We start from the raw sequence: 53,858 nt of genomic DNA on the forward strand, positions 1-53,858 counted from the left end.
CCGCGGCGCCCTACGCGCCGGCCTCCATGGTGGCCGGCGCGAGCCTCGCGGGCCGCTCCGGCGAGCCGGAGTACGACGAGGACTCGATCCCGATGCCCACCGGCATCGACGCGCTCATCGCCGCCGACGCGGCGGCCGCGCCTACCGCGGAGCCGGTCGACGGTGCCGAGCTGACCTCGGGCGTCTCGGAGGCGGGTCTGCCGACGCGCCGCCGTCGCGCCGAGGGCTCGGCCGCCGATGCGAACGAGGAGGCGGAGAAGGTCATCGGTCTTCCCGTCCGCGCGACCGCAGCACAGCTGAGCGCGCTCGACGCGGAGACCGCGGCGTTCACGCCGACCGTGTCGCCCGCCGAGATCGACCCCCAGACCGCGGAGGAGCGTGCCTCGGTGTTCCGCGGCTTCCGCTCGCGTCGCGAGACCGCGAAGCCCGAGCCGCGTACCGACCTTCCCGAGGCCGTCCCGCCGGTCATGGCCGATGCGCTCGGCGAGCCGACGGCGCCCGAGGCGCCTGCCCTGCCGACCCGTAGCGTCGGCGGTGCGTTCGCGGCGTTCGACGCGATGCGTCGCGCCTCTGCCGCCGTCGACCGTGGCGAGGGCACCGAGCTCGAGCCGCGCGTGGACGAGCCCGCCGCGGAGGTTCCCGCGTTCGAGCCCGAGCCGGAGCCCGTCGTCGAGCCCGAGCCCGCCGCGCCTGCGCTGCCCTCGTTCTCCGTCCCCAAGCTCGCGACCACCGAGATCCCGCTGGTCTCGCGCCGCGAGCCGGTTCGCGAGGAGCCCGTGCAGCCGGAGGAGGCGCCCGCCTCGCCGTTCGCGCGCTCCCCGTACGGTGCGCCTTTCGCCGCGCCTGCGGCCCCGTCCGCCGAGGTCGCTTCGGTGGTCCCGGTCGCGCCGGTCGAGGACACGGCGCCGGTCGCGCCGGCCGAGCCGGAGGTCTTCACGATCCCGAGCCTCGAGCCCGACGCCGACGCACACGCCGAGCCCGCTGTGCAGGAGCCCGCGCTCGAGCAGCCGGTCGCCCTCGAGCCCGAGCCGGAGCCGGAGCAGGCCGCGGCCCCGTGGTCCGCGGTGCTCGCTCCCGAGCCGCAGAACCCGAGCGCCACCGAGCCGACGCCGTGGCAGCCCACCTCCCCGTGGGCGGCAGCGGAGCCCGCGTTCCCGACGCCGGAGCCCGAGCACCTCGCCCCGGCCGCGCAGGAGGCGCAGCCCGTGGCGGCACCCGAGCCCGAGCCGGCGGCCGCGCCCTGGATGGACGGTGCCGCGTTCGCGGCTGCCGCCGCCGCGCGCGAGCTCCCCGTCGAGCCCGAGCCCGCGCCCACGCCCGCTTCGTCGGTGCCGTCCCCGGGCGTGACCGAGGCGCTCCTCGACGACCCGTACTCGTACGGCGGCACGCACGAGCCGAGCATGGACGACATCATCGCGCAGGCCTCGGGCGAGGAGGCCGGCCGCGCCGGGTTCTTCGGCCGCCTGTTCGGTCGTGGCGGCCGTGACGAGGACACCGCGGCTCCGGCCGCCTCGTCGCCCCAGGCACGCGCCCCGTTCGCGCCGATCGACGCCCCGGCGCCGGTCCCGGCGGTGCCGACCTCGGGCTTCGAGCCCGCGGCGGAGCCCGCTGCCCAGCCGTGGGCGCCTGCTCCGGTCGCGGAGACCTGGCCGACCGCGCCCGCACCTGCCGAGGAGCCGGCCCAGGCCCCCAACCCCTGGGCCGTGGCGGCTCCCGCCCCTGTCGAGGAGCCGGCGGCGCCCGCGACCCCGGCACCGGCCCCGGCTGCATCGTTCGCTCCCGAGCCGGAGGACCAGGGTCACCACGCACCCGCGCCCTTCTCCTCGTTCGCTCCCGAGGCGCCGGTGTTCGAGCCCCGTACCGGGCCCGCGACGTTCTCGCCGGACGACCTCGCCCAGCCCAGCGGTTGGGCCACGGCAGGCGCCTCGGCGCTGGCCGCGGCGACGGATGAGCCGGGCGGCTACCAGCCCGTGCTCGACACGGAGCACTCGTCCGGCCGGGTCTTCTCGGACGACGACGCGGACATGACGCGCATGGCGTTCTCCGAGCTCAGCTCGCTGTCGGAGCTGCGTCCCAAGGTCGAGAAGACCAAGGCGGGGCTCCAGAAGCGTCGCGCCCCGGAGGCCGCTCCCGTCGAGGTCAAGCCGATCGCGGAGGAGGTCACGCTCGCACCCAAGGAGCGCGACGCCGATGCCGTCCGCAGCCGTTTCAGCAGCTTCTACTCCGGCACCCAGCGGGCCAGGACGGACGCCGCCGAGCTCGACCTGCGGTCTACGCCGCAGCCGGCGAACGAGTAGCCCGATGACCCACCACGACCACCCCGAGGCCACCCGGCCGCGCATCACACACAAGGAGCACATGTGACCGCCCTCAGCAGCGAGGCCACCAATTTCGGGTGGCTTCTGGACAACTTCGTCGAGTCGGTGCCCGGCACGCGCCACACCCTCGTGGTGAGCGCCGACGGCCTCCTCATGGCGATGTCGAAGAACCTCGACCGCACGGAGGGCGACACCCTCGCCGCGATCGTGGCCGGCATGTCGAGCCTCACGCGCGGCGCCGCCCGCCAGCTCGCCGCCGGCGAGGTCCGCCAGTCGATCGTCGAGATGGACGAGCTGTTCCTCTTCCTGATGAGCGTCTCCAACGGCTCGGTGCTCGCGGTCGCTGCCGACTCGAGCTGCGACGTGGGCCTCGTGGGCTACGAGATGACGCTGCTGGTGTCGCGCTTCGAGAACGCGCTCACGCCGCAGCTCATCACCGAGATGCGCCAGAACCTCCCGACGAACGGTCAGACGAGGGCCTGATATGTCTGATGCCACCACGCCGTACGGCGACGAGGAGGAGGCGTACACGGTCCGGCCGTACGCCGTCACCGGTGGACGGGTCAGCGCCGCGAGCAAGGACCTCCCCATGGAGGCCCTGGTCGAGGCGACGACCGACGTCGACTCCCTCTCGGGCGTGACGCCCGAGAAGAAGAAGATCCTGCAGCTCGCTACAGGTCAGTACCAGTCCGTGGCTGAGCTCTCGGCTCACACCCGCCTTCCGCTGGGTGTGGTCCGGGTGCTCGTGACGGATCTTGCCGAAGTCAACTATCTGAAGATCCACGCAGGCGGCACGGCCGACGACGCGTCCACGCATGACGAGTCCGGCGCCCTGTCCCTCAGTCTCCTGGAGAGTGTCCTCGATGGCATCGCAGCCCTCTAACGCAGCAGTCGCAGGTGGGGCCGCGGTCGCCGCTCCCACCGTCGTCAAGATCGTGGTCGCGGGCGGCTTCGCCGTCGGCAAGACCACGTTCATCGGCTCGATCTCCGACATCGACCCGCTCAACACCGAGGCCGCCATGACGGAGCACTCGGTAGGCGTCGACGATGCGGGCGGCGTGACCGACCGCAAGACCACCACCACCGTCGCCATGGACTTCGGCCGCATCGCGCTGCCGGGCTCGCTGTGGCTCTACCTGTTCGGCACGCCTGGCCAGGACCGCTTCCTCTTCATGTGGGACGACCTTGTCCGCGGTGCGATCGGCGCCGTGGTGCTGGTCGACACCGAGCGTCTCGACCAGTGCTTCCCCGCGGTCGACTACTTCGAGGGCCGGGGCATCCCGTTCGTCGTGTGCGTCAACTGCTTCGACGGCGTCGCCCGTCACACCCTCGAGGACGTGCGCGAGGCGCTCGGCATCTCCGAGGACACCCCGATCATGTACACGGACGCCCGTGAGAAGGCGGCCACCAAGCAGGCGCTGATCTCCGTGGTCCAGCTCGCGATGCGTCGCATCCAGGACCGCTGAGCATCACGCCGGCATCAGCTGAGGCAGGGAGCGCCCCCGCGTTGCGGGGGCGCTCCCATGTCCGGGCTACCCTTCTACCGTGATCTACGTCGACGGCTCCGCGCTCTGCCGGTTCCTGCCGGGCGTGCGCTACTTCGACGAGTTCAACGACTTCGCGGTGCCGCGGATCCAGGAGCTCGCGACCACGCAGCTGGGGTTCACCGAGCTGCGCCAGGCCGCCGAGCTCTATCCCCGCGAGCAGAAGGCCAAGGCCTTCGACGTGGTCGAGATGGTGCGGGGCTCGATCCCGGTGATCCGGTTCTCGGAGCACAACGTCTCGGTGTCGACGCACGCGGTCGCGGTCCTCAAGCCGTTCGCGGCGCTCCACCTGGGTGCGGCGGTCGCGCACCCCGAGATCCACGCGATCCTCACCTACGACGCCGAGCTCGCACGCGCGTCCGAGCTGTACGAGCTCCAGGTGCTGAGCCCGGGCCTCGCTCCGGGCTGGCACAATGTCACCGGCGCGTGAGCGTCCGAGGCGCACCGGTGGCGCCGAGGAGAGTTGACCGAGCGGCCGAAGGTGACAGTCTTGAAAACTGTTGAGGCGTAACCCGTCTCCATGGGTTCGAATCCCATACTCTCCGCCACGGCATCGTCCCGCTCGGGGCGTTTTGCCGCATCGCGCGTGCGCCCGCTATCCTGGGCACCCTTGGAGACGTCGCATAGTCAGGTCTAGTGCGCGGTCCTGCTAAGACCGTGAGGGGCTTAAACCCCCTCCGTGGGTTCAAATCCCACCGTCTCCGCTCTCGAGAGGCCCCGCTCCGGCGGGGCCTCTCGTCTTCCCGGCGGGTCCGACGCCCCACCGCTCCACCCCACCCGAAGTGGTGGGTGGTTGTCGGTTCTCGGATCTCCACGCGCCGCAGTGGTACGTCAATGCCGCCGCGCGATCGTGGGCGACCATGGCCTACCACTGCCGTGGCGGGATCTCGTGGAGCCGCCAAGGCCTACCACTTGCGGGAGGGCGTCGGGCCTGCCCGGCGCACGGCGGCGCGGTGTCAGACCGCGGGCACAGCCTCCCGGTGCCATGCGGCCGTCGCTGCGAGGCCCTCGTCGAGGCTGGTCGACGCCGTCCACCCGAGCACCGCCTCCGCCTTGGCGACGTCGAGGCGCTTCTGGCGCACGGGGCCCGTGCGTACCCCGCGGAACTGGGGCTCGCGCGCCGTGCCGTCGTAGGCGAGGCTGAGCCGCTCGGCCACGTCCCTGACGGACGTCAGCGTCCCGGTCCCGAAGTTGAAGGCGATCTCGGCGCCGCCGGCGGCCAGGTGCTCGGCGGCGCTCATGTAGGCGCGCGCCATGTCCCCCACGTAGAGGAAGTCGAGCCGCGTGCTCCCGTCGTCGCGGTCGCCGAAGTCGTACTCGATCCCGCCCGCGAGCTGCGCGAGCGCACGAGGGACGAGCCGGGACTCGTGCCGGTCCCCGGGGCCGTAGGTGTTCATGAAGCGGCAGGCGGTGACCGGGATCCGGAACGCCTTGCCGTATCCGCGCACGATCATCTCCGCGGCGGCCTTCGAGGGGCCGTACAGGTTCGCCGCCGGACCCGGGTCCTGGGTCTCGGGGATGGGCTCGGGGGTGAAGTTGTCGCCGTAGTAGGCGCCGCTCGACGCGAACACGAACAGGGGCGCGGCGTCGGCCAGCCGGCATGCCTCGAGCAGCGTGGTGGTGCCCCGGACGTTGGAGTCGACCACGCCTTCGGGGTCGCGCAGGCTGTTCGCGACGATCGGGTCCGCCGCGAGGTGCAGCACCACGTCGAAGGACGAGTCGGAGAACAGGCTCCGGACCAGTGGGCCGTCGCGCAGGTCTCCGTGGACGAAGGTGATCGCATCCTCGACGCCCATGTCCTCGAGCGGTTTGCCCGGGATGTCCTCGCGATCGATCACGGTGACGCGCGCGCCTCGGTCCACGAGCTCGCGCACCAGGTGGCTCCCGCCGAACCCTGCGCCGCCCGTCACCAGACAGGTCCGTCCTTGCCACATGTCGGCCATCTCAATCCCCCCTCGAGATCCCCCTCGACCGTGCCCGATGCTCCCGTGACCGCGCATCGGCGGCGTGGGGACGAACCGGACATGTCGATCATGCCGCCCGTGGTGCATGAATGTGAAGTCCCGGCCGAGAAATCGCGAGATCCGTGCGCGGCCCGCCCGGCCGCCCGGCCGGGCCGGCGCCGCTGCGTCGACGTGTACCGAACCCCTCCGGAAACCCTGTATAGTTGTGTCTCGGCCCGCGAGGGCCACGCGCCCGTAGCTCAACGGATAGAGCATCTGACTACGGATCAGAAGGTTGGGGGTTCGAATCCCTCCGGGCGCGCCAGACATCGAGGCCGGACCGTCAGGTCCGGCCTTCGTCGTCTCCGCGGCGCGTGCGAGCATGGTGCCATGCGTGGCGCCTCCGACCGGGATCCCGCCGCCGCGGCCTCGCGCTACCGCATCGGCCGCGACGCGGCGCAGGATGCGCGCGAGACGGACGATGCGCCCGAGGCGGACCTCGACGTGGCCGCGCTCTCCGCGCGGGAGGAGCGGCGTGTCCGCGCGCAGGAGCGCGAGGCGCGCCTGCGCCGCGACAGGGCGGCGACCCAGCACCTGTGGGTCGAGAGGCGCCTCGAGGAGGCGTTCGCCCGGGGCGACTTCGACGACCTCCCGCTGGCGGGCCGGCCCATCCCCGGGCTCGGCACCCACGACCCCGACTGGTGGGTCAAGGGGCTGGTCGAGCGCGAGCACCTCACCGACCTCGGCCCCGAGTCCGTGCGCCTGCGCGAGGAGGACGCGTCTCTCGATGCGCGGCTCGACGCGCTCACGACCGCGAACGAGGTGCGCGAGGCGGTCGAGGACTTCAACGCTCGGATCCTCGCGGCGCGCTGCAGGCCCGCGGCCGGTCCACCGCTCGTGACCCCCACCCGTGACGTCGCGGCCGAGGTCGAGAGGTGGCGTGCGCGCCGGCCCGGCCGCATCGGCTGACGGCGCCCCCCAAACGCGTGATTTGGTGCGATAACGGCGTGCCGGAGGCGCGGCGACACGCTAGCGTGAGTGGCGACGGCGTGCATGGGCACCCGCACGCAGAAAGGCAACGCGATGGACTTCTTCGCCAACTTCCTCAACATCCTGCTGTGGTCGCTGTGGTTCGCGATCTGGATCGGCTTCATCTTCCTGGTGATCCGATTCGTGTTCGACGTGTTCCGTGACAAGGAGCTCTCGGTCATCGGGAAGATCCTGTGGACCCTGCTCCTGGTGATGGTGCCGTGCATCGGCGCGCTCATCTACATCTTCGCGCGCGGCAAGGGCATGGCCGCCCGCGACGTGGCGGCCGCGGAGGCCGTCCGCGCCGCGCAGGTCGAGTACACCCAGGGCCTCATGACCGAGGCCGGCGCGGCCACCGAGATCGAGAAGGCCAAGGCGCTGCTCGACTCGGGCGCGATCACCGAGGAGGAGTTCGCGGCGCTCAAGGCGCGCGCCCTCGCCTGAGGCGCGACGAGTCCCCATCCGGCGGCCTGGCCCTCGAGGGTCAGGCCGCCGTCGTGCTCCCGTCCTCATCGAGGACGATGCGCTCGAGCTCGTCGCCCGTGACGGTGACGATGCTGATCGCCTCGTCGCGCTCGGCCGGCAGGAGGCGCACGGTGACGGTGCCCGACGCGGCGTCGAGCGCACGCGTCACGGCGGAGTCCGCGCGCGCCATCGCGGCGCCGGTGGCGAGCCCCGACCCGCGGTCGTCGAGGAGGTTGACCTCGACGCCTCGGGCGCGGGCGCGTGCTGCGGCGTCGAGCACCGCGGGAGTGGCGAGCGCCCTGCCGCGGACGCTGTCGCGCAGGCGTGCCTCGGCCTCGCGCACCTCGCCCCGCTCGGCATCCGTGAGCGGGCGCCCGTCGGCGATGCGCTCGAGCAGCGGCACGGATGTGGCCGCGACCTCGGCGGCGCGCTGGAGGCGCACCTGACGCTCGGCCTCGGCGGTCGCGGCCGCGGCGGCCGCATCGACCGACCGCTCGGTCAGCGAGTTGATGCGGTGCGCGGTGCGGCGCAGGTTGATGACGAACAGCGTCGCGACCACCAGCAGGCCCACCTGCGTGTCGATCATCATCAGCCCTGCGAGGGCGCCGCGCCCGGTGGTGGCGGTCCAGATGGAGGTGATGGCTCCCATGGCCGCCATCGCGCCCCACGCGAGCGCCGTGCGCCCGCGCAGCACCAGGAACCACAGGAGCCAGGTGTTCGAGCCGAGATGCCACGAGGCACGGCCCGTGGGCCCCTCCGTCGGAAGGCACCACGAGATGAGGAGCGTCGAGGCGATGACGGCGCCCACCACGAGCAGCGAGTCGCGCAGGGGGAAGGGGTCCGGGTGCGGGCGCGCCAGCAGCACCCCTGCGAGGCTCACGATGACCGCCGCGACGTAGGCGGGCCACGTCACGCTCAACGACTGGATGGTCGAGATGGTGAACACCACGTTGGTGACGATGAAGACGCCGAGGATCAGGCTCGCGCCTTCGGACCGCAGCGCGAGGAGCCGGCTGACGTCGACGGTGCGGGAGGCCTGCGGGGGCGCGGTGATGTGGCTCATGCGCGTCTCCAGACGAGCGTGACGGTGGTCCCCTGGCCGGGGATGGAGCTCACCTCGGCGTCGCCGCCGGTGACGGTGCGCATGCGCTCGAGGATGCTCACCCGGATGCCGAGCCGGCGCGGAGAGACACGGGAGGCCGCGAAGCCCGCACCGTGGTCGGCGATCACCACCGTCGCCGCGGCATCGTCCACATCGCACTCGACTCGGGGCTCGCACGTCGGGCCGCCGTGCCCGAGCGCGTTCTTGAGCGCCTCCGCCGTGGCCTCCGCGAAAGCGGCCACCACGCCCGCAGGCAAGGGGGCGTCGCCCTCGACCGAGTAGCGCACGGGCACCGCGGGATCGATCGCCGCGGCGGTGGAGCGCACCACCGCGATGAGCTCCTCGGGGTCGTAGTCGCGCGACTCGCTGCGACCGCTCACCAGCGACTCGACGCTCGCGAGCGCATGACGGGCCTGATCGGCGAGGGATTCCGGGGGCATGGGCCGCGACGCGGCCAGGAGCACCGACATGACGTCGTCGTGGACGATCGCGTTGATGCGCCGCTGCTCGGCCTCCCGCGTGTTGCGGCTCGCCTCGAGCGCGGCCTGCTCCCGCGCGTGCGCGGCAGCGGCGTCCTGACGGTCGCCCGCCGCGATGACGGCGATCGAGACGCCGCACACGATGAGGCAGTAGATGATCGCGCCGAGCCCGTCGAGCGTGGCGGTCAGCGCGGAGTCCTCGCGCACCTGGATCTGGGTCAGCGCGACGATGGGCCCCTGCGCGAGCGGGTACACCCACCCGACCACGCGGGGCCACGAGATGGCGGCCGCCGTCGCGTGCACCGCGGTGACGCCTTGGATCCAGGGCTTGCCCTCGTTCGCCAGGAACGGCTCGTGCATCATCCACGGCCACGCGAGCTCGACCGCCATGAACACCATGGAGGTGGTGCCGGCGATGATGAGCAGCGGCCGGATCGCGACCACGCGCGACAGGAGGATGTAGGTCACCGGTACCCCGATGCCCACGACGACCGTGAACCAGCCGAAGGGGCCGCGCAGCTGGTCGACCTGCGCCATCCACCCGCTGTCGCCCGTGGCGAGCAGCGCCCCGAAGATGAGCGCCCCGATGCCGAGCGCGAACAGGAGGGTGCGCTGGATGCGCTCGCGTGCCGGGTGGAGACCCGTCACTGGGGGCCTTCGAGCAGGCCGTCCTCGAGCGCACGCTTGTACAGGTCCACCCGCGACGCCGCGGGGCGTCCCGCATCGGCGTACTTGCGGCGGATGCGGCTGACGTAGTCCGCGACGGTCTCGCGGGAGACGCCGAGGTGCCGCGCCACGGAGAAGGCGGTGAGACCCGAGGCGTACAGGGAGAGGATCTCCCGCTCGCGCGCGCTCAGCTTGGCATCGGCGAGCGAGTCGTCCGAGTCGATCGCGGCGGCCCAGTCGGTGCCGAAGACCTCCTGGCCGTCCGCGGCCGTGCGGATCGCCTCGAGGAGCACGTCCGGCTCCGAGGACTTGCGGATCAGCCCGAGCGCGCCTGCGCGCGCCGCGGACTGGATGAGCTTGCGGTCCTCGCCTCCCGTGTAGATGAGGACATGAGAGCCCATCGCGTGGATCGCGTCGATGTTCGCCTCGGGGGTGGAGCCGTCCGCCAGCCGGAGGTCAAGGACCACCAGGTCGAGCGTCCGACCGAGCCCGGCGAGCGAGTCGACGCTCTCGACCAGCCCGGCGAGCTCGAGGTCCGGCGCACCCTCGACCAGGTCGCGGAAGCCGAGCGAGATCAGCGCGTGATCCTCGACAAGAGCGATCACGCGGCGCTCCTTCGCGGCGGTCATGAGCATTCCCCTTTCCTACCCCTGGAACTGTAGTCGAAACCCGTGGTGGAGCAGGGGTGACACGAGCATCGTTCCCTTGTGCCCCCACAAATGGGGGCTTGCTGGTCCTGACGGTGCGCGAGAACCTCGTACCGAGGTACACGCGGGAGGTGGAGAGGGGTTCGAGCAGTGAGCTGGTCGACCGAGTCTCTTGCGCTGGTCGTCACGGGGGGAATGCTCCTGCTCGTCGTCATCGCCTCTCTCCACTCCCGCGTGGCCCTGGCCTCCGGCTCGAGGATGATCTTCCTCGTCGGCGCCGTCTCCTTCATCGCCTTCGCGCTGCTGTGCGAGTACGTGGTCGACGTCCACGTGCCCCCGGTCGTGCTGGCGCTTCCGCTCCTGCCGATCGCGGTGACCGTGGCGATCGTCCGCCGGATCGTCAGGGAGGGCCGTACCCGACGTCCCACCGCGACGCCCGTCGCCTTGACCTACCGCACGGAGCCGGTGGCGGCACCCTTCGACGCGCACGGCGCGGGGTCGGAGCGGCTGCTCGCGACCAGCCCGTACGCGACGGCCGCGGAGCTGTCCGAGCTCGCCTACGCGCATCCGGAGCTCCGTCCCGCGATCGCGTCCAACCCGTCCGCTCCCGCGAGCCTGCTGCAGTGGCTCACGGAGCAGGGCGAGCCGGCCGTGCTCGCCGCGATCTCCGCTCGCGGCCGCCTGCTCGGCTGACGCGCGCCGTCAGGACCACGCGGCGGTGCCGCGCTCGAGCGATCCTGTGAGCGGCGACGCCGCCGACACGAGGCACAGGCCGGTGCGATCGCCCGCCGTCCACGATGCCTCGCTGGGGGTCCATGCGCGCCAGGCGAGCCCGTCGGCGAGGGAGGCGGGGACGATGCGCGCCACCTGCCGCGGGCAGAAGTCCAGCATCGCGGCCGCCACGGCATCGTCGCCCGGCCAGGCCTCCTCGGTGAACGTGCGCTCCGCCACCGCCTCCGCGAGGTGGGGAGTGCCGCATGCCACCGCGGTCACGGAGCCCGCGGGATCCGTGACCGCCGGCACCTCCTCGAGACAGATCCCGGCGACCACCGCGACGGCGGCCATGCGCCCGGTGTCCCCGCGTCGAGCGGGGTCCGTCGCCCGTGCGGACGCCTCGAGGACCAGGTCGGCGGCCACGCCCCCTGCGATCGCGACCACGGCGGCGAGCCCCACGATCCACGCGAGCCGCCCCCGCCGGCGCGGTCGCCGCCGGGCCGGTCGCGGGGCAGGGGCTTCCGCGGGCGCCTGGGCGCCCGCATCGTGCCCGCCCTCGCCCAGCGTGGGCGGCGGCACGAACCCGTCGGTCATCAGGCGTCGGCGAGGTCCACGACCACCGGCACGTGGTCGGAGGCGCCCTTGCCCTTGCGCTCGTCGCGCACGATGCTGACGGCCGTCGCGCGGGCGGCCAAGGGCTCCGAGGCGTACGCGAAGTCGATGCGCATGCCCTCGCCCTTGGGGAAGCGCAGCGCCTTGTAGTCCCAGAACGTGTAGGTGCGCTCCTCCGGGATGAAGCGTCGCGACAGCTCCTGGTAGCCGACGGACTCGAAGGCGTGGAAGGCCGCGCGGGCCTCCGGGGTGACGTGGGTGACGGCCTCGGAGTCCTCCTCGGACCAGATGTCCGTGGGGAGCGGCGCGACGTTGAAGTCGCCCACGAGCGCGGTGGGCTGGTCGGCCCACGTCGCCGCCGCGTCGCGCAGCCGCGCGAGGAAGTCGAGCTTGTACGTGTAGTGGGGGTCAGCGAGGCCGCGGCCGTTGGGCACGTAGAGGCTCCACACGCGGACGCCGCCGGCGGTCGCGCCGAGCGCGCGCGCCTCCACGACCGGGTCGCCGGTCTTGGCGAAGCCGGGCTGCTCCGGGAAGGACGTCTCGACATCCGTGAGGCCCACGCGCGACGCGATCGCGACGCCGTTCCACTGGTTGAGGCCGTGGATCGCGAGCTCGTAGCCGGCGGCCTCGAAGGCCTCCCGCGGGAACTGCTCGGGCTTGCACTTGATCTCCTGCATCGCCAGCACGTCGGTGCCGGACCGCTCGAGCCAGTCGACCACACGGTCGACGCGGGCGCGGATGGAGTTCACGTTCCAGGTGGCGAGTCGCATGGCGACCACGGTACCGGCGGACGATGCGCCGGTAGCCTCGACGCATGGCGATCGCATTGGTGACAGGGGCCTCGGCAGGGCTGGGCGAGGAGTTCGCGTGGCAGCTCGCGACGGCGGGGCACGATGTGGTGCTGGTCTCGCGCTCCCGGGATCGCCTGAGCGAGGTCGCGCATCTGCTCGAGGGCGCGACGGGACGCTCCGCGGAGGTGCTGCCCGCCGACCTCACCACGGAGAAGGGCCGCACCGCGGTGGCGGCGCGGCTGCAGGCCGAGGTACGTCCGGTGAGCCTGCTGGTGAACAACGCGGGCTTCGGCATCGGTGAGCGGTTCGGCGAGTCCTCGTGGCGTCATGAGAAGGCGCTGCTCGACATCCACGTCACCGCGCCGCTGCGGCTGGCTCACGCGGCGCTGCCCGGCATGATCGCGCGCGGTCACGGGGCCATCCTCAACGTCTCCTCGGTCGCGGCGCACCTGGCGAACACCACGTATGCCGCCCACAAGCGGTGGACCGTCGACTTCACGCAGGCGCTCGTGGGCCAGCTCGGGGGGACGGGCGTCACCGCGACGGCGGTGCTGCCGGGGCTGGTGCGCACGCGCTTCCACGACTCCGACGCCCTGAGCCACATGCGCCACGAGTTCCCCGACGCGGTGTGGCTCGACCCGGAGCGGGTGGTGGCGTCGGCGCTCGCGGCGGTGCGTCGCGGGCAGACCGTGGTGACGCCGTCCCCGGGCTACGCGGTCGCGGGTGCCGTGCTGCGCGCGGTGCCGCGCCGCCTCACGCGGGGGCGCCGCAGCATGCAGAAGGACTGACGGTCGCGCCCGGCGGGCGCATCGTGCGCCGTTAGGCTGGATGCCATGACCGGTACCCCTCGCGAGCAGCTGCGCGACCTCATCAAGGAGCTGGCCGTGGTCCACGGCCGCATCACCCTCGCCTCGGGCAAGGAGGCGGACTACTACGTCGACCTGCGCCGCATCACCCTGCACCACCGTGCCGCGCCGCTCGTGGGCCACGTCCTGCTCGACGCGCTCGAGGAGGCCGGCTTCGGCCCCGCGGACATCGACGCGGTGGGCGGCCTGACGCTCGGTGCGGACCCGGTGGCGACCTCGCTGCTGCACGCGGCGGCCTCGCGCGGGCTCGACCTCGACGCGTTCGTGGTGCGCAAGGAGAACAAGGCGCATGGCCTCCAGCGCCGCATCGAGGGGCCCGATGTGGCCGGTCGCAAGGTGGTCGCGGTCGAGGACACGTCGACCACGGGCGGCTCCGTGCTGACCGCGGTAGGTGCGCTCAAGGAGGCCGGCGCCGAGGTGGTCGCGGTCGCGGTGATCGTGGACCGCGACACGGGTGCACGCCAGGTCATCGAGGAGGAGGGCCTGCCCTACCTCTACCTGTACGGGCTGGACGACCTCGGGCTGTCGTGAGCCTTCCGCGCGCCTCGCGGCCTCGCTAGGGTGACCCGCATGCGGGGGATCATGGCCATGCGCGTCGGCGCGGGTGCGCTCGGCCTGCTGGGCGTGATCGCGTGGCACGGCGGGGGCACGCACCTCGACGTGGTCCTCGCGCTCGCGGGCGCGGTCGTGATCGCGGTGCTGGTGTGGGAGGGCGTGTCGCGGCTGCGCCACGGGAACGAGGCCGCCGAGTTCGCCGCATCCCACGGGTGGGAGCACCTCCCGCGGACCGCCGCCTACTCGACGCGCTTCAGCGGGGCGCCCTTCGACGCCACCGGCTCGTCCGTGCGGCAGGAGGACGTGCTGCGAGGCGTGTACGGCGGCCTCCGGTGCGCGACCTTCACGCACGTGGTCGAACGGCAGCACGACGGCGAGCGGTCCGCCGCGCAGCTCTACCAGGTGACCCTCGCGGAGCTGCCGGTGCTGCTGCCGCGGCTCGACATCGTCCCGGAGAGCCTCGCGCACACGGTCGCTCAGGCGCTGGGCGGCGTGGACGTCGAGGTCGAGTCCCATGAGTTCAACCGGCGCTGGCGCGTGGTCACGCGCGATCCTCGCTACGGGCACGACGTGATCGACCCACGGATGATCGAGCGCCTCCTGCAGCCGGACGCGCAGGGGCGGTCCATCCGCATCTCGGGTGGCGCGGTCCTCACCTGGACCGCGGGCCGCGAGGGGGTCGGCACGCTCGCGAAGCGTCTCGACGTGGTGGTGGGGGTCGCGAGGCGCATCCCCGCGCATGTGGTCCGCCGCTTCAGCGAGGGCGGCGGCTCGCTCGTGGACGATGCCCCGCCCGCCGGGCCGGCCTGGGCCACCACCCCCGGCGTGCTCAACTCGCGGCGCTACACGGGCATCGGCGCCGATGCCGACGGGGACGGCGTCGAGGACTGGCGCCAGCCCGGCGAGCGTCTGGGCAGCGACGACGAACCTCGCTAGAGTCGCGCAGAGACGTCAGGAGAGACATATGTGGGAATGGGTTGTCATCGCGCTGGTCGTGATCCTCGTGATCGTGGCGCTGTGGGCCATCACGGCGTACAACGGGCTGGTCCGGCTGCGGAACCTGGTGCAGGAGGCCTGGCGTCAGATCGACGTCGAGCTGCAGCGCCGCCATGACCTCATCCCCAACCTGGTCGAGACGGTCAAGGGCTACGCCAAGCACGAGCGCGAGACGCTCGAGGCCGTGATCCAGGCGCGCACCGTCGCGGCCGCTCCCGGCTCCTCCCCTGCGCAGCAGGCGGAGCAGGAGAACATGCTCACGCAGGCGCTCGGCCGCCTCTTCGCGCTCGCCGAGGCCTACCCCGACCTCAAGGCGAACCAGAACTTCCTCCAGCTCCAGCAGGAGCTGACCAACACCGAGGACCGCGTCGCCGCGGGCCGTCGCTTCTACAACGCGAACGTCCGCACGCTCAACACGCGGATCGAGACGTTCCCCACGGTGTTCATCGCGAACATGTTCGGCTTCACCCGCGAGGAGTACTTCGAGACGCACGAGGCCGCGCGCCAGGCGCCGAACGTGCAGTTCTGATGCTCGACCCGTTCGGCGCGGTCGGCGGGCTGGTCGGCGGGGCCTTCGCGATCTTCCCGCTGATCTTCGTCGGCGTCATCGTGCTCATGGTGGTCCTGGGCGTGCGCGGCTTCCTGGGCGCGCGCCGGCGGCGCGACGCGATCGCCGCGACCGTCGCGGCGAACCACCTGGGCCACCTTGCCGAGGATCCCGCCCGCGTGACGTACTTCTCGAGCCCGCCCTTCGGGACCGGGCGTCGGCGACGCGCGCGGGACATCGTGTGGGGGACCATGAGCGGGCGTCCGTTCGAGACCTTCGCGTACTCGTACGAGACGGAGAGCCGCGACTCGGAGGGTCGCACCAGCACCACCACGCACACGTTCCAGGTGACGTGGGTGCCGCTGCCTGCACCGCTCCCGACGGTCCGCTTCACCGGGGACAACGCGCTGCTGCGTGCGCTCGGGAAGCTGGGCGGTCGCGACCTCGACACCGAGTCGCACGAGTTCAACCAGCGCTGGAAGGTCTGGTCCGAGGACGAGCGCGTCGCGCACGCGATCCTCACCCCGACCGTGATCGACCGGCTGCTGCGCCGGGACATCGTGGGACGGGCCTTCGTGGTCGAGGGCGCGGCGCTGTACTCGTACGCGCAGTCCGCGAGCGATCTTGCGGAGCTCCCGCTCGTGGTGGGCGCGCTGTACGACCTCGTCGACGCGATCCCGGCCTTCCTGTTCGAGGGACCGCGCGAGGCGGATCCCGCCTCCTGACGGTCGGCGCCCGCGCAGCGTCGCTGCCCGGGACCCTGCACTGCGAGGATGGGCGCATGACGGTCTCGCTCGGCACGCCCCTCACCCCGCACGCGACGCGCGCGCTCCTGCTCGGCTCGGGAGAGCTCGGCAAGGAGGTCGCGCTCGAGCTCATGCGCCTGGGCGCGGAGGTGATCGCGGTGGACCGCTACCCCGACGCGCCCGCGATGCAGGTGGCGCATCGGTCCCATGTCATCGACATGCTCGACGGCGCGGCGCTGCGGGCGCTTCTCGAGCAGGAGCGCCCGCACCTGGTGATCCCCGAGATCGAGGCGATCGCGACTCACGTGCTCGCCGAGGTCGAGGAGGAGGGGCTCGCGACGGTCATCCCGACGGCGCGCGCGACCATGCTCACCATGGACCGTGAGGGCATCCGCCGGCTCGCAGCGGAGGAGCTGGGTCTGCCCACCTCGCCCTATCGCTTCGTGGACACGCGCGACGGGCTCGTGGCGGCCGTCGAGGAGCTGGGCCTGCCCGTGGTGGTGAAGCCGGTGATGTCCTCCTCCGGCAAGGGGCAGTCGGTCATCCGTGCCGCCTCCGACGTGGACGCCGCCTGGACCTACGCCGTCCAGGGTGGGCGTGCGGGCGGCACGCGGATCATCGTCGAGGGCTTCGTCGACTTCGACTACGAGATCACGCAGCTCACGGTCCGCCACGTGGGCGGCACGTCCTACATGGCGCCCGTGGGCCATACGCAGGTGGACGGCGACTACCGCGAGTCGTGGCAGCCGCAGCCGATGTCCGAGGCCGCCTGGGCCGAGTCGCGTCGCATCGCCGGCACGGTCACCGAGGCGCTGGGAGGCCGCGGCGTCTTCGGGGTCGAGCTGTTCGTGCGCGGCGACGAGGTGATCTTCTCCGAGGTCTCGCCCCGGCCGCATGACACGGGTTTGGTGACGCTCGCCTCGCAGGATCTCAGCGAGTTCGCGCTGCACGCGCGCGCCGTGCTCGGGCTGCCCGTGCCCGCGGTGCTGGAGCTCGGGCCGTCCGCCTCGTGCGCGGTGCTGGCCGAGGGCTCCGGCGTCCCCGTGTTCTCCGGTGTGGACGATGCGCTGGCGACGCCGGGCACCGACCTGCGCCTGTTCGGCAAGCCCCGCGTCGACGGGCGTCGCCGCGTCGCCGTCACCGTGGCACGCGGCGAGGACGTGGACGATGCCCGGGCCAAGGCGCGCGCGGCGGCCGCGGCGCTGCGGATCGAGCTGGCGCAGGGCTGATGCGCGGCTCCGGCGCGATCGCTTGGTAGCGTCGCTCGGGTGACCCAAGCGACGCTGCAGGTACAGGAGCTCACGCACGACTTCGGAGACAGGCGCGCCCTCGACGGCGTGTCCTTCGAGGTGCGTCCGGGGAGGCTGACGGGATTCGTGGGCGCCAACGGCGCCGGCAAGACCACCACCATGCGGGCGATCGTCGGGGTGCTCGCTCCCGATGCGGGCCGCGTGACCTTCCGCGGCGAGCCCATGAACCTCGATGTCCGTCGGCGCATCGGCTACATGCCGGAGGAGCGCGGCCTGTACCCCAAGATGAAGGTCGCGGAGCAGCTCGTCTACCTCGCGCGCATCCTCGGCGTGGAGCGGGCGACCGCGCAGGCCCGGGCGACCGAGCTTCTCGAGGCGCTCGGGCTCGCCGACCGCGCGGAGGACATGCTTCACACGCTGTCGCTCGGCAACCAGCAGAGGGTCCAGGTCGCCGCCGCGCTGATCCACGAACCGGACCTGCTCATCCTCGACGAGCCCTTCTCCGGGCTCGACCCGATCGCCATGGAGACCATGGCGGCGCACCTGCGCGCACGCGCCGAGGCCGGCGTGCCGGTGCTCTTCTCGAGCCACCAGCTCGACCTGGTCGAGCGGCTCTGCGACGACCTCGTGCTCATCCATGAGGGGCAGGTCGTGGCGGCGGGCGACGCACGCGCCCTGCGCGAGGAGCGCGCCGGCCGTCGCTACCGGGTCGCCGTCGAGGGCGTCGCCGGGTGGACGCCCGCGCTCGCGGGCATGACGGTGGTCGAGGCGGGGGAGAGGACGACGCTGGTGGACCTGGACGATGCCGCGGACCCGCAGGCGCTGCTCGCCGCGGCACAGGCCGAGGGCCCGGTGAGCCACTTCTCGCGCGCCTTGCCATCCCTCGCCGATCTCTTCGCGGAGGTGGTCCGATGAACGCCTCGCGCTCCGACCTGATCCGGCTGGTCGCCGGTCGCGAGATCGCGGTCAAGCTCCGTGACAAGGGCTTCCTCGCCTCGACGCTCGTGTTCATCGCCGTGATCGTCATCGCGGTCGTGGTGCCCGCCCTGATCGAGGGCGACACCCCCGAGTACACGGTGGCCGCCACCGCCGAGGCACGTCCCGTCGCCGAGGCCGCCGCGGCCCTCGGCGCCGACGGGGGCCCGAGCCTGCCGACGGCGGACATCACCGTCATCGACGCGGACGACCCGGCCGCCGCCGTCTCCGACCCGGAGGTCGACTCGGCGCTCTCGCTCGACGCGGACGGCTCCGTGGTCCTCACGGCCCGCGAGGGCGTCCCGGGCGGCCTCGAGGAGCTGGTCGCCGCCGCATCGTTCTCGCTGACCGCCCAGGACGTCGCCACCGAGGCGGGCCTGAGCGCGGACCAGGTCGCGGCCCTCACGTCTCCCGCGGCTCCGCGGGTGGAGCTGCTCGAGCCCCGCCCGGACCAGCCGGTGCCGCCCGAGCTCGTCATCGTGATCTTCGGCTTCATGTTCTACTTCACGGTCCTCACCTTCGGCGTCGCGATCGCGCAGTCGGTGGTCGAGGAGAAGTCGTCGCGCGTGGTCGAGATCCTGGTGGCGGCGCTCCCGATCCGCTGGCTGCTTGCCGGCAAGGTGCTGGGCAACACCGTGATGGCGCTGGGTCAGGTGCTGCTGATCGTGGGTGCCGGGCTCCTGGGCGCGAAGGCGATCGGGAAGGGGGAGATCGTCACGCAGGTGATCGGCGTGAGCGGGTGGTTCCTCGCGTTCTTCGTGCTCGGCTTCCTCATGCTCGCGTGCCTGTGGGCCGTGGCCGGCTCGCTCGCCTCCCGCGTCGAGGAGCTGCAGTCCACCACCTTGTACATGCAGATCGCGGTCATGGTGCCCTTCTTCGCCGCGATCCTCATCCAGGAGGAGGGCCCGCTGCGCGTCGCGCTGTCCTACTTCCCGCTCACCGCGCCGCTCCTCATGCCCGCCCGCATCGCGACGGGCGATGCGGCCGTATGGGAGCCCTGGGTGGCGATGGGCGTGGTCGCGCTCACCGCGCTCGCGCTCGTGCGCATCGGTGCGCGGCTCTACGCGGGCTCGGTGCTCAACACCTCGGCGCGCACCAAGCTCGGTGGCGCCTGGGCGGCCGGGGGGCGCGCGTGAGCGATGCCGACGACGGGCCGCGCTCGGACGAGGCGCCCCTCCACGGCGTAGGTCCGTGGGAAGGCCCGTGGCCCGACGACGCCCGCCTCGACCCCGAGCTCCTCGAGCACGGCGACCGTCGCAACGTGGTCGACCGCTACCGCTACTGGCGGCATGAGGCGATCGTCGCGGACCTCGACGCGCGCAGGCATCCGTTCCACGTGGCGATCGAGAACTGGCAGCACGACCTCAACATCGGATCCGTGGTGCGCACCGCGAACGCGTTCCTCGCGAGCGCGGTCCACATCGTCGGCAACCGTCGCTGGAACCGCCGCGGCGCGATGGTGACGGACCGCTACCAGCACCTCCGCCATCACCCCACGGTCGAGGACCTCGCGGCGTGGGCGACGGAGGCCGGGCTCCCGGTCATCGGCATCGACAACCTCCCCGGCTCGGTGCCGCTCGAGACCTACGCGCTCCCGCGCGAGTGCGTGCTCGTGTTCGGCCAGGAGTCCGTGGGGCTGTCCGACGCGGTGCGCGAGGTCGCGGTCGCGACCGTGGCGATCGCGCAGTACGGCTCGACGCGGTCCATCAACGCGGGAGCCGCCGCCGCGATCGCGATGCACGCGTGGGTCGGCCGGCACGGCGACATCGCGGCGGGGCACGGCTGATCGGGGGCCTCCCGCCCGGGCCCGTCGGCGCATCGTCCGTACCTGCGCGGACGGGCGGACCCAACCGGGACCTTCGCCACCACCGGTGTGGCGAAATCTGACAGAATGGCTGGCGGTTCCATCCGCACAAGCTCAGGAGTTACCCATGGCCATCGCCACCACCGAGTCCTACGCCGCGATGCTGGACGCCGCCAAGGCCGGCGGCTACGCGTTCCCGGCGATCAACATCACGTCGTCGTCGTCCGTCACCGCCGCCATCCAGGGCTTCGCGGAGGCCGAGTCCGACGGCATCATCCAGGTCTCCGTCGGTGGCGGTCAGTACGCCTCCGGCTCGACCATCAAGGACGCGGTCGTCGGCTCGCTCGCGCTCGCGGCCTACGCCCGCGTGGTCGCCGAGAAGTACGGCGTCACCATCGCGCTTCACACCGACCACTGCCACAAGGTCTACCTCGAGGAGTGGCTGAAGCCGCTGCTCAAGCTCGAGGCCGAGTCGATCGCCTCCGGCAACGGCCCGATCTTCAACTCGCACATGTGGGACGGCTCGTCCGTGCCGATGGAGGAGAACCTCGCGATCGCCGAGGAGCTCCTCGAGCTGTCGCAGGCCGCGGACACGATCCTCGAGATCGAGATCGGCGTCGTCGGCGGCGAGGAGGACGGCCACTCGGCCGAGGTCAACGACAAGCTCTACTCGACCCCCGAGGACGGCATCGCCACCATCGAGCGCCTCGGCCTCGGCGAGAAGGGCCGCTACATGACGGCCATGACCTTCGGCAACGTGCACGGCGCCTACAAGCCCGGTGCCGTGAAGCTGCGCCCGGAGATCCTCGGCGACATCCAGGCCGCCGCGGCCGCCAAGTTCGGCAAGGAGAAGCCGTTCGACCTCGTGTTCCACGGTGGTTCCGGCTCGACCGCCGAGGAGATCGCCACGGCCGTCTCGCACGGTGTCATCAAGATGAACATCGACACGGACACGCAGTACGCGTACACGCGTCCCGTGGTCGACCACATGATGAAGAACTACGACGGCGTCCTCAAGGTCGACGGCGAGTGGGGCAACAAGAAGGCCTACGACCCGCGCGCGTGGGGCAAGCTCGCCGAGGCCGGCATGGCCGCCCGCGTGGTCGAGGCCTGCCAGCAGCTCGGCTCCGCCGGCAAGAAGATCTGAACGAACCGTTCGTGAGGAAGGCCTCCGCGGTCGTGCGACCGCGGAGGCCTTCGCACGTCCGGGGGCGATGCGCGATCAAGCCCGCATCGTCCGTGGCCGATAGGCTTTGGTGGGCGCCGCGCGCCCTGCCAGCAAGGAAAGTCCCGGGACGCACCTGGGCGAAGGGGAGGGCACGATGCCCGGAGCAGTGATCGTCGGAGCCCAGTGGGGCGACGAGGGCAAGGGCAAGGCGACCGATCTTCTCGGTTCGCGCGTCGACTACGTGGTGAAGTTCAACGGCGGCAACAACGCCGGCCACACGGTGGTCATCGGCGACCAGAAGTTCGCTCTCCACCTGCTCCCGTCCGGCATCCTCACGCCCGGATGCACGCCTGTGATCGGCAACGGCGTGGTCATCGACCTGCGCGTGCTGTTCCAGGAGCTCGACGCGCTGAACGAGCGCGGCGTCGACACGTCGGACCTGCTCGTGTCCAACGCCGCGCACCTCATCGCGCCCTACGCGCGCACGCTCGACAACGTCACGGAGCGCTTCCTGGGCAAGCGCAAGATCGGCACCACCGGTCGCGGCATCGGCCCCGCGTACGCCGACAAGATCAACCGCCTGGGCATCCGCGTGGGCGACCTGTTCGACGAGACGGTCCTGCGGGACAAGATCGAGGGCGCGCTGGTCGCGAAGAACCACCTGCTGGTCAAGGTCTACAACCGCCGGGCGATCACGGTCGACGAGGTCGCCGAGGAGCTGCTCGCGTACCGCGACCGCCTCGAGCCGCACGTCACGGACACCTCGCTGGTGCTCAACAACGCGCTCGACGAGGGTCAGAACGTCCTGTTCGAGGGCGGCCAGGCGACCATGCTCGACGTGGACCACGGCACCTACCCGTTCGTGACCTCGTCCTCCGCGACCGCGGGTGGCGCGTGCACCGGCTCGGGCGTGGGTCCCACCCGCATCGACTCCGTCATCGGCATCGCGAAGGCCTACACGACCCGTGTGGGCGAGGGCCCCATGCCCACCGAGCTGCTCGACGAGTGGGGCGACCGCCTCCGCGACGTGGGCCACGAGTTCGGCACCACCACCGGCCGTCCGCGCCGTTGCGGCTGGTACGACGCGGTCATCACGCGCTACGCCTCGCGCATCAACGGGCTCACCGACATCGTGCTCACCAAGCTCGACGTGCTCACGGGCATCGAGGAGATCCCGGTCTGCGTCGCCTACGACGTCGACGGGGTGCGCCACCAGGACCTGCCGCTCGACCAGGCGGCCTTCGCCGCCGCGACGCCCGTCTACGAGAACTTCCCCGGGTGGACCGAGGACATCTCGGGCTGCCGCGAGTTCTCGGATCTGCCCAAGAACGCCCAGGACTACGTCAAGGCGATCGAGGCGCTGTCGGGCTGCCGCATCTCGACCATCGGTGTGGGCCCGGGTCGCGACGAGATCATCCAGATCAACGACCTCCTGCACGCGCGCTGACCCCCGCCTCCGCCTCCACCCCTCCCACCACGCCGCCGCCTTCACGTCTCCGTTCCGCAAGTGGTGGACCTTGGTCGGTTCCTGGAGGTTCGTGCGCCGCAGCGGTAGGTGAGCGTCGCTCGAGCCCCGCTGAAGGCTCCCCTTGCATAAGGCGCAAAACGGGCATAGCGTCACATCCGGGACCGAGGAATCCCGGCGGAGCTTCAGAGGGGGGCGCCGCGCATTCACACTGAGGGGCTTCAATGATGAAGAAGATTCTTGCGACCCTGTTCGCCGGTGCGCTGCTCGTGGTCGGGACCGCTGGGGGAGCGTCGGCGTACGACCCCTACCCGGTCGATCCCGAGAACTACACCGCCGAGACCGGCTGGGGCGCCGGCTGCGGCTTCACCGGTGCGAACTGGGCGATGTACTTCACCGACGGCTGCACCAAGATCATCGCCGGCAACCCGAAGAAGTCGGAGAACAACGTCGGCTCCATCGAGATCAAGCCGAACGGCGACGGCACCGTGACGGTGGTCGTCGACCTCAACGAGGCGAAGGCGGCGTTCGCGGACCCGCTCAAGCTGCACATCCTGTACTCGGACACCGCGCCGACCGTGAAGAACCCGGCCCCGGGACAGTTCCCCATCAACGTCGAGAAGCTGGTCGAGGGCGTCGACTACAAGTTCTACGACAACGTGTGGCAGCGGGTCGAGGTCTACAACGTCCCCGAGTCGAACTACTACGCGGTCCACGCGGACCTGCTGGTCAAGAACTAGCCGCCGCTCAGCACCGTTCGAGGGCCGCGTCCATCCGGGCGCGGCCCTCGCGCGCCGCCCGCATCTCCCTGCGGCGATGCTCCGCCGCTAGGCTCGCGCCCATGAGGGCCGGAGAGCGGCGGTCTCGGGTGGCGCGTGCGGTGCCGATCGTGCTGCTCGGTGCCGTGCTCGCCGCCGGCGCGTGGTGGATCCTCGTCCCCCACGGGTCGGGGGTCGAACGTGAGATCGCCGAGCGGTACCTCGACCTGGACGCCGCGTACGACTACCGCTACGCGACCGTCTCGGCCACAGAGGACGGCGTCCGCCTCCGCATCGGCCTGATCGAGGGCTGAGCCCGGCACCGCCTAGACTCGCCTGCGTGATCATCCTCCTGGTCGGCACCGGCGCGCGCGAGCACGCCCTCGCCCGCGCACTGTCCCTCGACCCCGCCGTCACGCAGCTGCACGCGGCGCCAGGCAACCCCGGCATCGCGACGCTCGCCACCGTGGACGGCACCCCGGTCACCCTCCACGGTGTCGATGCCCTCGACCCCGTCGCCGTCGCCTCGCTCGCGGGTGCGGTCAAGGCGGACCTCGTGGTGGTCGGGCCCGAGGCGCCGCTGGTCGCGGGTGTCGCGGACGCCGTGCGCGGCACCGGCATCCCCGTCTTCGGACCCAGCGGCAAGGCCGCGATGCTCGAGGGTTCGAAGGCCTTCGCCAAGGAGGTCATGGCCGCGGCCAACGTGCCGACCGCCGAGCCTCGCGTGTGCCGCACGTCCGCCGAGCTCGAGGACGCGCTCGACACCTTCGGTGCCCCCCACGTGGTGAAGGACGACGGCCTCGCAGCCGGCAAGGGGGTCGTGGTGACCTCCGACCGCAGGTCCGCGGTCGAGCATGGCGAGGCGATCATCGACGCGGGTGGCGTGGTGGTCATCGAGGACTTCCTCGACGGCCCGGAGGTCAGCCTCTTCTGCCTGTGCGACGGCGAGACCGTGGTCCCGCTCCAGCCGGCCCAGGACTTCAAGCGCGCCCTCGACGCGGACCAGGGCCCCAACACGGGCGGCATGGGTGCGTACTCGCCGCTGCCGTGGGCGCCCGCGGACCTGGTCGAGGAGGTGGTCCGCGAGGTCGCGCAGCCCACCGTCGACGAGATGGCCCGGCGCGGCACGCCCTTCATCGGCGTCCTCTACTGCGGGCTCGCGCTCACGTCAAAGGGCACGCGCGTGGTCGAGTTCAACGCGCGCTTCGGCGACCCCGAGACGCAGGTGGTGCTCGCACGCCTCGCGACCCCGCTCGCCGGTGTGCTCCTCGCCGCGGCGCAGGGGCGCCTGAGCGAGATCGCGCCTCTCGCATGGCGGGACGATGCCGCGGTCACCGTGGTGGTCGCGGCGCAGAACTACCCGGACGCCCCGCGCAAGGGCGACCCCATCACCGGCATCGACGAGGCCGAGCAGGTCGAGACCGTGCACGTGCTGCACGCCGGCACCACGCTCGATCACCGCGGCACGCTGCTGTCGAACGGCGGGCGCGTGCTGTCGGTGACGGCGCTCGGCGACAGCCTCGCCGAGGCCCGCGAGCGTGCGTACGCAGGCGTCGACCGCATCGTGCTCCCTGGAAGCCACCACCGCCGAGACATCGCCGCGCGCGCCGCCGCCGGCGAGGACCTTCTGGAGGCCTGATGCCCGGCCACGCCACCCCGCCCACCCACCTCGAGCTCGAGGGCTGGCGCCACGTCTACAGCGGCAAGGTCCGCGACCTCTACGCGCCGGTCGGGGAGCACCCGCGCGGCGACGTGGTGCTCGTGGTGGCCTCCGACCGCATCAGCGCGTACGACTGGGTGCTGCCCACCGAGATCCCCGGCAAGGGTGGCATCCTCACAGGCCTGAGCCTGTGGTGGTTCGACCAGGTGATCGACATCGTCCAGAACCACACCGTCGAGGCGCCGGTGCCGGCGGAGGTCCAGGGGCGCGCGATGGTGTGCAAGCGCCTCGACATGTTCCCCGTCGAGTGCGTCGCTCGCGGCTACCTCACCGGCTCCGGCCTGGTCGAGTACAACGAGAGCGGCACGGTGTGCGGGATCCCGCTGCCTGCGGGGCTGGTGGACGGCTCGCGCCTGCCCGAGCCGATCTTCACCCCGGCCACCAAGGCCGAGGTGGGCGAGCACGACGAGAACGTCGACTTCGACTCCGTGGTCGCGCTCATCGGCCTCGAGGACGCGAGCGCGCTGCGCGACCTCACGCTTGCGCTGTACACGCGCGCCCACGAGATCGCCGCCGCCAAGGGGATCATCCTCGCGGACACCAAGTTCGAGTTCGGCCGCGACGGCTCGGGCGCGATCATCCTCGGCGACGAGGTCCTCACCCCCGACAGCTCCCGCTTCTGGCCGGCGTCTGAATGGGAGCCGGGCCACGCGCAGCCGAGCTACGACAAGCAGTTCGTGCGCGACTGGCTCACCTCGCCCGAGTCCGGGTGGGACAAGAAGTCGGACGTTCCTCCGCCGGCGCTTCCCGACGACGTGGTCGAGCGCACCCGGGGCCGCTACCTCGAGGCCTTCGACCGCCTGGCGAAGCACTGACGGCACCGTCGGGCGCACCGACCCAACGAAACGCCGACGGCATGCGTCCTACCAGCATGGGACGGATGCCGATGGTGGCCATGGTCGCGCTGCTCGGGGCGCTGGTGCTCGGCACGGTGCTCAGCGCGTGCGCGTCGCCCGGCTCGACCTCCGGTGCCGTCGCCCCGATCGCCTACGACGACCGCATCGACCTGGGCGTGCCCGGTGACCTCCTCGAGACCGTGACCGGCGTCGAGGGTTACCCGGCCTGCCGCAACGAGCCGATCACCTACGACGGCACCACGTGGTACCCGTTCCTCCCGGAGAACCTCGCGGACTTCCCCGAGGTGGCGCCGCATCCCACCGCGGGTGGCGGGATCGGCGGAGGGACCGCGCGCATCGTGCTTCCCGCAGTCGTCGCGCCCGGTCCGGGCGACGACGTGGGCACCCTCACGGTGTTCGAGGGCGGCTTCGCCTACTGGATCTCCGACTCGCGCGACCTCGATACGTGGCTGACGGACGTGGAGCTCAGCTACGCCTGGGTGTGCTGACCCCTACGCGTGGCTCTCGGTCTGCAGCTCGCGCTTCTGCACCACCGCCACGGACGGCACGCCCCACCCTCGCCTGAGCGACAGCGTGCGCAGCGCGAGGATGACCAGCAGCGGGACCCAGAACGCCAGCTGGGCGTGGGCGCCGGCCGCCCAGAGCACCCACGAGACGAACGCGCCGCCGAGCGCTGCCGTCGCGTAGAGCTGCCCGTTCCAGAAGACCTCGGGGACCTGCGCCGAGAAGAGATCGCGCAGGATGCCGCCGCCGACGCCGTTGGCGACGCCGACGATCATCGCGGCGACCGGGCTCGCGCCCGCGTCGAGCGCGATGCCGGTGCCGATCACCACGAAGATCGCGAGGCCTGCCGCATCCGAGTACTCGACGATGCGGTGCCGGGCGAGCGCGCCGAGGTCGCGGCGGCGTGCGAAGGGCGCGATGGCGAGCGCGGTCGCGATCGCGACCAGCACCAGCGTGGGGTTCTCGATCCAGAAGACGTCCTGGCGCAGCAGGAGGTCGCGCATCGTCCCGCCGCCCACGGCCACCAGGCTCGCGAGGACCACGGCGCCCACCAGGTCCATGCGGCGGCGGCTGGCCGCGACGGCACCCGAGATCGCGAACGCGACGGTGCCCAGGTACTCGAGCGCGATCCGCAGGGTCCCGAGCGCGTGGGTGAGGATCGCGTCGGGATCGACGGCGGTGATGAGCATGTCCATGGTGCCTCCGTTCGGGCGACCCTCAAGGGTACGGGAGCCCTGGTACCTTGAGCGCGCACCGGAGACGTGGACACCGAGGGGGAACGCATGCGACGTCGCGCGATGGCCGTGGTCGGAGGGACGGCTGTGGCGGCCTCGTTGGGCGGCTGCGCCCTGCTCGGCGCGGAGGCGGTGGAGGAGCTCGAGCTCGCGGTGGGCGAGTGCGTCGACGAGTCGTCGCTGTCGGGGTCCGACGAGGAGGAGCAGCAGGTGGGAAGCCTGCCCCGCGTGGACTGCGCCGGCGAGCACGACGCCGAGGTCTACTACGTCGAGGACCTCACGGACTCGTCGCTTCCCGACGACGTCGCTGACCGCGCCGACCAGATCTGCTACGAGCAGTACGCCGGCTACGTGGGCGTCGCGTTCGAGGACTCGCGGTACTACTACGTCTCGCTGTACCCGAGCTCGTCGACGTGGGCCTACGGCGACCGCCAGATCGCGTGCATGCTCGTCGGCGAGGCGGGCGAGCGGCTCACGGGCTCCCTCAAGGGGGCCGCCGCGTAGCGCGCCTCGGACGGGCACGGCCGCCGGTAGACTTCCGGCATGGCCACGATCCTCGTCCACGTCATGCCCAAGCCCGAGATCCTCGACCCGCAGGGCAAGGCCGTCGGCGCCGCCCTCCCGCGTCTGGGCTTCGAGGGCATCTCGCAGGTCCGTCAGGGCAAGCGCTTCGAGATCACCGTCGACGGTGAGGTCACCGACGAGGTGCTCGCGAACGTCCGCACGGCCGCCGAGACGCTGCTGAGCAACCCCGTGATCGAGGACGTCGTCCAGGTCAAGGTGGTCCGCGAGGGCGGCTGCGGCTGCGGCGGGCACGGCAAGGCCGAGAAGGACCTGCTCGCGTGACCGCGCGCATCGGCGTCGTCACCTTCCCGGGGACGCTCGACGACCGTGACGCCTCGCGTGCGGTGCGCCTCGCCGGTGCCGAGGCGGTGGAGCTGTTCCACGCCGACGCCGACCTCAAGGACGTCGACGCCGTGGTGCTGCCCGGCGGGTTCTCCTACGGCGACTACCTCCGCGCCGGCGCGATCGCGCGCTTCGCGCCCATCATGGAGAAGGTGGTCGACGCCGCGAACGGCGGCATGCCCGTGCTGGGCATCTGCAACGGCTTCCAGGTGCTGACCGAGGTCCACCTGCTGCCCGGCTCGATGATCAAGAACGAGCACCTGCACTTCATCTGCCGCGACCAGACGCTGCGCGTCGAGAACGCGGAGACCTCCTGGACCACCGAGTACCAGGACGGCGAGGAGATCGTCATCCCGCTGAAGAACCAGGACGGCCAGTACGTCGCGGACGACTACACGCTCGACCAGCTCGAGGCCGAGGGCCGCGTCGCGTTCCGCTACGTCGGCTGGAACCCCAACGGCTCGCGCCGCGACATCGCAGGCATCACCAACGAGCGCGGCAACGTGGTGGGCCTCATGCCGCACCCCGAGCACGCGGTCGAGGCGGGCTTCGGTCCGGACTCGCGCGAGGCGGGTCGTACGGGCACCGACGGTCTGGCCTTCTTCACGAGCGCGATCAAGGGCCTGCTCGCGACCGCGTAGTCCGGCGCGTCCCGCCGAAGTGGTAGATGGTTGACGGTTCCGGTGCGTCGCGGCGCCCCCGTGGTGGCACAGTGTCGGTCAGGGAGGGGACGATGCAACGCGCCCAGGCGATCTCGACGCTTGTCGATGCCGTGGCGAGGGCCGCATCGTCCGTCACCCACCCGCTGCGTGTGGGCCTGGACGGCGCGGACGGCGCCGGCAAGACCACGATGCGCCTCGCGCTCGCGGTCCAGCTGCGGTTGCGCGGCGCCGACGTGATCGAGGCGAGCCTCGACGACTTCCATCACGCGCGCGAGCGCCGCTACCGGCAGGGGCGTGACAGCTGGCGCGGCTACACGGACGATGCCTTCGACCTCGAGCGGGTGCGGAACGATCTGCTCGATCCGCTCAGCCCGCACGGGGGCCTGACGTTCCGCACCCGTTCGCGCGACCTCGCCACCGACACCGTGCTCGACGACCCCTGGCTGACCGCACGCCCCGATGCGATCCTGCTGGTCGATGGCGTGATGCTCCAGCGCCCCGAGCTCGCGGGGGCGTTCGACCGCGTGATCTTCCTCGACGCCTCCGAGCGCGAGCGGTACCGGCGCATGGCCCTGCGCGACGGCGCCGACCCGGACCCCGAGGCGCCCTCCAACGTGCGCTACACGCTCGCGCATCGTCACTACCGGGCGTTCTGCCGGCCGGACGAGCGCGCGGACATCCTGGTCGACCATGAGGACGTCGACCGGCCCGTCATCGTGAGAGGAGCCCCCGCATGATCCGCGAGTCCGTGGTGCTGCACGTCCATCCCGGGCGCGAAGCCGAGTACGAGGCGGCGTTCCGGGTCGCCTCCGCGATCATCGCGCGCCAGCCCGGCCACGTCGCCCACACGCTGCACCGCGGGGTCGAGGAGACGTCCGCGTACCTGCTCACGGTCGAGTGGGAGAGCGTCGAGGCGCATGAGGCAGGCTTCCGTGGATCCGCCGACTACCAGGAGTGGCGCCGCCTGCTGCACCCCTTCTACGTCGAGCTGCCGCCCGTGCCGCACTACCGCGAGGTCGACCTCACGCGAGGCTGAGGCGGAACGCCTGCCTCGGGTGGCCCGCCGTGGATCTCGATCCGGGTCACGCGGCGGCCGGTGCGTGACGGCGGTCGCGGCTCCGCAGCAGCACCATCCCGCCCGCGCACAGTGCGAGCGCCAGCGTCATGGCGTTGCCGAGGTACGCGAACCCGGTCGGCGTGACGGTCGCGACGAGCGCCGCGCCGGCCGCCCAGCCCCACCGCGCGTGCCTGACGAGCGCGATCGCGGCCGCCGAGCACGCGAGCCCGATGGCGAGGCAGGCGCCGACGAGGAGCCGCGCGCCCGCATCGGCCTCGCCCCACGCGTCGGCGGTGAACCAGGCCCCGGCGACCGTCAGCGCGGCCGTGGCGAGCACGGCCAGGACCGTCGACGAACGCGCGAGCGAGGCGATCATGCGCGCGACCCTACTCGCGCATCGTGCCCGCTACAAGGCGCCGGGCGCTACGGCCGGACCGGGTCCGCAGCATCGTGGCCGACGACGGTCGCCCACGGCAGGACGCGCCAGCTCGTCGCCACCTCGTGGAGCACGTAGGGGTCGGCGGCGGCGTGCGCCGCGGCGAGCGCGATCGGGTCCTCGCCCGTGAAGATCATGAGCCCCGTGAACGGGCCGTCGCCCGCGGCGCCTCCCAGGATCATCTCTCCGCGGTCGACCGCCGCCCAGGCGTAGGCGAGATGCTCGGCGCGATACGGCAGGCGTGCGGTGAGGTGGTCGTCGCGGAACGTGTACTCGAGAACGGCGTGCATGCGCGGCTCCTCGTCGATGAGCCTCCCCCGCGATCGACTCTACGCGCGCCCCATGCGCCCTGGCGGGACATGGATGTCGTTCTCGGCCAGGATCCTGCACTCATGTCCCGCCAGGGCGAGGGCGCGCCGCTACAGCGCGACGCGCGCGAGGCGGTCGCGCAGCTCGGCGAGCGCCACGAACGTGGTGTGGTTGAAGTCCGCACCCAGCTGGTTGGGGATGGTGACCAGGAGCGTGTCCGCCGTCATGACGGCCTCGTCCTCGCGCAGCTCGCGTTCGAGCTTGTCGAGCCCGCCCACATACGTCTTGCCGAACGTCGACACGGTGTTGTCGATCTCGCCGATCTGGTCGCGGTTGGCGCCCATGAGGTCGCGTTCGAGGTACGGGTGGAAGTACGTGTTGGTGAGGTCGTCGACGATGGGCATCACGCTGCGGGAGACCGAGACACGCGGGTGGCCCTGGTGGCCCGCATCCCGCCATCCCGCGCGGAACGCCTCGATCTGACGCGCCTGGACCACGCCCAGCGGCTCGCCCGTCGCCTCGAGCACCAGGGTCGAGGACATCAGGTGCATGCCCAGCTCGCCCGTGCGCCGCGCCGAGTCGATCCCGCCCGCGCCGTACCAGACACGGTCCGGGAGCCCCGGGCTGTGCGGGGTGAGGGGGAGCAGCTCGCCGGCACGCACGTGCGCGCGAGGACCGGGCTCCGCGATCCCCGCACCCGAGATCGCCTCGCGGAAGGCCTCGATGCGGGCGGCGGCGTCCTCCGCAGGCGAGACCCCCCATGCGAGCGGGTAGCCGAACGTCGCGGGGCCGTCCGCCGCCGGCTCCGGGCTCCCGCGCGAGACCCCGACCTGGAGGCGACCGCCCGAGATCAGGTCCGCCGTCGCGGCCGCCTCGGCCATGTACAGAGGGTTCTCGTAGCGCATGTTGATGACGCCCGTGCCGAGCTCGATCCGGGAGGTGCGCGCGCCCATCGCGGCGAGGAGCGGGAACGGGGAGGACAGGCACTGCTCGAAGTGGTGGACCCGGATCCAGGCGCCGTCGATCCCGGCGTCCTCGGCGGCCTGCGCGAGCTGGACGGTATCCGTCATCGCGTCGGCCGCCGTCCGCACCTTGGAGCCCGGTGCGGCCGACCACCAGCCGAACGACAGGAACCCGACGTTGCGCATGGCCACCTCCCCGTCCGGACACTCCCAACGGATCCGCAAGGGACACGCCGGCGATCTGACCATTTTCCCGCGGTTGCCGCGGCGTGTCGCGGCCAACTCCGTTGGGAGTGTCAGGGGCAATAGCCTGTGCCCATGATCACCATCCGCCGGGTCGAGCCGGACGATGCGGACGCCCACCTCCTCTGGTCCGAGCAGCAGGCGGACCTCGCGGTGCGCTACGACAGCCCCGACCTGGTCCTCGAGACGAGCTTCCCCACGCTCGTGGCCTCTCTCGTGGGCTACGCCGAGGACGGGGAGCCGGTCGCGAGCATCGTGCTGCGCTGGTCGCCCTACCCGACGGGCGCCGGCTCGCTCGAGCTCAAGCGCCTGTGGGTGCGGCCCGCGCATCGTGGGCACGGCCACTCCAAGGTCATGATGGGTGCGGCCGAGGCGATCGCGCGCAAGGCCGGCGCCACCCGCATCGTGCTCGAGACCGGGACGGAGCAGCCCGAGGCGCTCGGCCTCTACGACCGCCTGGGCTACTCGCGCATCGACAACTACGGCGAGTACAAGGACGAGCCCGACTCGATCTGCTACGGCCTCGACCTCCCCCCGCGGGTGCTGATCGTCACGGGCACGCTCGGGGCGGGCAAGACCGCGGTGGGCGGCGCGATCCACGAGCTGCTCGCGGAACGCGGCGCCCGGACGGCGTTCCTCGACGCCGATGCGCTGACCCAGTCCTATCCGGCGGCGCCCCACGATCCCACCAACGAGGCGCTGCTGCTGCGCTCGCTCGCGCTGCTCGCACCGCTGCACCGCGAGCGGGGGGTGGGGAGCATCGTGCTCGCATGCGCCGTGGAGACGCCGGAGGCGCTCGCGGCTCTGTCGCGGGCGCTCGGGGGAGCGGCCGCGCCCGAGGTGGCGGTGGTGCGCGTCGCTGCGCCGCTCGAGGCGCGGCTGGTGCGGTTCGACCGGCGCCCGGTGTCGGAGCGCTGGCTCGAGTGGGCGCGCGAGCGCACCATCGAGCTCGATGCGCTGCTCGACGCGGTCGGTCTCGAGGACGCGACGGTGGACACAGGCGACCGCGATCCGTTCGACGTGGCCGCCGAGGCGCTCGACGCGGTCGGGTGGTGAGCGGGTGAGCACGCTGCTGATCCGTGGCGGCCGGCTGTGGTCCGACGGTGCCTTCCTCGCTGGTGACGCCGTGCTGGTGGTCGACGGCATCGTGCGCGCGATCGGTGCGGGCGAGGAGCTCGCGGCACGGGACGATGCGGAGGGTGCCCGGGTGGTCGATGCCGCCGGCGGGCTGGTGCATCCGAGCTTCGCGGACGCGCATGTGCACGCGGCGATGGCCGGGATCGAGGCGCTCGGGCTCGATGTGAGCGGCGCTCACGGGGCGGAAGCCTGCCTGGCTCGCGTGGCCGCCTACGCCGCGACGCATGGCGGTCCGTGGATCGTCGGGGGCGGCTGGCACATGTCCGACTACGACGGCGGCACCCCGACCGCCGCAGCGCTCGACGCCGTCACGGGCGACGTCCCCGCCTTCCTGGTCAACGCGGACCACCACGGTGCGTGGGCCAACAGCGCGGCGCTGCGAGCGGCCGGGATCACCGCGGACACCCCGGATCCCGCCGACGGCCGCATCGAGCGCGACGGCGACGGGAACCCGACCGGCACGCTGCACGAGGGAGCGATGGCCCTGGTCGAGCGCCACCTGCCTCCCGTGACCGAGGACGATGCGCGGGCGGGGCTCGCGGAGGCGGCCCGGACGTTGCTGGGCTTCGGGGTGACCGCGTGGCAGGAGGCGATCGTCGGCGAGTACGGCGGACACTCCGACGCGACGCCCGCGTACACCGCGCTGATCGCCGACGGCTCGCTCGCGGCCCGCGTCTCGGGTGCGCTGTGGGTGCCCCGTGACGTCACGCTCGAGAGCGTCCCGGAACTGGTCGCCGACCTGGCGCGACGGCGCGACGCGAACGCGGCGGCGGGCCTCGACACCTCGAGCGCGAAGATCATGGTCGACGGCGTGGCGGAGAACCGCACGGCCGCGATGCATGAGCCGTACCTGGCGCCCGGCTGCGACTGCGGAGCCCCGTCCGAGCACGATGAGCGCGGGCTCGCCTACTTCAGCACCGAGGTGCTCCGAGCCGTCACGTCCGCGCTCGCGGCGGAGGGCTTCGCGCTGCACTTCCATGCGATCGGCGACCGTGCGGTCACCGAGGCTCTCGACGCGGTCGAGGCGATCCCCGAGCGCGACCGGAACCGTCGGCGCCATCACATCGCGCACGTCCAGGTGGTGGACCCGGTCGACGTGCCGCGCTTCGCGGCGCTCGGCGTCACCGTCAACGCTCAGGCCCTGTGGGCGCGCAACGAGGCTCAGATGACCGAGCTCACCACGCCGATCCTCGGCGAGCGCCGAGCGGCGTGGCAGTACCCGTTCGGGTCCTTCCTGCGCGCGGGAGCCGAGCTCGCGATGGGCTCGGACTGGCCCGTCTCGACCCCTGATCCGTGGCAGGCGATCCACACCGCGGTCACCCGTTGCGAGCCCGGGTCGGATGCGCCGCGGCTCAACCCGTCCGAGGCGCTCACGCTCGACGAGGCGCTGCGCGCGTACACCGCGGGCTCCCATGAGCTGCTGGGCCTCGACGGCTCCGGTGTGCTGACGGTCGGCGCGCGAGCGGACCTGTGCATCGCCTCACGCGATCCCTTCGTGGGTGCAGCCGAGGACATCGCGAGCACGCGGACCGTGGTGACGGTGCTCGGCGGCGAGGTGGTCGCTCGCGGCTAGAGATCCTCGTCCTCGTCCACCTCGCACGAGTCGCCCGGCATGATCCGGTAGCCGAGCGTGTCGCGCTCCACCTGGCTGATGATGCCGTTGTCGTAAAGCACCTCGAGGTCCTCGACCGTCGCGGGCTGCTCCGGGTCGACGGGGACGATGCTGAAGATCACCTGGGCGGTGGTCCCGGGCTCGATCACCGCGTCCTCCGGCGCCACCAGCCGGTCCAGCACCTCCTCGGCGCCCTCCCACGAGTCGTCCGCGGGCCAGGACATCGATCCGACCGCCTGGTCGAGCGCGACGCCCTCGAGGTCGATGCCGGCATCGATCGAGGCGACGTTGGTGCCCGAGCCGCGCACCTCGGTGAGCGTGATCGCGCTGTCGCCCTCGTTGGTGAGCATGCTCCCGAAGTACACGGTGGCTCCGGGCGCGGGCGCGAGGGCGCAGATCATCGGCGACCCCTGGTACTCGCCGCCTCGGCCGCCCACGAGCGGCCCGCCCTCGTACGGCGCGCATCCCGCGAGCATGCTGACCAGCGTCACCGCGGCCGCGCCGGCCGCTACGTTGCGTCCCCGCATCGTCCCTGCTCTCCTTCGAGGTCCTGAGCCGACGCTAGCGCGCGGGCGCGCGGCCACGCGCGCCCCCTCTTGTGGGGGCACGTCAGTCGGAGAGCGCGAACCTCACGGCCGCGTCCGCGTGCAGCGCGAGCGCGTCGAGGTAGGGCACCTCGACATCCGCGGCGGTCATCACCATGGGGATCTCCGTGCAGCCCGCGATCACGCCCTGCGCGCCCGCGTCGAGCAGCTCCGCCGTCGCCTCGCGCATGAGCGCGCGCCCCGCATCGTCCACGATGCCGCGTGCGAGACGCTCGTAGATGAGGGCATGCACCTCGGTCAGCCGGGGCTCGGGCGGCACGAGCGCCTCGACGCCGTGCGAGGCGAGCCGCTCGCGGTAGAACGGCATGCGCATGGTGAAGCCCGTGCCCAGCAGCGCGACCCGCTCGAGGCCCGCCGCGCGGGCCGCGCCGGCGACCTCGTCGACGATGTGGATCACGGGCACGCCCGCGGCCTCCTGCACCCGGTCCGCGACCAGGTGCATGGTGTTGGCGCAGATGAGGATCGCCTCCGCGCCGCCGTCGACCAGCCAGCGTGCATCGTCGCCGAACCGGGCCGCCAGGCCGTCCCAGTCGCCCTCGGCCTGCGCGCGCTCGATCGCGCCCCACTCGTAGTGGCGGATCGCGAGGTCCGCGCTGCGCCCGGGGAGCGCGGCGGCCACACCTTCGTGGAGGAGGCGTTCGTACTCGAGGGTCGAGTGCCAGGTGATGCCTCCCAGGAGGCCGATGCGGCGAGGAGCGGTGCGCATGACCCGACGCTACGCGGCACGGCGGGGTCCAGGGAACGGGCCCTTGGCCCCATTCCCGTGGCGCAAACGTTCCTTTACGCTGGAAGCATGCAGATCGGTGAGCTTGCCGCGCGAGGCGGCGTCACGGCCAAGACCGTGCGGTACTACGAGAGCATCGGGCTCCTCGATGCGCCAGAGCGGCGCGCGAACGGCTACCGCGAGTACGGCGAGACGGCGCTCGAGCGCCTGCGGTTCATCCGCGACGCGCAGGCGTCCGGGATGACCCTCGCCGAGACGGGCGACATCCTCCACATGAAGGACCGCGGCGAGAGCACGTGCGCGCACTCCCGCGCCGCGCTCGACCGGCACCTGAGGGACATCGACGCCCAGATCGCGAGCCTGCTCGCGGCGAAGGCCGAGCTCACGTCGCTCGCACGTCGCGCCGACGCGCTCGACCCTGCCGACTGCAACGACCCCAACCGCTGCCAGGTGCTCGCGCTTGACCTTCCAGTCCACGGCAAGGCTTAGCGTGGCGGTATGAGCACCGAGACCGCGCCCGCGGGCGCACCCGAGAGCCCCGGCGTCATCGAGCTGTCGGTGGGCGGCATGACCTGCGCGGGCTGCGCGAGCGGTATCCAGCGCGGGCTCGCGGCGCTGCCGGGCGTGGGCGGAGCCGACGTCAACATCGCGACCCGGCGCGCACGCGTGCTGCCCGATGGCACGCTCGATGCCGATGAGCTCGAGGACATGATGCGCGCCGCGATCACGGGGCTCGGCTACCAGGTGCTCACGCGGCGCGCGGGCGAGCAGGGCGCCGAGGACGCCGGGCATCGTCCCTCCGCGACGGCCGCCGACGCCCGCGCCGACGAGGCAGAGGCGCAGGCACGCAACGACCGTCGCCGCATCGAGGGCTACCGCCGACGCTTCCTGGTCGCCGCGGGCCTGTCGATCCCCGTGGTGCTGATCTCGATGATCCCCGCGCTGCACTTCGCCGGCTGGGAGTGGGTCGCAGGCGTGCTCGCGACGCCGGTGGTGTGGTGGGCCGGCTGGCCGTTCCACGTCTCCGCGGTGAAGAGCCTGCGTCACGGCACCACCACCATGGACACGCTCGTGAGCCTGGGCACGGCGGTGGCGTGGGGCTGGTCGGTCGCGACGCTCCTCGCGGGCGACCTGGGTCACGTGTACTTCGAGACCGGCGCGGTCATCGTGACGCTGATCCTGCTGGGCAAGTGGCTCGAGGTGCGCTCGTCGGCGCATGCGGGCGACGCGATCCGCGCGCTCAGCGCACGCCAGAGCGCGACCGTGGTCCTCGAGGACGGGCGCGAGATCCCCCGCGCCGACCTGGGCGTGGGCATGCGCTTCCTCGCGCGTCCGGGCGAGACCATCGCCACCGATGGGCTGGTGGTCGACGGCGAGGCGGCCGTGGACGCGAGCCTGGTCACGGGTGAGCCAGTGCCCGTCGCGGCGCGGCCCGGCGTCGAGGTGGTCGGCGGCACGGTCGCGGTGGACGGCGCGCTCACCGTCGAGGCGACCCGGGTGGGCGAGGAGACGATGCTCGCGCAGATCGCGCGCATGGTCGACGAGGCGCAGGCCGGCAAGGCGCGGATCCAGCGGCTCGCCGACCGCATCGCGGCCGTGTTCGTGCCCGTCGTCGTGGCGATCGCCGCGCTCACCGCCTCGGCATGGCTCATGTGGACCGGCGACGGTGCCGCCTCGGTCACCGCGGCCGTCGCGGTGCTCATCATCAGCTGCCCGTGCGCGCTCGGCCTCGCGACCCCGCTCGCGATCATGGTCGGCACGGGTCGTGGTGCACAGCTGGGGATCCTGGTGCGCGGCCCGCAGGCTCTCGAGGACGCGCGGCGTCTCGAGACAGTGGTGCTCGACAAGACCGGCACGGTGACCGAGGGACGCATGGCGGTGTCCGCCACCTTCGCGCCGGGGCTCGAGGACGATGCGGCCGCTGCGCTGCTCGATGCGGTCGCCTCGGTGGAGGCCCGCTCCGAGCACCCCGTCGCGCGTGCGATCGCCGCATCGCGCGAGGGGCGGGTGCCGCTCAAGGGCTTCCGATCGACCCCTGGGCAGGGCGTCACCGCGACGGTCCAGAGGGCGGGGGCCGACGGCACCCATGCGGACGTCACGGTGGGCTCTCGTCGCCTGTTCGACGAGCTGCCGGAGGAGCTCGCCGCGTGGGCGCATGAGCGCGAGGGTCGTGGCGAGACAGTGGTGTTCGTGGGCCGCGCGGCGCCCCTGGGAGGTGGGCTGCTGGGCGACGGTGCGGCCTCGACGCGCTCGGCGCTCGCGTCCGAGCTCGCCATCGCGGTGCACGACCAGGTCAAGGAGACCGCGCCTGAGGCCATCGCCGCGCTGCGGGACCTTGGCGTCGACGTGGTGCTCCTGACCGGCGACAACCGCCGCGCCGCCCAGGCCGTGGGCGCCGAGCTCGGCATCGAGCGCGTCATCGCCGAGGTCCTGCCCGGCGACAAGGAGGACGTGGTGCGCTCGCTCCAGGCCGGGGGGCGTCGCGTCGCGATGGTCGGCGACGGCGTCAACGATGCGCCGGCGCTCGCGCGCGCGGACCTGGGCCTCGCGATCGGCACGGGAGCGGATGTGGCGCGCGAGGCGTCGGACCTCACGATCGTCTCCGGTGACCCGCGGGCGGCGGCCGATGCGATCGCGCTGTCGCGACGCACGTACGCGACCATCCGCGGCAACCTCGTGTGGGCTTTCGCCTACAACGTCGCGGCGATCCCGCTCGCGGCGCTCGGGGTGCTCGACCCGATGATCGCGGCCGCCGCGATGGGGGCGTCGAGCCTGTTCGTGGTGGGCAACTCGCTGCGGCTGCGGAGGTTCAGGGGCCTGCGGGGCTGACGGCGCGATCCCGGGTGGGCGGCGCCTTTCATGCACGAGCGTGCCTGGCGGTGATGGCCCACGGTGCGGGGTGCTCGCGCCTTGTATGCACGAGCGGGAGCGGCCGTGACGGTCCACGGTGCGGGGTGCTCGCGCCTCCTATGCACGAGCGCACACGGGACCGGCGCCCTTTGCGCCCGGCGGGCACCAGCCGTGCCCGCACGGTCGCGCGTGAAAGGTGCGAGCACGCCACAAGGCATCAGCCGTGCCCGCACGGTCGTGCATGAGAGGTGCGAGCATTCCGGAGGGCGCCAGCCGTACCCCCACGTTCGCGCGTGAAAGGTGCGGCGCGCGGTGCTACTTGCCCACGATCGACCACGCGAGCGAGGACCGCGCCGAGGTGACCCGCCCCGCCGCATCGGCCGCGCGGGCGGAGATCATGCCGTCGCTGTGCGCCGCGACCAGCAGCGCCAGCTGCGCGCGCTGGAGGCGATGCAGGTCGCGCGCCGCCTGGCGGCCATGGCGCTCGCGCATGTCGGCACGCGCATGCCGACGGCGTGTGCGCGTCGACAGGCCCTCGAAGTCGGCGGGGCTCACCAGGTGGTCCGGCACGGTCACGCGCGCGGTGCGGGCGAACACCGCGCGCTCGCGCAGGTGGCTCACATGCAGCGTGGTGAGGAGCACGGCGACGATCGGCACGCCCTTGATGAGCGCGGACGTCACCTGGGTGCCCTGGACGACGGGCGAGTTGAGGAGCGCGTGGAGCGCCATCGCGGCGCCCAGCGCGCCCAGCGCGACCGCCCATCGTTGGAGCGCCGGCGCGACCGAGACGAAGAAGAAGGCGACGCCCGCGCCCGCGATCGCGGAGAACGCCGCGTGGCTCCACAGTCCCGCGACGATGCCGCGCAGCACGAACATCTGGGTCACCGTCTCCATCGGCTCGCCCGCGAGCGCGGCGGTGCGCGCGGTGTAGAGGAAGCCCTCGACCACCTGGAAGCCCAGGCCGATCATGCCGCCGTAGAACGCCCCGTCCGCGACGGTGCGGATGCGCGCCCCTGGCACCAGGGCGAGCGCGACCACGCCGAGCACCTTGAGCGGCTCCTCGACCAGCGGCGCGGAGATCGAGGACAGCCACAGGGAGTCGTCGCCCACGCGCGCGCCCACGAGGGTGTGCATCGCGGGACCGGCGATGTGGGCGAGGCCCACGGCCACGATCGCGCCCCACACGAGCGCACCGGCGACGTTGACCAGGTGCCGTCGCTCGTAGAGCTCGAAGACCCAGACCGAGCTCGCGAACACCAGCCCGTACCCGGTCCACAGCACCGCGGCGTATGCGCCCGACGCCGGGCTCGCGAGCAGCGACTCGAGCACCAGGGGGGCGACCTGGGTGAGCGCCCCGAGAGTCAGCACCACCACGGTCCAGAACACCCACGAGCGCGCGTCGACGAAGGTCGCGGTGCGCGGCCGCGGCTGGCGTGCGTACGGCCGGATCTCCGCGGTCATCGTTGCCCCTGCGTAGGCAGCACGAGCGACCGCACGATCGCCTGCGCCGAGTCCGAGGCCGCCTCCCAGCCCGTCTGAGGCATCGACAGCAGCGCGACCACCATCTGGGAGCCATCCGAGACCACCCAGGCCTGGCCCGCACGCAGCGGGTCCTGGAGCACGGACGTCACGGCATCGTCACCGGCGTCCGTGGAGAACGCGCGCGGGGATCCGGTGACCGCGAGGTCGCCCTGGCCCTGCTCGAGCCAGGTGTCGGTCACCATGGTGATCGCCTGGGCCGGGTGGAGGTCGGAGTCCACCGGTGCGCCGATGACGAGCGTCGCGCCGCCCTGGGTGAGCGTGACGGCGCCGGGGGTGTCGGTCCCGATGGACCAGTCCTCGGTCACCCTGATCGAGGCCCCGTCGCCGATGTCGACGATGCGGGGCGGGGCCGGCGCCGAGACCGAGCCCGCGACGGCCGGCAGCACGCCTACGTACAGCAGGACGATCGCGGCGACGATCGCGGCGCCCGCCGCGGAGCCGCGACCGAGAAGGCGCAGCGACAGGGGCTCGGGAGTGTCGTGGGCCGCGCGAGCGGCGGGGGTCGCGCCGCTGCTCATGGCTGCGACGCTAACACGCGGAGACCTCGCTCCCGAGCCGGGGGACTAGATCGCGTCGAGGGCGCGCGCGAGGTCCGCGCGGAGGTCCTCGACGTCCTCGAGCCCGATGCTCAGGCGGACCGTCGCATCCGACATCCCGACGCGCGCGCGCCGCTCGGGGCCGATCTTGCGGTGGGTGGTGGTCGCCGGGTGCGTCGCGATGGACTTCGCGTCGCCCAGGTTGTTCGAGATGGCGACCACCTGGAGAGCATCGAGGAAGCGGAACGCGGACGCCTTCGCCTCGGGTCCGTGCGGGTCGGTGCCCTCGGGCAGCGCGATGTCGATGGTGACGAGCGTCCCCCCGAGCGTCATCTGCGCCTTCGCGCGCTCGTGCTGGGGGTGCGACGGCAGCAGCGGGTAGCGCGCGACCGCGACCTTGGGATGCGCGTCGAGCCAGGTGGCGAGCTCGAGGGCGGAGGCGGCCTGCGCCTTCACCCGCACGGCCAGCGTCTCGAGCGACTTGCCCAGGATCCACGCCGTGAAGGGCGACATGGTCGCGCCCATGGTGCGCACCATCTGGCGCACCTTGTCGACGTACTCCTTGCTGCCCAGCACCGCGCCGCCGAGCACGCGGCCCTGGCCGTCGATGTGCTTGGTCGCGGAGTACACCACCGCATCGGCGCCCAGCTCGAGCGGCTTCTGTCCCAGCGGCGTGGCGAACACGTTGTCGACGATGAACAGCGCGCCCGCCTGCTGCGCGCAAGCCGCGACGAAGGGCAGGTCCACCACGTCCTGCATCGGGTTGGTGGGGGACTCGCAGAACACCGCGGTCGCGGGCGTCGCGAGCGCGCGCTCCCAATCCTCGTTGACGTGCCCATCGACGTAGTCGACGGTGATGCCCCAGTTCGCGAAGTACTCGTCGAAGGTCGCGATCGACGTCCCGAACAGCGCGCGCGAGGCGACCAGGCGGTCGCCCTGGCGCAGCACCGCCGCGAGCGACACGAAGACCGCGGCCATGCCGGTCGCGGTCGCGAAGCAGTCCTCGGCGCCCTCGATGGCGGCGAGGCGCTCCTCGAACATCGTGACCGTCGGGTTGGCGTAGCGCGAGTACTGGTAGCGCTCGATCTCGCCCGCGAACGCCGCCTCAGCCTCGCGCGCCGTCGGGTAGACGTAGCCCTGCGTCATGTAGATGGGCTCGGACATCTCCTCGAACTGCGAGCGGTGCAGGCCGGCGTGGACGGCGAGCGTGTCGAGGCGGAGCTGCGGGGCGTCTTCCGAGGTCATGCGCTCAGGCTACCGGCGCGTCCAGGGCCACCCCTCTCGAAAGTGGTTGCTCTTTGTCGGGTTTGCGCGATCGTCGCTCCCCAGTGGTGCCCGAGCGTCGTCAGCGCTCCGTCCTACCACCGCCGATTCTCGCCAGACCAGGCACGATGCCCCCACGACGGGGGCCTTCCGCGCGAGACGCCCCCGGGCTACGGTCCGAGGCATGAACACACGTCTCGCCGCGGTCTACCGCTCCACGGACGGCCCCGTGATGGTCGACGCGGCGGCGGGCTGAAGCAGCCTCGCCACCGCATCGTCCACCGACACTGAGGCACCACTGCGGCGGCGGGATCCCCCGAACCCGACCACCAGGTACCACTTTCGGGAGGGGTGGCCCGGGTCAGGCCTCCCGCACCGCGTAGGTGCGGCCCCCGGCTCCCACCGCGGTGAGCTCGCCGTCCCGGACCGTCACCGTGACCGTATCGCTCGAGCCGTCGGTCGCGTGCAGCACCACCTCGCGCGCATCCGCTCCGCCCGGGTACACGACCAGCTCGACGTCCGCGAGGTAGTCGTAGTCGGGGCGGTCGTCACGCGTGCCGCGGGGCATCACGGCCCCCGCGCGCACGTACAGCGGCATCGAGTCGAAGCCGTGCGTCTCATGAAGCCAACGCCCGCCGGCCACCCGCTCGCCCGTGAGCAGCGAGGTCCACTCGCCGTCGGGCAGGTAGAAGGTGACCTCGCCCGACTCGCTCATCACGGGCGCGACCAGGAGGTCGGGGCCGAGCATGTACTGGCGGTCCAGGTGCTGGCACGCCGGGTCGCCGGGGTAGGCGACGAACATGGGACGCATCATCGGCATGCCCGTCCGCGTGGTCTCGATCGAGGCGGCGTAGAGGTACGGCATGAGCGACAGCTTGAGCTTGGTGAAGACGCGCGCGACGTCCACGGCCTCCTCGTCGAAGGCCCACGGCACGCGGTACGAGTTCGAGCCGTGGAGGCGCGAGTGCGAGGACATGAGCCCGAAGGCGAGCCAGCGCTTGAACACGCCCGCATCCGGGGTGCCCTCGAAGCCGCCGATGTCGTGGCTCCAGTAGCCGAAGCCCGAGCTCATGAGCGACAGCCCGCCGCGCAGGGTCTCGGCCATCGACACGTAGGAGGACGAGTTGTCGCCGCCCCAGTGCACCGGCATCGTCTGCCCGCCCGCGGTCGCGGACCGCGCGAACAGCACGGCCTCGCCCTCGCCCTTCTCCTCGACGAGCGCCTCCCACACGGCCTCGTTGTAGAGCTGCGTGTAGAGGTGGTGCATCGCCTCGGGCGACGTGCCGTCGTGCCACACCACGTCGGTGGGGATCCGCTCGCCGAAGTCGGTCTTGATCGCATCCACGCCCTGGCGCGCGAGCGTGCGGATGAGGTCCTGGAACCACGCGCGGGCCTCGGGGTTGGTGAAGTCCACCAGCGCCATGCCGGGCTGCCACAGGTCCCACTGCCAGATCGAGCCGTCGGGCCGCTTGACCAGGTAGCCCTTCTCCGCGCCCTCGCGGAACATGCGCCCGCGCTGGCCGATGTAGGGGTTGATCCACGCGGAGACGTGGAGGTCCTTGTCCTCGTGCATGCGCTTGAGCATGAGGTCCGGATCGGGGAAGACGCGCTCGTCCCAGACGCCGTCGGTCCAGTTGTACTCGCGCATCCAGAAGCAGTCGTAGTGGAACACCGAAAGCGGGATGTCGCGCTCGCGCATCCCGTCGACGAACGAGTTGACGGTGCCCTCGTCGTAGTCCGTGGTGAAGGAGGTCGACAGCCACAGGCCGAACGACCACGCGGGGACGCGGGGCGGACGCCCCAGCAGGGCGGTGTAGCGCTCGATGACGTCGGCGGGCGTCGGGCCGGCGAAGACCAGGTACTCGAGCGACTCGCCGCCCGTGGAGAACTGGACCCGCTCGACGGTCTCGGAGCCGACCTCGAAGCTCACGTGCTCGGGCTGGTTGACCAGCACGCCGTAGCCCTGGGAGGACAGGTAGAACGGGATCGACTTGTACGCCTGCTCGGAGCTGGTGCCGCCGTCGGCGTTCCAGATGTCGACCGTCTGGCCGTTCTTCACGAACGGCCCGAAGCGCTCTCCCAGCCCGTAGATGGTCTCGCCGACGCCCAGGTCTAGCTGCTCGTGGACGTAGGAACGATGCGGGGCGAGCCCGGTCGCGGAGTAGGGCGTGACGCCCACCGGCTCGGCGGCCACGGGTGCGCCGGGGGCGAGCTCCATGTACCCGAGCGAGCGGTGGCCCGAGCCGGTGACGCGCTTGCCGTCGACCTCGAAGTCGAGGCTCCACGGCGCGCCCTTGCCCACACGCGCGGTGAGCCTGCCCGAGGTCAAGGTGCCGCCGGCATCGTCCGTCGCGGCGACGCCGACCCCCTCCGTCGCTCCCGGCATCCGGAAGCCCGGGGAACGATGCGCGCCCTGGTGGTGGTCGATGCGCACGCGGATCACGCCGTCGAGCGGCGACGAGAGCGTCACCGTGAGGACGGCGCCGCCGAGCGTGTCGCCGCGCGTGTGGATGATCTTGGTGGGGGCGTGCACGGTGAGCGTGTCGCCGTCCGCCCAGAGGTCGTACGCCTCGGCCGCGTAGTGGGCGTCGACGCCGGGGCGTCGCAGCCAGAATCCGTCGGTGAACTTCATGGCGGGTCTGGGGTCCTCTCGTGGCGACGATGCGCCGCCGTCAGGTCGCGCGCGACGTTGCGCGCGATCACGGGTGGGGTGTCAGGGGCGCACGGCTCCGTGCGAGGACGGAGCCCGCCTCGCGGTAGTCGGGGACGAGCAGCACGGTCTGGGGGGTGTGCTCGCCGGTCTCGATCGCCGTCACCAGCAGCCGGACGGCCGCCTCGCACGAGGCATGCGCATCCAGCGGGATGACGTCGAGAGGCACGGCGAACCGGCCGGTGGAGAACGTCACGCCCGCCGCGATCGCCGAGACGTCCTCGGGGATCGACAGACCGTGCGTGGCGAGCGCCGGGCTGAGCGAGGCCGCGACGTCCGTGGTGGTGTTGAGCACGATGCCGTCGAGCTCGGGGAGCTTCTTGAGCAGCCGGTCCACGCTGCCCTGCGCCGTGTGGCCGTGCGGGTGGGTCACGGCATAGGCGACCCCGCGGGCCTCGGCCTGGGCGATGAACCCGCGCAGGAAGCGCCGCGGGAAGTTCGAGCCGCGCAGCACGGTGTCCTCGCGGTGCGAGATGAGCCCCAGCGCGCGGTGGCCCGAGTCGACCAGGCGGTCGACCGCGATGCGGGCCGCGGCCTCGAAGTCGAGGTCGATGCAGACCAGGCCGTCGGTGTCCGCGGGCAGCCCGATGAACACGGTGGGGCACGACAGGGTGCGCGAGAGCTCGACGCGCGGATCGTCCTCGTCGACGTCGAGCACCACGATCCCGTCGGCGAGCGAGGTCGCGGCGGAGCGGCTCATGCCCTCGACCGCGTCGTCGTGGACCAGCAGCAGCGTGTCGTAGCCCGCGACTCGCGCCGCCTTGGTGGTCTCCATCGCGAACGTCATGTGCGCGGTGTCGTCGGTGTCGGCGTGGACGGGCTCGCTCACGGCGATGATCTGGGAGCGCTGGGCTGCCAGCATGCGCGCGCTCGCGTTGGGGGAGTAGCCCAGCTCCGCGGCGACCGCGAGCACGCGATCGCGCGTCGCGGGCTTGATCGAGCGCTTGCCGCTGAGGGCGTAGGAGACCGTGCTGATGGACACGCCTGCGGCTTCCGCCACCTCCGCAATGGTCGCCATGGGTGCTCCGTCTCGTTCTGGGCGTTTTCGAAGCGTTTCGAAACACCCTGCCGTCACTTTATGTTGTGCGCGACAACAAGGCAAATCTACTGTCGCGCGGGCTGATCGCCGCGGTGCGCCGCCGTCAGGCCGCCGTCTGCCTGGCGAGCGCCTGCTCGAGCAGCGCGAGGTGGTGCTCGACCTGGTGCATCTGGCCGCCCTCGTGGCCGTTGAAGGCGTACTCGACGATGCTCTTGGGTCCCGCGTACGCGTTGTATGCCGAGTACACGGTGGACGGCGGGCAGATGTCGTCCATGATCGCCACGGACCAGACCGACGGTGCCGTGGCCCTCGGCGCGAGGTTCGCGCCGTCGAAGTAGGCGAGCGTCCGGTGGACGGCGTCGACCCCGCCGCGGTGGACCGCGAGGTAGCGGCGGATCTCTGCGTACGGGTCCGAGTCCGTCATGCGGATCGCGCGCGGGAAGTTGCACAGGAACGGCACGTCGATGAGCGCCGCACCCACGCCGTCCGCGAGCGATGCGGCCGCGATCGCGATGCCGCCGCCCTGCGACGAACCCTTGACCGCGACGCGTCCCGCGTCGACCCCCGGGAGCTCGCGCGCCGCATCGACCGCGAGGGCCGCATCGGTGAAGACCCGCCGGTAGTAGTAGGTCTCGGGCGACTCGATGCCGCGCGTCATGAAGCCGGGGACGGACGGCCCGGTCGCATGCGGGTCGGCGGTGTCGCCGCCGTTGCCCCACGCCGAGGCCTGGCCTCGCGTGTCCATGACCAGGTGCGCGTAGCCGGCCGCGGGGATCAGCGAGTACTCGTACGGGAGGCCGCGGCCGCCGCCGTAGCCGATGTACTCGACCACCACGGGCAGGTCGGTCGCGCCCTTGGGGGTCGCGAGCCAGGCGCGGATGGGGTCGCCGCCGAAGCCGGAGAACGTGACGTCGCGGACGGTGAGGCCGGGAAGGTCGACCACGGGCTCGGAGATGGAGGTCGGCCGGCGTGCGGCGCGCGACTCGGCGAGCGTCGTCTCCCAGAACGCGTCGAGGTCCTCGGGCGCGTCGAGATCCGCGGTGAACGTGCGCAGCTGGTCGACGGGAAGGTCGAGCTCGGCCATGGGAGGTGCTCCTGTGCTGTCGTGGCTACGGCGCCGTCGTTGGTGCCGCGCGGTTCATTGAACCACCTCGACGCGCCCGCGTCGAATCGCTTCGACGATGCGCGACCGGCGGATGCGCGACCGGACGACGCGCGCATCGTCCCGTCCCGTGGTCCGGCGCGGCGTCAGCCCTGCTGCCAGGGGAGGCCTGCACCCTTCCATCCCTGCCAGCCACGGTGGCCGTGCTCGTCGGTCGCGCCCTCGAATCCCTCGAGCACGTTGTACGCCGGGCCCAGGCCTGCCGCCGTGGCCGCCTCGGCGGCGCCGATGGAACGCGCACCGGAGCGGCACAGGAACACGATGGGCCGGCCGGGTTCCGCCCCCGTGGCCTTGAGCTGGTCCAGGAAGCCCTCGTTGCGCTGCATGGTCGGATAGGTCACCCACTCGATGAGCGCGGGCTGCTTGCCCAGGCCGGAGGCGTCGGGCACCCCGGTGAAGCGCCACTCGGCCTCGGTGCGCACGTCGACCAGGATCGCGTCCGGCTCGTCCTCGAGCAGCTTCCATGCCTCGTGCGGCGTCAGGTCTCCTGCGTACGTCATGGCGTCCTCCCGGCTGGTGATGCGCGTCAGTCTAGGGGTGCGAGCGGCGCTCATGGGCAAGCCTTCACTTGCATGCAAGCCTGGGCTTGCCTATCGTGGTCGTGTGGCCGATGTGTACGACGCCCTCGCCGCGCCCGCCCGGCGCGCGATCCTCGACGTGCTCACCGTCCGCGACGACCAGAGCCTGTTCGAGATCACCACGCGCCTCCTGGGCGACCACGGCATCTCCCTCACGCGCCAGGCCGTCTCCCAGCACCTCGCGGTGCTCGAGGAGGCCGGGCTCGTGTCCTCGCGACGGCAGGGCCGCACGCGGCTGCACACCCTCGACACCCGGCCGCTGCGCGCGATCGCACGCCGTTGGCCCGACAAGGAGTCCTCATGATCCGCATCCACCTCGCCAGCATCTTCGTCTCCGACCAGTCGAAGGCGCTCGACTTCTACACGCGCGTGCTCGGGCTGGAGGCCCGGCAGGACATCGCCATGGGCGACGGCAACCGCTGGCTCACGGTCGGCAACCCCGGCGCGCCGGGGGTCGAGCTGCTGCTCGAGCCTGCCGGGCACCCTGCTGTCGGCCCCTTCCGCGACGCGCTCGTCTCGGACGGCATCCCCGCGACCCAGCTCGCGGTCGACGACCTCGACGCCGAGCACGAGCGTCTCACCGGGCTCGGGGTCGCCTTCGTCCAGCCGCCGATGGACTTCGGCCCGGTCGCCGTCGCTGTGATCGACGACACCGTGGGCAACCTCATCCAGCTCGCGCAGATGAAGGGTTGAGCGGGCCGCGCGGCGGCGCTCCCGGACGCAGGCTGACACATGGGTGTCCGCACAGCGCTGGGTGCGGGCACCCATGTGTCAGCGGGGCGCGCGCCGGGGAAGGCTCAGCGCGAGATCCGCTCGGCCTCCTGCGGCGAGCGGGCGTCGACCCCCCGCGCCGCGAAGAGGGACGCGACGCCCACGCCCGCGGCCCCGCCGGCCAGGATGCCCAGAGCGGCGACCAGTGCGCGCAGCATCAGGACCGGCAGGTCGCGAGCGAGGATGGTCGAGGCGCCCGCGCCGAGCTGCTCCCAGACCTCGAACGTCGCCACGCCCAGCAGCCCGAGCGCGGTGCCCGCGAGCACGCCGAGGCCCATCGGCACCGCCACCCGCGCGATCGCCGCGATCTGGCGCCCGTGGCGGTCGAGGCCGAGCGCTCCTGCGGTGGCGGCCTCGCGCAGCGCGGCGCCGCGGCCCATCCACTCCGCGAGGCCCACCATGAAGCCGCCCGCCATGAGCAGCAGCGCGCCCCCGAGCCACCAGGCCAGCAGGGCGTCCACCACGAGGTCCCACGTCGCGAGTGTCGCCCCGGCGGCCAAGAGGTCGTCGTCGTAGGCGAGCGCCGTGGCCATCACCGTCGTCTCCACCGCGCCGAAGGTCAGGCCGGCGGCGAGCAGAAGGCCGGTGGCCGCCGCGGTGAGCCCGCCCGTGCGGTGGTGCAACGCGTGGGAGGCGAGCACCAGCGACGGGCGTCCCGTGCGGGCCAACGCCCCGCTCACGTGTGGCAGCGCGGCCCGGACGGCGAGCACGCCGAGCGCCGCTGCGACGACGGCGACCGCGATCCACGCGCCGACCGCGATCGCGTCGATCCCTCCCGTGGTGCTCGGCGGGTTCCCCGCCGCCACGGCCAGTGCCAGGGCTCCGATACCCGCGAGCCAGGTCAGCGGCACGCGGCGGCTCCGCGGCTCGGCGTCGCGCTGGTGGGTCGCGCCGCGGGGGCTGAGCGCTGCGCTCGGCGCGACGCGCGAGGCCCACAGCGCAGGGACCAGCCCGATCACGAGCGCGAGCACCATCGCGAGCCCCCACAGGACCGCGGCGTACCCCCACGGCAGCACCGCGACGCCGGGTCCGAAGATGTCGGGCCGGGCCTGTCCCGTGGCGGCGTAGGCCCACGCCTCGGCGGCCCAGCCCGCGACGATGCCCACGGCGCCCGCGACGAGCCCGACGGCGAGGCCCTCGACGATGCCGCCGGTCACGATGTCGCGTCGCGTCGCACCCAGCGCGCGAGCGGTCGCCACCCATTGCGTGCGCGCCTCGCCCTGCGCACGGCCGGCGGCCAGGGCGGCGCCGACGGCCACGGTCGCGAGCAGGGCCGCGCCGAGGACGGCGAGCCATTCTCCGACCCCCAGGTACCCCGACCACAGGGGCTCCGCGCCTTCGAAGGTCTGGGCGTCCCCCGCGAGGGCGTCGATCATCGGGCCGTCCCACGCGAAGGTGATGTCGTAGCGACCGGTGCGCTCTCCGGCCTCGTTGACCATCGGCCAGAACCCGCCGGTCCGTGCGATCGCATCCACGCTCTCGGGCGAGATGAGGCCTGCCGAGTCGGCGGCCGCGTCCTCGTAGCCGACGGACTTGATGAGGCCCACCAGGGTCAGCGGCACAGGTGGGGCGTCCGGCACACCGTCGGTCGATGTCGCGGTGACGGTGACGGCATCTCCGATCGCGTAGCCGCGCAGCTCGGCGTACCGGGAGGCGAGCGCCACCTCGCCCGGGCCGGGCAGCCGGCCCGAGTACAGCATGTCCGTGCCGGCGGTGGGTTCCACCGCAGCGAGATAGGTGGTCGTCTCGTCGTGGTCCAGGTTCGCGTACACGACGGCGCTCGTGGTCACGTCGATGCCCTGGGCCCTCGCATCGTCGGCGATCGCCGACGCCTCCTCGGGCGTCACGGAATTCCAGTCGTCCCAGGTCTCGCCATCGATGATGCCGGGGCCGTCGCTCCATCCGTTGAGCGTCGCCAGGTGCTCGGCGTCGTACCCGCGCGCCCGGGAGATCTCGTCGCTCACGGCCGCCGAGGTCGCCAGGGATGAGAGCGTGAACGCCGCGAGCCCCGTCGCGAGCGCGACCATCACCCCCGCCGTCAGCGTGTAGCGGCGCTGCGCGCGCCACTGCTCGCGCACCAGAGCGCCGTTCAGTCCCCCGAAGATCCCTCGCATGGCGGCCACGCTAGCGACGCGGCGCCGAGCGCCGCATCGTCCCCGCGCATCGTTCCTGGGTGATACCCAGGTATGACCCGCTATCCCTCCTCGGGGTGCGGCTTGCCGGGCGTGACCGGCGGGAGCGCCGACCACGGGAACGTGATCCAGAGGTCGGTGCGCTTCCAGACGTAGTCGGGGTCGATCACCGAGTGCGACTTCGCGTACAGCACCACCGTGCGGACCTCGCCGGCGTGCTCCTCCATGAGGCGCTTCACCAGGGCGAGCGTCTCGCCGGTGTCCGCGACGTCGTCCGCGATGAGGACCTTGAGGCCCTTCATGGCGTCGGTGTCGAGCAGCGGCGGCAGGAGCACGGGCGCGGGCAGGCGCTCGTCGATGCCGGTGTAGAACTCGACGTTGAGCGTGCCGACGCCCTTGGTCCCCAGCGCGTAGGAGATCGCGCCTCCGACCGGCAGGCCGCCACGCGCGACGGCGACCACCACATCGGGTTCGTAGCCCGAGTCGACCACCATCTGCGCGAGCTCGCGCGAGGCGTCGCCGTAGCCCTGCCAGGTGAGGATCTCGCGCTCGGGTGTCTGGGTCATGGTCGCTCCTTCCGGTGAGGCGAGGGTACCCGTGCACGGGGCGGCTAGCCTGGCGCGATGGGTTTCTTCACCGCCGACGGGGACGAGCGCCGTTTCTACGAGGCCGATGCGTGGTTCCAGGCGTGGCTCGCCTCGAGCCCCAAGAGCGCCGAGTACCTCGCGACGCGCCTGCGCAAGGCGACGGGTCATGACCTGCACTTCACCGCGGCCGAGCTGCGCCCCACCGTCGACTGGGTGACGCGCGACCTGCGCAAGGACCGCTCCGCCGTGAAGCCCGACTGGGCCTACCGCTCGGAGCTCGGCCAGGAGCTCACCATGCACGGCGCCGCGCTGATCGACGGGCTGCTCGTGTACATCGGCGGCCTGGCCGATGCGCATCGTCCGATGTCGTGGGGGCTCGACCAGCGCGAGTCCGCGCCGACGTACCTCGACCCCGTCCTGGGCCCCGGCGGCCCGCCGGTCGCGATGCTGCCGTACGCGGTGGCCGCGATGGGGCACGGCCGCGCCTCATGGGACGCCGTCGAGGACGTGCTGCGCTGGTTCGACACCAGCGGCGAGCTCTCCTACGCCGACTTCGACACCCCCGCCGAGGTGCGCGAGTCGTTCATCCCCAAGGGCGGTCTCCTGCGGAAGGTCGAGCGTCCCGCGGAGCTGCCGCGCGCGGCGCTGTCCGAGGTGCTCGGTCCGCTCAGCGAGGAGGACCCCGGCCTGGTGGTGAACGATGCCGGGCCCGGGCACGCACCCGGGACGCCGTCCGATGCGACGCACCACGCGATCGTCATGCTCGCGGCCGGTGCGATCGACGAGGCCGCGCTGCTGCGCTTCCTGCGCGGGTGCGACGCCGCGCCCGGCATCCAGCGCGTGCTGTTCCGCAGCCACCACATCCTCGAGGTGTGGGCGCCGGGCCTGCTCACCGTCGAGGTGCTCGCGGCGCTGCGCGTCGCGGCCCGCGTCGAGCTGCCGACGCGCCCCGAGGATGCCCCGCTCAGCGAGGACGACCGTCGAGGGCTCCTGCTGCGCGCCCCGTTCCTCGAGCGGCTCGGGAAGGCCGAGGACCTCGCCTTCCGCACCATCGAGATCGACGGCTTCGACGCGACCGTCACCGTGCAGACCCCGTGGCTCGACGACTACACCTACACCGTGGCGCTCCACCCGCGCATCGTCGAGACGCTCACCGAGGCGCGGATGCACGCCGTCGCGGACGCGCTCGGGGAGCTTCCCGGGGTGGACCGGGTGCTGTGGGAGGACGCGGAGGGCGTGCACGTGCATGCGCCGGGGCTGCCCGTCGAGCAGCTGGCGGATGCCGTGGCGGAGGCGCTCCGAGGCTGAGCCTCCTCGCGCCGCCCGGTGCTCCCGCCGCACCACGTGCTGATCGTGCGGTGTCGCGCCCTCGCGACGTCGCAATCGGCGCGGATCGTGCGGGGGAGCTCCGCGCAGCGAGACACGATTCGCACGCGATGTGCCCCAGCGAGCCGCAGGTCCGACACGATCCGCACGTGTTCCGGGCGCGGGCTCCGATTGACGCGTGGCGCGAACCGGACAAGATGGACCCATGCGCGCCTTGCGGATAGCAGGCCTGACGGCGATGACGGCGGTGGTGGTGGTCATCGCCTGGTTCGGGCTGTGGGAGGCGCCCGCGCGCACGGCGACCTACACGGGCGACCACGCCGGTGAGGGCGTGCCGGTGAGCGACGTGGTGGTCGAGCCCCACGGGTGGTGGACGGTCTGCGTCTCGGGGGCCATGGGGGAGGGCGCGCAGTCGGTGGGCGTGATCCTGCCCGACACGTGGACCGCGCACCGGTTCGGCGTGATCCCGCGTGCAGTGCTCGATCGGTCAGACGCGGAGGTGCGCGACCGTGCCTCCGGGACCGTGATGCCGCGGGACCGGGCCACCACGCTCGAGGGCACGCTGCTCGACGTCGACGATCCGGACGATGCTGTGGTCGCCCAGCAGTGGGTCGACCTGTGCGGCGAGGCGGATCTCTACGCGGCGATGACCCCGCTCGCCGTCCTCGAGTAGTGCGAATCCCCTGGTGATGCCCGCCCCTACCTGCTAGAACGGCTCCATGGGGGCAGCTCAGCAGCAGGTGAAGGACCAGTCATCGGCCACACGCGCGGCGGCGGCAGGGGTGGCGGTCGCGGGAGCGGCGCTCGCGGTGGTCGCGACGGCCGTCCTGTGGGATCGCCCGGCGGAGGTGCCGACCTACGAGGCGTCGGCCTGGACCGGCGAGTCGACCGAGATCGAGGGCTACGTGAGCCTCGAGACGCGCGGGCTGTTCACCGTGTGCCCGGAGCTGGTCACCGACGGCAAGGCCCGCATCGGCGTGCTGCTGGTCGATGGGTTCAGCGCCACCATCCCCGGCATCGGCCTCTCCCACTCCGGGCCCTGGCTCACTGCTCCCGCCGGCGAGCGCGTGGCCGATGCGCCACTCGTATACGACCATCCGACCGATGTGCAGGTGCTCGACCCTGCGGTCGCGGCCGACGCGGCGCTCGCGGACTCCTGGACCGCCTCGTGCGGCGCGGCGGACTCGGTGGTGCTCATCGACCCCGACGCGACCGTCACGGCGCCCGGCTTCACCAACTGAGCCCCCCGGGGCCGCGGGGCCATCCGCCGGGGAGCGCGCGGCTAGGATTGCCGGGTATCCGCCGGCACTCTCACGAGGACACCATGACCGACGCCCCCGCCCAGCCCGCCGCCCACCTCGACACCGTCGAGCACGCGGCCGCCACTCCGGACGAGCAGCAGCCCTGGGGTGAGCTCGGCCTCAAGCACGACGAGTACCAGCGCATCCGCGACC

At 72.4% G+C, this 53,858-nt stretch carries 59 protein-coding genes, 3 tRNA genes and 1 pseudogene (1 of these 63 running past the window's edge); 42 read left to right on the forward strand and 21 right to left on the reverse strand.

The features are described from left to right. The 7 genes and pseudogenes from AOM00_RS15635 to AOM00_RS10315 form a co-directional block, all read left to right on the forward strand. Positions 1-2,297, forward strand: a pseudogene (locus tag AOM00_RS15635) (hypothetical protein); the annotation flags it as partial. A 63-nt stretch (positions 2,298-2,360) separates the two neighbouring features. Further along, positions 2,361-2,801: a roadblock/LC7 domain-containing protein gene (locus tag AOM00_RS10290; protein WP_062304121.1), complete on the forward strand. Its 441-nt coding sequence runs from the start codon at positions 2,361-2,363 to the stop codon at positions 2,799-2,801. A 1-nt stretch (position 2,802) separates the two neighbouring features. Beyond that, a complete protein-coding gene (locus AOM00_RS10295) occupies positions 2,803-3,201 on the forward strand; it encodes a DUF742 domain-containing protein (protein WP_062517704.1) in 399 nt (132 codons plus the stop codon). Then, a complete protein-coding gene (locus AOM00_RS10300) occupies positions 3,182-3,784 on the forward strand; it encodes a GTP-binding protein (RefSeq protein ID WP_062517705.1) in 603 nt (200 codons plus the stop codon). The genes AOM00_RS10295 and AOM00_RS10300 overlap by 20 nt, the downstream gene beginning before the upstream one ends. Positions 3,785-3,863: 79 nt before the next feature. Beyond that, a complete protein-coding gene (locus AOM00_RS10305) occupies positions 3,864-4,292 on the forward strand; it encodes a hypothetical protein (protein WP_062517706.1) in 429 nt (142 codons plus the stop codon). 27 nt (positions 4,293-4,319) lie between these two features. Then, positions 4,320-4,410: transfer RNA gene (locus tag AOM00_RS10310), tRNA-Ser, on the forward strand. Positions 4,411-4,474: 64 nt separating this feature from the next. Next, positions 4,475-4,566, forward strand: a tRNA-Ser gene (locus AOM00_RS10315). Between the two features lie 252 nt (positions 4,567-4,818). Here AOM00_RS10315 and AOM00_RS10320 read toward each other — a convergent pair. Further along, entirely contained in the window at positions 4,819-5,772 is a 954-nt protein-coding gene (locus tag AOM00_RS10320; RefSeq protein ID WP_062517707.1) for an NAD-dependent epimerase/dehydratase family protein, read from the reverse strand. A gap of 282 nt (positions 5,773-6,054) precedes the next feature. On the opposite strand from AOM00_RS10320, the gene AOM00_RS10325 reads away from it, so the two are divergent. The 3 genes from AOM00_RS10325 (at position 6,055) to AOM00_RS10335 (ending at position 7,278) form a co-directional block, all read left to right on the forward strand. Continuing rightward, a tRNA-Arg gene (locus tag AOM00_RS10325) sits at positions 6,055-6,130 on the forward strand. Positions 6,131-6,195: 65 nt separating this feature from the next. Then, positions 6,196-6,774 (forward strand): DnaJ family domain-containing protein, encoded by a 579-nt coding sequence (locus AOM00_RS10330; RefSeq protein ID WP_062517708.1) that lies wholly within the window; start codon positions 6,196-6,198, stop codon positions 6,772-6,774. A gap of 114 nt (positions 6,775-6,888) precedes the next feature. Then, on the forward strand, positions 6,889-7,278 hold the full coding sequence (locus AOM00_RS10335; RefSeq protein WP_062517709.1) for an SHOCT domain-containing protein: 390 nt from the start codon (positions 6,889-6,891) through the stop codon (positions 7,276-7,278). 40 nt (positions 7,279-7,318) lie between these two features. Here the strand turns inward: AOM00_RS10335 and AOM00_RS15460 are convergent, their stop codons facing one another. From AOM00_RS15460 to AOM00_RS10350, 3 genes are read right to left on the reverse strand one after another with little or no spacing between them, the layout of a single operon-like run. Continuing rightward, a complete protein-coding gene (locus tag AOM00_RS15460) occupies positions 7,319-8,362 on the reverse strand; it encodes a DUF8320 family protein (RefSeq protein WP_062517710.1) in 1,044 nt (347 codons plus the stop codon). Continuing rightward, positions 8,359-9,528, reverse strand: a complete 1,170-nt coding sequence (locus AOM00_RS10345; RefSeq protein WP_062517711.1) for a sensor histidine kinase — start codon at positions 9,526-9,528, stop codon at positions 8,359-8,361. The genes AOM00_RS15460 and AOM00_RS10345 overlap by 4 nt, the downstream gene beginning before the upstream one ends. Then, the gene (locus AOM00_RS10350) at positions 9,525-10,175 is read right to left on the reverse strand and encodes a response regulator transcription factor (RefSeq protein WP_228373471.1); all 651 of its coding nucleotides are present in this window, start codon (positions 10,173-10,175) and stop codon (positions 9,525-9,527) included. The genes AOM00_RS10345 and AOM00_RS10350 overlap by 4 nt, the downstream gene beginning before the upstream one ends. Before the next feature lie 168 nt (positions 10,176-10,343). On the opposite strand from AOM00_RS10350, the gene AOM00_RS10355 reads away from it, so the two are divergent. Further along, a complete protein-coding gene (locus AOM00_RS10355) occupies positions 10,344-10,886 on the forward strand; it encodes a variant leucine-rich repeat-containing protein (protein ID WP_156159122.1) in 543 nt (180 codons plus the stop codon). Positions 10,887-10,895: 9 nt separating this feature from the next. Here AOM00_RS10355 and AOM00_RS10360 read toward each other — a convergent pair whose 3' ends face one another. Both AOM00_RS10360 and AOM00_RS10365 read right to left on the reverse strand, forming a co-directional pair. Continuing rightward, positions 10,896-11,501 (reverse strand): septum formation family protein, encoded by a 606-nt coding sequence (locus tag AOM00_RS10360; RefSeq protein WP_062517714.1) that lies wholly within the window; start codon positions 11,499-11,501, stop codon positions 10,896-10,898. Next, complete coding sequence (locus AOM00_RS10365; protein ID WP_062517794.1) at positions 11,501-12,289, reverse strand: exodeoxyribonuclease III; 789 nt, start codon at positions 12,287-12,289, stop codon at positions 11,501-11,503. The genes AOM00_RS10360 and AOM00_RS10365 overlap by 1 nt, the downstream gene beginning before the upstream one ends. 44 nt (positions 12,290-12,333) lie before the next feature. Here AOM00_RS10365 and AOM00_RS10370 point away from each other — a divergent pair, with 44 nt between their 5' ends. The 16 genes from AOM00_RS10370 to AOM00_RS10445 all read left to right on the forward strand — a co-directional run bounded on the left by AOM00_RS10370 (position 12,334) and on the right by AOM00_RS10445 (position 26,505). After that, on the forward strand, positions 12,334-13,098 hold the full coding sequence (locus AOM00_RS10370; protein WP_062517715.1) for an SDR family NAD(P)-dependent oxidoreductase: 765 nt from the start codon (positions 12,334-12,336) through the stop codon (positions 13,096-13,098). Positions 13,099-13,143: 45 nt separating this feature from the next. After that, positions 13,144-13,707, forward strand: a complete 564-nt coding sequence (gene pyrE / locus AOM00_RS10375; RefSeq protein WP_062304164.1) for an orotate phosphoribosyltransferase — start codon at positions 13,144-13,146, stop codon at positions 13,705-13,707. A 39-nt stretch (positions 13,708-13,746) separates the two neighbouring features. Continuing rightward, on the forward strand, positions 13,747-14,667 hold the full coding sequence (locus AOM00_RS10380; protein ID WP_062517716.1) for a hypothetical protein: 921 nt from the start codon (positions 13,747-13,749) through the stop codon (positions 14,665-14,667). 28 nt (positions 14,668-14,695) lie between these two features. After that, the gene (locus AOM00_RS10385; RefSeq protein WP_062517717.1) at positions 14,696-15,256 is read left to right on the forward strand and encodes a LemA family protein; all 561 of its coding nucleotides are present in this window, start codon (positions 14,696-14,698) and stop codon (positions 15,254-15,256) included. Next, positions 15,256-15,999, forward strand: a complete 744-nt coding sequence (locus tag AOM00_RS10390; RefSeq protein WP_062517718.1) for a DUF3137 domain-containing protein — start codon at positions 15,256-15,258, stop codon at positions 15,997-15,999. Before AOM00_RS10385 ends, AOM00_RS10390 begins: the two co-directional genes overlap by 1 nt. A gap of 56 nt (positions 16,000-16,055) precedes the next feature. Further along, positions 16,056-17,249 carry a formate-dependent phosphoribosylglycinamide formyltransferase gene (purT, locus tag AOM00_RS10395; RefSeq protein ID WP_062517719.1) on the forward strand — a complete coding sequence of 398 codons (1,194 nt, stop codon included), beginning with the start codon at positions 16,056-16,058 and terminating at the stop codon, positions 17,247-17,249. Between the two features lie 39 nt (positions 17,250-17,288). Then, positions 17,289-18,185, forward strand: coding sequence for an ABC transporter ATP-binding protein (locus tag AOM00_RS10400; RefSeq protein WP_062517720.1), 897 nt, complete (start codon positions 17,289-17,291; stop codon positions 18,183-18,185). Further along, the gene (locus AOM00_RS10405) at positions 18,182-19,381 is read left to right on the forward strand and encodes an ABC transporter permease (RefSeq protein ID WP_062517721.1); all 1,200 of its coding nucleotides are present in this window, start codon (positions 18,182-18,184) and stop codon (positions 19,379-19,381) included. Before AOM00_RS10400 ends, AOM00_RS10405 begins: the two co-directional genes overlap by 4 nt. Then, positions 19,378-20,031 (forward strand): TrmH family RNA methyltransferase, encoded by a 654-nt coding sequence (locus AOM00_RS10410; protein ID WP_062517722.1) that lies wholly within the window; start codon positions 19,378-19,380, stop codon positions 20,029-20,031. Before AOM00_RS10405 ends, AOM00_RS10410 begins: the two co-directional genes overlap by 4 nt. Before the next feature lie 145 nt (positions 20,032-20,176). Next, positions 20,177-21,196: a class II fructose-bisphosphate aldolase gene (fbaA, locus tag AOM00_RS10415; RefSeq protein WP_062304186.1), complete on the forward strand. Its 1,020-nt coding sequence runs from the start codon at positions 20,177-20,179 to the stop codon at positions 21,194-21,196. Between the two features lie 175 nt (positions 21,197-21,371). Then, a complete protein-coding gene (locus AOM00_RS10420; protein WP_062517723.1) occupies positions 21,372-22,664 on the forward strand; it encodes an adenylosuccinate synthase in 1,293 nt (430 codons plus the stop codon). A 245-nt stretch (positions 22,665-22,909) separates the two neighbouring features. Next, positions 22,910-23,422, forward strand: a complete 513-nt coding sequence (locus AOM00_RS10425; RefSeq protein WP_156159123.1) for a hypothetical protein — start codon at positions 22,910-22,912, stop codon at positions 23,420-23,422. A 101-nt stretch (positions 23,423-23,523) separates the two neighbouring features. Further along, the gene (locus tag AOM00_RS10430) at positions 23,524-23,754 is read left to right on the forward strand and encodes a hypothetical protein (RefSeq protein WP_156159124.1); all 231 of its coding nucleotides are present in this window, start codon (positions 23,524-23,526) and stop codon (positions 23,752-23,754) included. A 26-nt stretch (positions 23,755-23,780) separates the two neighbouring features. After that, positions 23,781-25,079, forward strand: a complete 1,299-nt coding sequence (gene purD, locus AOM00_RS10435; RefSeq protein ID WP_062517726.1) for a phosphoribosylamine--glycine ligase — start codon at positions 23,781-23,783, stop codon at positions 25,077-25,079. Then, positions 25,079-25,975, forward strand: a complete 897-nt coding sequence (locus AOM00_RS10440) for a phosphoribosylaminoimidazolesuccinocarboxamide synthase (protein ID WP_062517727.1) — start codon at positions 25,079-25,081, stop codon at positions 25,973-25,975. The genes purD and AOM00_RS10440 overlap by 1 nt, the downstream gene beginning before the upstream one ends. Before the next feature lie 65 nt (positions 25,976-26,040). After that, positions 26,041-26,505: a hypothetical protein gene (locus AOM00_RS10445; RefSeq protein ID WP_156159125.1), complete on the forward strand. Its 465-nt coding sequence runs from the start codon at positions 26,041-26,043 to the stop codon at positions 26,503-26,505. Positions 26,506-26,508: 3 nt separating this feature from the next. Here AOM00_RS10445 and AOM00_RS10450 read toward each other — a convergent pair whose 3' ends face one another. Continuing rightward, positions 26,509-27,216, reverse strand: coding sequence for a trimeric intracellular cation channel family protein (locus AOM00_RS10450; protein ID WP_062517729.1), 708 nt, complete (start codon positions 27,214-27,216; stop codon positions 26,509-26,511). Positions 27,217-27,303: 87 nt separating this feature from the next. Between AOM00_RS10450 and AOM00_RS10455 the strand changes: the two genes are divergently transcribed. From AOM00_RS10455 to AOM00_RS10475, 5 genes are all read left to right on the forward strand, one after another. Next, entirely contained in the window at positions 27,304-27,759 is a 456-nt protein-coding gene (locus tag AOM00_RS10455) for a septum formation family protein (protein WP_156159126.1), read from the forward strand. Between the two features lie 39 nt (positions 27,760-27,798). Continuing rightward, positions 27,799-28,101: a phosphoribosylformylglycinamidine synthase subunit PurS gene (gene purS, locus AOM00_RS10460; protein ID WP_062517731.1), complete on the forward strand. Its 303-nt coding sequence runs from the start codon at positions 27,799-27,801 to the stop codon at positions 28,099-28,101. Further along, positions 28,098-28,802, forward strand: coding sequence for a phosphoribosylformylglycinamidine synthase subunit PurQ (gene purQ / locus AOM00_RS10465; RefSeq protein WP_228373472.1), 705 nt, complete (start codon positions 28,098-28,100; stop codon positions 28,800-28,802). Before purS ends, purQ begins: the two co-directional genes overlap by 4 nt. A 92-nt stretch (positions 28,803-28,894) precedes the next feature. Further along, entirely contained in the window at positions 28,895-29,560 is a 666-nt protein-coding gene (locus AOM00_RS10470) for a nucleoside/nucleotide kinase family protein (protein ID WP_062517733.1), read from the forward strand. Then, entirely contained in the window at positions 29,557-29,859 is a 303-nt protein-coding gene (locus tag AOM00_RS10475) for an antibiotic biosynthesis monooxygenase family protein (protein ID WP_062517734.1), read from the forward strand. Before AOM00_RS10470 ends, AOM00_RS10475 begins: the two co-directional genes overlap by 4 nt. A gap of 46 nt (positions 29,860-29,905) precedes the next feature. Here the strand turns inward: AOM00_RS10475 and AOM00_RS10480 are convergent, their stop codons facing one another. From AOM00_RS10480 to AOM00_RS10490, 3 genes are all read right to left on the reverse strand, one after another. Beyond that, positions 29,906-30,256, reverse strand: a complete 351-nt coding sequence (locus tag AOM00_RS10480) for a hypothetical protein (protein ID WP_062517735.1) — start codon at positions 30,254-30,256, stop codon at positions 29,906-29,908. 47 nt (positions 30,257-30,303) lie between these two features. Then, positions 30,304-30,606: a YciI family protein gene (locus tag AOM00_RS10485; protein ID WP_062517736.1), complete on the reverse strand. Its 303-nt coding sequence runs from the start codon at positions 30,604-30,606 to the stop codon at positions 30,304-30,306. A gap of 129 nt (positions 30,607-30,735) precedes the next feature. Next, positions 30,736-31,773, reverse strand: coding sequence for an LLM class flavin-dependent oxidoreductase (locus AOM00_RS10490; RefSeq protein WP_062517737.1), 1,038 nt, complete (start codon positions 31,771-31,773; stop codon positions 30,736-30,738). Between the two features lie 132 nt (positions 31,774-31,905). Between AOM00_RS10490 and AOM00_RS10495 the strand changes: the two genes are divergently transcribed. Then, positions 31,906-32,886 carry a GNAT family N-acetyltransferase gene (locus AOM00_RS10495; RefSeq protein ID WP_062517738.1) on the forward strand — a complete coding sequence of 327 codons (981 nt, stop codon included), beginning with the start codon at positions 31,906-31,908 and terminating at the stop codon, positions 32,884-32,886. 4 nt (positions 32,887-32,890) lie between these two features. Beyond that, positions 32,891-34,540, forward strand: a complete 1,650-nt coding sequence (locus AOM00_RS10500) for an amidohydrolase (RefSeq protein WP_062517739.1) — start codon at positions 32,891-32,893, stop codon at positions 34,538-34,540. Here AOM00_RS10500 and AOM00_RS10505 read toward each other — a convergent pair. Beyond that, positions 34,537-35,106 (reverse strand): hypothetical protein, encoded by a 570-nt coding sequence (locus AOM00_RS10505; RefSeq protein ID WP_062517740.1) that lies wholly within the window; start codon positions 35,104-35,106, stop codon positions 34,537-34,539. The genes AOM00_RS10500 and AOM00_RS10505 overlap by 4 nt on opposite strands. An 82-nt stretch (positions 35,107-35,188) precedes the next feature. Then, positions 35,189-35,890 (reverse strand): aspartate/glutamate racemase family protein, encoded by a 702-nt coding sequence (locus tag AOM00_RS10510; protein WP_062517741.1) that lies wholly within the window; start codon positions 35,888-35,890, stop codon positions 35,189-35,191. Between the two features lie 87 nt (positions 35,891-35,977). Here AOM00_RS10510 and AOM00_RS10515 point away from each other — a divergent pair, with 87 nt between their 5' ends. Next, on the forward strand, positions 35,978-36,397 hold the full coding sequence (locus tag AOM00_RS10515; protein ID WP_062517742.1) for a heavy metal-responsive transcriptional regulator: 420 nt from the start codon (positions 35,978-35,980) through the stop codon (positions 36,395-36,397). Between the two features lie 9 nt (positions 36,398-36,406). Beyond that, positions 36,407-38,737, forward strand: coding sequence for a heavy metal translocating P-type ATPase (locus tag AOM00_RS10520; protein ID WP_062517743.1), 2,331 nt, complete (start codon positions 36,407-36,409; stop codon positions 38,735-38,737). A 336-nt stretch (positions 38,738-39,073) separates the two neighbouring features. On the opposite strand, the gene AOM00_RS10525 is transcribed toward AOM00_RS10520, so the two are convergent. The 7 genes from AOM00_RS10525 to AOM00_RS10555 form a co-directional block, all read right to left on the reverse strand. Beyond that, positions 39,074-40,219 carry a PrsW family intramembrane metalloprotease gene (locus AOM00_RS10525; protein WP_062517744.1) on the reverse strand — a complete coding sequence of 382 codons (1,146 nt, stop codon included), beginning with the start codon at positions 40,217-40,219 and terminating at the stop codon, positions 39,074-39,076. Continuing rightward, the gene (locus tag AOM00_RS10530; protein WP_062517745.1) at positions 40,216-40,818 is read right to left on the reverse strand and encodes a hypothetical protein; all 603 of its coding nucleotides are present in this window, start codon (positions 40,816-40,818) and stop codon (positions 40,216-40,218) included. Before AOM00_RS10530 ends, AOM00_RS10525 begins: the two co-directional genes overlap by 4 nt. Positions 40,819-40,863: 45 nt before the next feature. Continuing rightward, entirely contained in the window at positions 40,864-42,081 is a 1,218-nt protein-coding gene (metZ, locus tag AOM00_RS10535) for an O-succinylhomoserine sulfhydrylase (protein ID WP_062517746.1), read from the reverse strand. 379 nt (positions 42,082-42,460) lie between these two features. Then, entirely contained in the window at positions 42,461-44,731 is a 2,271-nt protein-coding gene (gene yicI / locus AOM00_RS10540) for an alpha-xylosidase (RefSeq protein ID WP_062517747.1), read from the reverse strand. Between the two features lie 67 nt (positions 44,732-44,798). Then, entirely contained in the window at positions 44,799-45,827 is a 1,029-nt protein-coding gene (locus tag AOM00_RS10545; protein ID WP_062517748.1) for a LacI family DNA-binding transcriptional regulator, read from the reverse strand. Between the two features lie 124 nt (positions 45,828-45,951). After that, the gene (locus AOM00_RS10550; protein ID WP_062517749.1) at positions 45,952-46,932 is read right to left on the reverse strand and encodes an acetylxylan esterase; all 981 of its coding nucleotides are present in this window, start codon (positions 46,930-46,932) and stop codon (positions 45,952-45,954) included. Positions 46,933-47,096: 164 nt separating this feature from the next. After that, entirely contained in the window at positions 47,097-47,564 is a 468-nt protein-coding gene (locus tag AOM00_RS10555; protein ID WP_228373473.1) for a rhodanese-like domain-containing protein, read from the reverse strand. 49 nt (positions 47,565-47,613) lie between these two features. Between AOM00_RS10555 and AOM00_RS10560 the strand changes: the two genes are divergently transcribed. Next, positions 47,614-47,892 (forward strand): ArsR/SmtB family transcription factor, encoded by a 279-nt coding sequence (locus tag AOM00_RS10560; protein WP_062517751.1) that lies wholly within the window; start codon positions 47,614-47,616, stop codon positions 47,890-47,892. After that, on the forward strand, positions 47,889-48,281 hold the full coding sequence (locus tag AOM00_RS10565) for a VOC family protein (RefSeq protein WP_369345431.1): 393 nt from the start codon (positions 47,889-47,891) through the stop codon (positions 48,279-48,281). Before AOM00_RS10560 ends, AOM00_RS10565 begins: the two co-directional genes overlap by 4 nt. Positions 48,282-48,385: 104 nt before the next feature. On the opposite strand, the gene AOM00_RS10570 is transcribed toward AOM00_RS10565, so the two are convergent. Further along, on the reverse strand, positions 48,386-50,473 hold the full coding sequence (locus tag AOM00_RS10570) for an FtsX-like permease family protein (protein ID WP_156159128.1): 2,088 nt from the start codon (positions 50,471-50,473) through the stop codon (positions 48,386-48,388). An 80-nt stretch (positions 50,474-50,553) separates the two neighbouring features. Further along, positions 50,554-51,057 carry a phosphoribosyltransferase gene (locus tag AOM00_RS10575; RefSeq protein ID WP_062517753.1) on the reverse strand — a complete coding sequence of 168 codons (504 nt, stop codon included), beginning with the start codon at positions 51,055-51,057 and terminating at the stop codon, positions 50,554-50,556. A 57-nt stretch (positions 51,058-51,114) separates the two neighbouring features. On the opposite strand from AOM00_RS10575, the gene AOM00_RS10580 reads away from it, so the two are divergent. From AOM00_RS10580 to purL, 4 genes are all read left to right on the forward strand, one after another. Beyond that, positions 51,115-52,386 (forward strand): hypothetical protein, encoded by a 1,272-nt coding sequence (locus AOM00_RS10580; RefSeq protein WP_062517754.1) that lies wholly within the window; start codon positions 51,115-51,117, stop codon positions 52,384-52,386. Positions 52,387-52,609: 223 nt separating this feature from the next. Beyond that, the gene (locus AOM00_RS10585) at positions 52,610-53,077 is read left to right on the forward strand and encodes a hypothetical protein (RefSeq protein ID WP_156159129.1); all 468 of its coding nucleotides are present in this window, start codon (positions 52,610-52,612) and stop codon (positions 53,075-53,077) included. A gap of 46 nt (positions 53,078-53,123) precedes the next feature. Further along, positions 53,124-53,645 carry a hypothetical protein gene (locus tag AOM00_RS10590; RefSeq protein ID WP_156159130.1) on the forward strand — a complete coding sequence of 174 codons (522 nt, stop codon included), beginning with the start codon at positions 53,124-53,126 and terminating at the stop codon, positions 53,643-53,645. An 83-nt stretch (positions 53,646-53,728) separates the two neighbouring features. Further along, positions 53,729-53,858, forward strand: partial view of a phosphoribosylformylglycinamidine synthase subunit PurL gene (purL, locus tag AOM00_RS10595; RefSeq protein ID WP_062517757.1) — the 5' portion only. Its footprint extends 2,177 nt past the window's final position; only the first 130 of its 2,307 coding nucleotides appear in the window; its start codon is at positions 53,729-53,731; its stop codon lies beyond the right edge, outside the window.

The sequence above is a fragment of the Demequina gelatinilytica genome (genome assembly GCF_000971115.1).
Lineage (GTDB): Bacteria > Actinomycetota > Actinomycetes > Actinomycetales > Demequinaceae > Demequina > Demequina gelatinilytica.

What these genes read in the sequence shown, in the direction of transcription:
- AOM00_RS10295 (WP_062517704.1), top strand. Translation starts at nt 2,803, where the DNA reads ATGTCTGATGCCACCACGCCGTACGGCGACGAGGAGGAGGCGTACACG.
- AOM00_RS10300 (WP_062517705.1), top strand. Translation starts at nt 3,182, where the DNA reads ATGGCATCGCAGCCCTCTAACGCAGCAGTCGCAGGTGGGGCCGCGGTC.
- AOM00_RS10330 (WP_062517708.1), top strand. Translation starts at nt 6,196, where the DNA reads ATGCGTGGCGCCTCCGACCGGGATCCCGCCGCCGCGGCCTCGCGCTAC.
- AOM00_RS10335 (WP_062517709.1), top strand. Translation starts at nt 6,889, where the DNA reads ATGGACTTCTTCGCCAACTTCCTCAACATCCTGCTGTGGTCGCTGTGG.
- AOM00_RS15460 (WP_062517710.1), bottom strand. Translation starts at nt 8,362, where the DNA reads ATGAGCCACATCACCGCGCCCCCGCAGGCCTCCCGCACCGTCGACGTC.
- AOM00_RS10350 (WP_228373471.1), bottom strand. Translation starts at nt 10,175, where the DNA reads ATGACCGCCGCGAAGGAGCGCCGCGTGATCGCTCTTGTCGAGGATCAC.
- AOM00_RS10360 (WP_062517714.1), bottom strand. Translation starts at nt 11,501, where the DNA reads ATGACCGACGGGTTCGTGCCGCCGCCCACGCTGGGCGAGGGCGGGCAC.
- AOM00_RS10365 (WP_062517794.1), bottom strand. Translation starts at nt 12,289, where the DNA reads ATGCGACTCGCCACCTGGAACGTGAACTCCATCCGCGCCCGCGTCGAC.
- AOM00_RS10370 (WP_062517715.1), top strand. Translation starts at nt 12,334, where the DNA reads ATGGCGATCGCATTGGTGACAGGGGCCTCGGCAGGGCTGGGCGAGGAG.
- pyrE (WP_062304164.1), top strand. Translation starts at nt 13,144, where the DNA reads ATGACCGGTACCCCTCGCGAGCAGCTGCGCGACCTCATCAAGGAGCTG.
- AOM00_RS10380 (WP_062517716.1), top strand. Translation starts at nt 13,747, where the DNA reads ATGCGGGGGATCATGGCCATGCGCGTCGGCGCGGGTGCGCTCGGCCTG.
- AOM00_RS10385 (WP_062517717.1), top strand. Translation starts at nt 14,696, where the DNA reads ATGTGGGAATGGGTTGTCATCGCGCTGGTCGTGATCCTCGTGATCGTG.
- AOM00_RS10390 (WP_062517718.1), top strand. Translation starts at nt 15,256, where the DNA reads ATGCTCGACCCGTTCGGCGCGGTCGGCGGGCTGGTCGGCGGGGCCTTC.
- purT (WP_062517719.1), top strand. Translation starts at nt 16,056, where the DNA reads ATGACGGTCTCGCTCGGCACGCCCCTCACCCCGCACGCGACGCGCGCG.
- AOM00_RS10405 (WP_062517721.1), top strand. Translation starts at nt 18,182, where the DNA reads ATGAACGCCTCGCGCTCCGACCTGATCCGGCTGGTCGCCGGTCGCGAG.
- fbaA (WP_062304186.1), top strand. Translation starts at nt 20,177, where the DNA reads ATGGCCATCGCCACCACCGAGTCCTACGCCGCGATGCTGGACGCCGCC.
- AOM00_RS10420 (WP_062517723.1), top strand. Translation starts at nt 21,372, where the DNA reads ATGCCCGGAGCAGTGATCGTCGGAGCCCAGTGGGGCGACGAGGGCAAG.
- AOM00_RS10425 (WP_156159123.1), top strand. Translation starts at nt 22,910, where the DNA reads ATGAAGAAGATTCTTGCGACCCTGTTCGCCGGTGCGCTGCTCGTGGTC.
- AOM00_RS10430 (WP_156159124.1), top strand. Translation starts at nt 23,524, where the DNA reads ATGAGGGCCGGAGAGCGGCGGTCTCGGGTGGCGCGTGCGGTGCCGATC.
- AOM00_RS10440 (WP_062517727.1), top strand. Translation starts at nt 25,079, where the DNA reads ATGCCCGGCCACGCCACCCCGCCCACCCACCTCGAGCTCGAGGGCTGG.
- AOM00_RS10445 (WP_156159125.1), top strand. Translation starts at nt 26,041, where the DNA reads ATGCCGATGGTGGCCATGGTCGCGCTGCTCGGGGCGCTGGTGCTCGGC.
- AOM00_RS10450 (WP_062517729.1), bottom strand. Translation starts at nt 27,216, where the DNA reads ATGGACATGCTCATCACCGCCGTCGATCCCGACGCGATCCTCACCCAC.
- AOM00_RS10455 (WP_156159126.1), top strand. Translation starts at nt 27,304, where the DNA reads ATGCGACGTCGCGCGATGGCCGTGGTCGGAGGGACGGCTGTGGCGGCC.
- purS (WP_062517731.1), top strand. Translation starts at nt 27,799, where the DNA reads ATGGCCACGATCCTCGTCCACGTCATGCCCAAGCCCGAGATCCTCGAC.
- AOM00_RS10470 (WP_062517733.1), top strand. Translation starts at nt 28,895, where the DNA reads ATGCAACGCGCCCAGGCGATCTCGACGCTTGTCGATGCCGTGGCGAGG.
- AOM00_RS10475 (WP_062517734.1), top strand. Translation starts at nt 29,557, where the DNA reads ATGATCCGCGAGTCCGTGGTGCTGCACGTCCATCCCGGGCGCGAAGCC.
- AOM00_RS10480 (WP_062517735.1), bottom strand. Translation starts at nt 30,256, where the DNA reads ATGATCGCCTCGCTCGCGCGTTCGTCGACGGTCCTGGCCGTGCTCGCC.
- AOM00_RS10485 (WP_062517736.1), bottom strand. Translation starts at nt 30,606, where the DNA reads ATGCACGCCGTTCTCGAGTACACGTTCCGCGACGACCACCTCACCGCA.
- AOM00_RS10490 (WP_062517737.1), bottom strand. Translation starts at nt 31,773, where the DNA reads ATGCGCAACGTCGGGTTCCTGTCGTTCGGCTGGTGGTCGGCCGCACCG.
- AOM00_RS10495 (WP_062517738.1), top strand. Translation starts at nt 31,906, where the DNA reads ATGATCACCATCCGCCGGGTCGAGCCGGACGATGCGGACGCCCACCTC.
- AOM00_RS10505 (WP_062517740.1), bottom strand. Translation starts at nt 35,106, where the DNA reads ATGCGGGGACGCAACGTAGCGGCCGGCGCGGCCGCGGTGACGCTGGTC.
- AOM00_RS10510 (WP_062517741.1), bottom strand. Translation starts at nt 35,890, where the DNA reads ATGCGCACCGCTCCTCGCCGCATCGGCCTCCTGGGAGGCATCACCTGG.
- AOM00_RS10515 (WP_062517742.1), top strand. Translation starts at nt 35,978, where the DNA reads ATGCAGATCGGTGAGCTTGCCGCGCGAGGCGGCGTCACGGCCAAGACC.
- AOM00_RS10520 (WP_062517743.1), top strand. Translation starts at nt 36,407, where the DNA reads ATGAGCACCGAGACCGCGCCCGCGGGCGCACCCGAGAGCCCCGGCGTC.
- AOM00_RS10525 (WP_062517744.1), bottom strand. Translation starts at nt 40,219, where the DNA reads ATGACCGCGGAGATCCGGCCGTACGCACGCCAGCCGCGGCCGCGCACC.
- AOM00_RS10530 (WP_062517745.1), bottom strand. Translation starts at nt 40,818, where the DNA reads ATGAGCAGCGGCGCGACCCCCGCCGCTCGCGCGGCCCACGACACTCCC.
- metZ (WP_062517746.1), bottom strand. Translation starts at nt 42,081, where the DNA reads ATGACCTCGGAAGACGCCCCGCAGCTCCGCCTCGACACGCTCGCCGTC.
- yicI (WP_062517747.1), bottom strand. Translation starts at nt 44,731, where the DNA reads ATGAAGTTCACCGACGGATTCTGGCTGCGACGCCCCGGCGTCGACGCC.
- AOM00_RS10545 (WP_062517748.1), bottom strand. Translation starts at nt 45,827, where the DNA reads ATGGCGACCATTGCGGAGGTGGCGGAAGCCGCAGGCGTGTCCATCAGC.
- AOM00_RS10550 (WP_062517749.1), bottom strand. Translation starts at nt 46,932, where the DNA reads ATGGCCGAGCTCGACCTTCCCGTCGACCAGCTGCGCACGTTCACCGCG.
- AOM00_RS10555 (WP_228373473.1), bottom strand. Translation starts at nt 47,564, where the DNA reads ATGAGCGCCGCTCGCACCCCTAGACTGACGCGCATCACCAGCCGGGAG.
- AOM00_RS10565 (WP_369345431.1), top strand. Translation starts at nt 47,889, where the DNA reads ATGATCCGCATCCACCTCGCCAGCATCTTCGTCTCCGACCAGTCGAAG.
- AOM00_RS10570 (WP_156159128.1), bottom strand. Translation starts at nt 50,473, where the DNA reads ATGCGAGGGATCTTCGGGGGACTGAACGGCGCTCTGGTGCGCGAGCAG.
- AOM00_RS10575 (WP_062517753.1), bottom strand. Translation starts at nt 51,057, where the DNA reads ATGACCCAGACACCCGAGCGCGAGATCCTCACCTGGCAGGGCTACGGC.
- AOM00_RS10580 (WP_062517754.1), top strand. Translation starts at nt 51,115, where the DNA reads ATGGGTTTCTTCACCGCCGACGGGGACGAGCGCCGTTTCTACGAGGCC.
- AOM00_RS10585 (WP_156159129.1), top strand. Translation starts at nt 52,610, where the DNA reads ATGCGCGCCTTGCGGATAGCAGGCCTGACGGCGATGACGGCGGTGGTG.
- AOM00_RS10590 (WP_156159130.1), top strand. Translation starts at nt 53,124, where the DNA reads ATGGGGGCAGCTCAGCAGCAGGTGAAGGACCAGTCATCGGCCACACGC.